Annotated in this window: 51 protein-coding genes and 1 pseudogene (1 of these 52 only partly in view); 22 read left to right on the forward strand and 30 right to left on the reverse strand. The window is 68.5% G+C overall.

The window, feature by feature from the left end:
• Positions 1–89: 89 nt before the first annotated feature.
• The 3 genes from PY257_RS00050 to uvrB all read right to left on the reverse strand — a co-directional run bounded on the left by PY257_RS00050 (position 90) and on the right by uvrB (position 4256).
• Complete coding sequence (locus PY257_RS00050) at positions 90–1310, reverse strand: IscS subfamily cysteine desulfurase (protein ID WP_275737513.1); 1221 nt, start codon at positions 1308–1310, stop codon at positions 90–92.
• A gap of 102 nt (positions 1311–1412) precedes the next feature.
• On the reverse strand, positions 1413–1949 hold the full coding sequence (gene iscR / locus PY257_RS00055) for a Fe-S cluster assembly transcriptional regulator IscR (protein WP_275737515.1): 537 nt from the start codon (positions 1947–1949) through the stop codon (positions 1413–1415).
• Between the two features lie 195 nt (positions 1950–2144).
• On the reverse strand, positions 2145–4256 hold the full coding sequence (gene uvrB / locus PY257_RS00060) for an excinuclease ABC subunit UvrB (protein ID WP_275737517.1): 2112 nt from the start codon (positions 4254–4256) through the stop codon (positions 2145–2147).
• 400 nt (positions 4257–4656) lie between these two features.
• Between uvrB and PY257_RS00065 the strand changes: the two genes are divergently transcribed.
• Positions 4657–4788 carry a hypothetical protein gene (locus PY257_RS00065; protein ID WP_275737519.1) on the forward strand — a complete coding sequence of 44 codons (132 nt, stop codon included), beginning with the start codon at positions 4657–4659 and terminating at the stop codon, positions 4786–4788.
• 24 nt (positions 4789–4812) lie between these two features.
• Here PY257_RS00065 and PY257_RS00070 read toward each other — a convergent pair whose 3' ends face one another.
• Positions 4813–6027 (reverse strand): DesA family fatty acid desaturase, encoded by a 1215-nt coding sequence (locus tag PY257_RS00070; protein ID WP_275737521.1) that lies wholly within the window; start codon positions 6025–6027, stop codon positions 4813–4815.
• A gap of 145 nt (positions 6028–6172) precedes the next feature.
• Entirely contained in the window at positions 6173–7450 is a 1278-nt protein-coding gene (locus PY257_RS00075) for an RsmB/NOP family class I SAM-dependent RNA methyltransferase (RefSeq protein ID WP_275737523.1), read from the reverse strand.
• 67 nt (positions 7451–7517) lie between these two features.
• Between PY257_RS00075 and PY257_RS00080 the strand changes: the two genes are divergently transcribed.
• Entirely contained in the window at positions 7518–8168 is a 651-nt protein-coding gene (locus tag PY257_RS00080) for a hypothetical protein (RefSeq protein WP_275737664.1), read from the forward strand.
• A gap of 28 nt (positions 8169–8196) precedes the next feature.
• Here PY257_RS00080 and purN read toward each other — a convergent pair whose 3' ends face one another.
• The 5 genes from purN to PY257_RS00105 all read right to left on the reverse strand — a co-directional run bounded on the left by purN (position 8197) and on the right by PY257_RS00105 (position 12986).
• Positions 8197–8781 (reverse strand): phosphoribosylglycinamide formyltransferase, encoded by a 585-nt coding sequence (gene purN / locus PY257_RS00085; RefSeq protein ID WP_275737525.1) that lies wholly within the window; start codon positions 8779–8781, stop codon positions 8197–8199.
• A gap of 216 nt (positions 8782–8997) precedes the next feature.
• Positions 8998–10281: a TRAP transporter large permease gene (locus PY257_RS00090; protein ID WP_275737527.1), complete on the reverse strand. Its 1284-nt coding sequence runs from the start codon at positions 10279–10281 to the stop codon at positions 8998–9000.
• A gap of 19 nt (positions 10282–10300) precedes the next feature.
• On the reverse strand, positions 10301–10816 hold the full coding sequence (locus PY257_RS00095; RefSeq protein WP_275737529.1) for a TRAP transporter small permease: 516 nt from the start codon (positions 10814–10816) through the stop codon (positions 10301–10303).
• Between the two features lie 109 nt (positions 10817–10925).
• Positions 10926–11918, reverse strand: a complete 993-nt coding sequence (locus tag PY257_RS00100) for a TRAP transporter substrate-binding protein (protein ID WP_419095631.1) — start codon at positions 11916–11918, stop codon at positions 10926–10928.
• A gap of 510 nt (positions 11919–12428) precedes the next feature.
• Positions 12429–12986 carry an HNH endonuclease gene (locus tag PY257_RS00105; protein ID WP_275737531.1) on the reverse strand — a complete coding sequence of 186 codons (558 nt, stop codon included), beginning with the start codon at positions 12984–12986 and terminating at the stop codon, positions 12429–12431.
• Positions 12987–13166: 180 nt separating this feature from the next.
• On the opposite strand from PY257_RS00105, the gene PY257_RS00110 reads away from it, so the two are divergent.
• The 3 genes from PY257_RS00110 (at position 13167) to lspA (ending at position 17633) form a co-directional block, all read left to right on the forward strand.
• On the forward strand, positions 13167–14177 hold the full coding sequence (locus tag PY257_RS00110) for a bifunctional riboflavin kinase/FAD synthetase (RefSeq protein WP_275737533.1): 1011 nt from the start codon (positions 13167–13169) through the stop codon (positions 14175–14177).
• A 115-nt stretch (positions 14178–14292) separates the two neighbouring features.
• Complete coding sequence (gene ileS / locus PY257_RS00115; RefSeq protein WP_275737535.1) at positions 14293–17139, forward strand: isoleucine--tRNA ligase; 2847 nt, start codon at positions 14293–14295, stop codon at positions 17137–17139.
• The gene (lspA, locus tag PY257_RS00120; RefSeq protein ID WP_275737537.1) at positions 17139–17633 is read left to right on the forward strand and encodes a signal peptidase II; all 495 of its coding nucleotides are present in this window, start codon (positions 17139–17141) and stop codon (positions 17631–17633) included. The genes ileS and lspA overlap by 1 nt, the downstream gene beginning before the upstream one ends.
• Positions 17634–17784: 151 nt before the next feature.
• On the opposite strand, the gene PY257_RS00125 is transcribed toward lspA, so the two are convergent.
• Together PY257_RS00125 and PY257_RS00130 are read right to left on the reverse strand one after the other, a co-directional pair.
• Entirely contained in the window at positions 17785–18615 is an 831-nt protein-coding gene (locus PY257_RS00125) for an NUDIX hydrolase (protein WP_275737539.1), read from the reverse strand.
• Positions 18612–19595 carry a quinone oxidoreductase family protein gene (locus PY257_RS00130; RefSeq protein WP_275737541.1) on the reverse strand — a complete coding sequence of 328 codons (984 nt, stop codon included), beginning with the start codon at positions 19593–19595 and terminating at the stop codon, positions 18612–18614. The genes PY257_RS00125 and PY257_RS00130 overlap by 4 nt, the downstream gene beginning before the upstream one ends.
• A gap of 120 nt (positions 19596–19715) precedes the next feature.
• Between PY257_RS00130 and PY257_RS00135 the strand changes: the two genes are divergently transcribed.
• Positions 19716–20621 (forward strand): DMT family transporter, encoded by a 906-nt coding sequence (locus tag PY257_RS00135; RefSeq protein WP_275737543.1) that lies wholly within the window; start codon positions 19716–19718, stop codon positions 20619–20621.
• Positions 20622–20818: 197 nt separating this feature from the next.
• Here PY257_RS00135 and PY257_RS00140 read toward each other — a convergent pair.
• Positions 20819–21610 (reverse strand): annotated as a pseudogene (locus tag PY257_RS00140) (SDR family oxidoreductase).
• Between the two features lie 60 nt (positions 21611–21670).
• On the opposite strand from PY257_RS00140, the gene PY257_RS00145 reads away from it, so the two are divergent.
• The gene (locus PY257_RS00145) at positions 21671–22264 is read left to right on the forward strand and encodes an SH3 domain-containing protein (RefSeq protein WP_275737545.1); all 594 of its coding nucleotides are present in this window, start codon (positions 21671–21673) and stop codon (positions 22262–22264) included.
• Positions 22261–23322, forward strand: a complete 1062-nt coding sequence (locus PY257_RS00150) for a M48 family metallopeptidase (RefSeq protein ID WP_275737547.1) — start codon at positions 22261–22263, stop codon at positions 23320–23322. The genes PY257_RS00145 and PY257_RS00150 overlap by 4 nt, the downstream gene beginning before the upstream one ends.
• A 6-nt stretch (positions 23323–23328) precedes the next feature.
• On the opposite strand, the gene PY257_RS00155 is transcribed toward PY257_RS00150, so the two are convergent.
• The 8 genes from PY257_RS00155 to PY257_RS00190 form a co-directional block, all read right to left on the reverse strand.
• Positions 23329–24270 carry a DMT family transporter gene (locus PY257_RS00155; RefSeq protein WP_275737550.1) on the reverse strand — a complete coding sequence of 314 codons (942 nt, stop codon included), beginning with the start codon at positions 24268–24270 and terminating at the stop codon, positions 23329–23331.
• Between the two features lie 11 nt (positions 24271–24281).
• On the reverse strand, positions 24282–25904 hold the full coding sequence (locus PY257_RS00160; RefSeq protein ID WP_275737553.1) for a gamma-glutamyltransferase family protein: 1623 nt from the start codon (positions 25902–25904) through the stop codon (positions 24282–24284).
• Between the two features lie 100 nt (positions 25905–26004).
• A complete protein-coding gene (locus tag PY257_RS00165) occupies positions 26005–27516 on the reverse strand; it encodes a tripartite tricarboxylate transporter permease (RefSeq protein ID WP_275737555.1) in 1512 nt (503 codons plus the stop codon).
• A gap of 20 nt (positions 27517–27536) precedes the next feature.
• Positions 27537–28028 (reverse strand): tripartite tricarboxylate transporter TctB family protein, encoded by a 492-nt coding sequence (locus tag PY257_RS00170; RefSeq protein ID WP_275737556.1) that lies wholly within the window; start codon positions 28026–28028, stop codon positions 27537–27539.
• 112 nt (positions 28029–28140) lie between these two features.
• The gene (tfpB, locus tag PY257_RS00175) at positions 28141–29940 is read right to left on the reverse strand and encodes a type IV pilus assembly ATPase TfpB (RefSeq protein ID WP_275737558.1); all 1800 of its coding nucleotides are present in this window, start codon (positions 29938–29940) and stop codon (positions 28141–28143) included.
• On the reverse strand, positions 29937–30764 hold the full coding sequence (locus PY257_RS00180; RefSeq protein WP_275737560.1) for a class I SAM-dependent methyltransferase: 828 nt from the start codon (positions 30762–30764) through the stop codon (positions 29937–29939). The genes tfpB and PY257_RS00180 overlap by 4 nt, the downstream gene beginning before the upstream one ends.
• A 9-nt stretch (positions 30765–30773) precedes the next feature.
• Complete coding sequence (locus tag PY257_RS00185; RefSeq protein ID WP_275737562.1) at positions 30774–31283, reverse strand: DNA-deoxyinosine glycosylase; 510 nt, start codon at positions 31281–31283, stop codon at positions 30774–30776.
• Positions 31280–32143, reverse strand: a complete 864-nt coding sequence (locus PY257_RS00190; protein WP_275737564.1) for a TatD family hydrolase — start codon at positions 32141–32143, stop codon at positions 31280–31282. Before PY257_RS00190 ends, PY257_RS00185 begins: the two co-directional genes overlap by 4 nt.
• A gap of 278 nt (positions 32144–32421) precedes the next feature.
• On the opposite strand from PY257_RS00190, the gene PY257_RS00195 reads away from it, so the two are divergent.
• The 5 genes from PY257_RS00195 (at position 32422) to PY257_RS00215 (ending at position 37217) form a co-directional block, all read left to right on the forward strand.
• Positions 32422–33345, forward strand: a complete 924-nt coding sequence (locus tag PY257_RS00195) for a S1C family serine protease (RefSeq protein WP_275737566.1) — start codon at positions 32422–32424, stop codon at positions 33343–33345.
• Between the two features lie 25 nt (positions 33346–33370).
• Positions 33371–34387, forward strand: coding sequence for an AAA family ATPase (locus tag PY257_RS00200; RefSeq protein WP_275737568.1), 1017 nt, complete (start codon positions 33371–33373; stop codon positions 34385–34387).
• A gap of 4 nt (positions 34388–34391) precedes the next feature.
• The gene (locus tag PY257_RS00205; protein ID WP_275737570.1) at positions 34392–35357 is read left to right on the forward strand and encodes a DUF58 domain-containing protein; all 966 of its coding nucleotides are present in this window, start codon (positions 34392–34394) and stop codon (positions 35355–35357) included.
• An 18-nt stretch (positions 35358–35375) separates the two neighbouring features.
• Positions 35376–36428, forward strand: coding sequence for a VWA domain-containing protein (locus PY257_RS00210; protein ID WP_275737572.1), 1053 nt, complete (start codon positions 35376–35378; stop codon positions 36426–36428).
• A gap of 465 nt (positions 36429–36893) precedes the next feature.
• Positions 36894–37217: an I78 family peptidase inhibitor gene (locus PY257_RS00215; protein ID WP_275737574.1), complete on the forward strand. Its 324-nt coding sequence runs from the start codon at positions 36894–36896 to the stop codon at positions 37215–37217.
• A 15-nt stretch (positions 37218–37232) separates the two neighbouring features.
• Here PY257_RS00215 and hemW read toward each other — a convergent pair whose 3' ends face one another.
• The 5 genes from hemW to PY257_RS00240 all read right to left on the reverse strand — a co-directional run bounded on the left by hemW (position 37233) and on the right by PY257_RS00240 (position 42070).
• Positions 37233–38444: a radical SAM family heme chaperone HemW gene (gene hemW / locus PY257_RS00220; protein WP_275737577.1), complete on the reverse strand. Its 1212-nt coding sequence runs from the start codon at positions 38442–38444 to the stop codon at positions 37233–37235.
• Positions 38445–38606: 162 nt separating this feature from the next.
• On the reverse strand, positions 38607–39203 hold the full coding sequence (rdgB, locus tag PY257_RS00225) for an RdgB/HAM1 family non-canonical purine NTP pyrophosphatase (protein ID WP_275737579.1): 597 nt from the start codon (positions 39201–39203) through the stop codon (positions 38607–38609).
• A gap of 42 nt (positions 39204–39245) precedes the next feature.
• Complete coding sequence (gene rph / locus PY257_RS00230; protein ID WP_275737581.1) at positions 39246–39989, reverse strand: ribonuclease PH; 744 nt, start codon at positions 39987–39989, stop codon at positions 39246–39248.
• 76 nt (positions 39990–40065) lie between these two features.
• On the reverse strand, positions 40066–40977 hold the full coding sequence (locus PY257_RS00235) for a PP2C family protein-serine/threonine phosphatase (protein WP_275737583.1): 912 nt from the start codon (positions 40975–40977) through the stop codon (positions 40066–40068).
• A gap of 79 nt (positions 40978–41056) precedes the next feature.
• Positions 41057–42070: a serine/threonine protein kinase gene (locus PY257_RS00240; protein ID WP_275737585.1), complete on the reverse strand. Its 1014-nt coding sequence runs from the start codon at positions 42068–42070 to the stop codon at positions 41057–41059.
• A gap of 74 nt (positions 42071–42144) precedes the next feature.
• Here PY257_RS00240 and PY257_RS00245 point away from each other — a divergent pair, with 74 nt between their 5' ends.
• The 9 genes from PY257_RS00245 (at position 42145) to greB (ending at position 51564) form a co-directional block, all read left to right on the forward strand.
• Entirely contained in the window at positions 42145–43053 is a 909-nt protein-coding gene (locus PY257_RS00245; protein WP_275737586.1) for a YicC/YloC family endoribonuclease, read from the forward strand.
• Between the two features lie 275 nt (positions 43054–43328).
• Positions 43329–43640, forward strand: coding sequence for a helix-turn-helix domain-containing protein (locus PY257_RS00250; protein ID WP_275737588.1), 312 nt, complete (start codon positions 43329–43331; stop codon positions 43638–43640).
• Positions 43637–44863 (forward strand): type II toxin-antitoxin system HipA family toxin, encoded by a 1227-nt coding sequence (locus PY257_RS00255; RefSeq protein ID WP_275737590.1) that lies wholly within the window; start codon positions 43637–43639, stop codon positions 44861–44863. Before PY257_RS00250 ends, PY257_RS00255 begins: the two co-directional genes overlap by 4 nt.
• Before the next feature lie 395 nt (positions 44864–45258).
• Positions 45259–45942, forward strand: coding sequence for a glutathione S-transferase family protein (locus tag PY257_RS00260; protein ID WP_275737592.1), 684 nt, complete (start codon positions 45259–45261; stop codon positions 45940–45942).
• 204 nt (positions 45943–46146) lie between these two features.
• Positions 46147–48354: a penicillin-binding protein 1C gene (gene pbpC, locus PY257_RS00265; RefSeq protein WP_275737594.1), complete on the forward strand. Its 2208-nt coding sequence runs from the start codon at positions 46147–46149 to the stop codon at positions 48352–48354.
• Positions 48355–48461: 107 nt separating this feature from the next.
• Complete coding sequence (locus tag PY257_RS00270) at positions 48462–49319, forward strand: DMT family transporter (RefSeq protein WP_275737595.1); 858 nt, start codon at positions 48462–48464, stop codon at positions 49317–49319.
• Between the two features lie 38 nt (positions 49320–49357).
• Positions 49358–49783 (forward strand): OsmC family protein, encoded by a 426-nt coding sequence (locus PY257_RS00275; protein ID WP_275737597.1) that lies wholly within the window; start codon positions 49358–49360, stop codon positions 49781–49783.
• Positions 49784–49812: 29 nt separating this feature from the next.
• Positions 49813–50976, forward strand: a complete 1164-nt coding sequence (locus PY257_RS00280) for an alpha-hydroxy acid oxidase (protein ID WP_275737599.1) — start codon at positions 49813–49815, stop codon at positions 50974–50976.
• Positions 50977–50997: 21 nt separating this feature from the next.
• Positions 50998–51564, forward strand: coding sequence for a transcription elongation factor GreB (gene greB, locus PY257_RS00285; protein WP_275737601.1), 567 nt, complete (start codon positions 50998–51000; stop codon positions 51562–51564).
• Between the two features lie 19 nt (positions 51565–51583).
• On the opposite strand, the gene PY257_RS00290 is transcribed toward greB, so the two are convergent.
• From PY257_RS00290 to ribD, 4 genes are all read right to left on the reverse strand, one after another.
• Positions 51584–53860: a RelA/SpoT family protein gene (locus PY257_RS00290; RefSeq protein WP_275737603.1), complete on the reverse strand. Its 2277-nt coding sequence runs from the start codon at positions 53858–53860 to the stop codon at positions 51584–51586.
• 101 nt (positions 53861–53961) lie between these two features.
• Positions 53962–54165, reverse strand: a complete 204-nt coding sequence (gene rpoZ, locus PY257_RS00295) for a DNA-directed RNA polymerase subunit omega (RefSeq protein WP_275737605.1) — start codon at positions 54163–54165, stop codon at positions 53962–53964.
• A gap of 24 nt (positions 54166–54189) precedes the next feature.
• A complete protein-coding gene (gene gmk / locus PY257_RS00300) occupies positions 54190–54810 on the reverse strand; it encodes a guanylate kinase (RefSeq protein ID WP_275737607.1) in 621 nt (206 codons plus the stop codon).
• A gap of 166 nt (positions 54811–54976) precedes the next feature.
• Positions 54977–55921, reverse strand: the 3' portion of a protein-coding gene (gene ribD, locus PY257_RS00305) for a bifunctional diaminohydroxyphosphoribosylaminopyrimidine deaminase/5-amino-6-(5-phosphoribosylamino)uracil reductase RibD (RefSeq protein WP_275737609.1). The gene runs 162 nt beyond the window's last position; the window shows 945 of its 1107 coding nt (coding positions 163–1107); its start codon lies off the right edge, out of view; its stop codon occupies positions 54977–54979.

Raw genomic sequence — 55921 nt, forward strand, 5'->3', positions numbered from 1 at the left:
GGGGGTTTTCATAGTGGTCAATGACCTTGTCGGAATAAGCCATGGTGCTTGCCTCTTCAAATCACAAATCAAAACCGGCGCGGCGCGCTTCAGTGCGCGGCCCATTGGATGGTGCTCAGATCGACACCATCCTTGAACATTTCCCATAGTGGGCTCAATTCGCGCAGCTTGCCGACGTTGAGGCGGATGGCACTGATGGCATAGTCGATTTCCTCCTCGGTCGTGAAGCGGCCGATCGTCATGCGTAAGCTACTGTGGGCCAGTTCGTCGCTGCGCCCCAGGGCGCGCAGCACATAGCTGGGCTCCAGGCTAGCGGAGGTGCAGGCGGAGCCCGACGATACCGCCAGTCCTTTGATACCCATGATGAGCGATTCGCCCTCGACGAAGTTGAAGCTCATGTTCAGGTTCTGGGGTACGCGCCGCTCCAGGTCGCCATTGATATAGACCTGCTCGATGTCCTGCAGGCCATCGAGCAGGCGCCGCTGTAGCCGGCGCGCGTGGGCGTTGTCCTGCGCCATCTCTTCGCGTGCGATGCGGAAGGCTTCGCCCATGCCCACGATCTGGTGCGTGGGCAGGGTGCCCGAACGCATGCCGCGCTCGTGGCCGCCGCCGTGCATCTGCGCCTCGATGCGCACGCGCGGCTTGCGGCGCACATACAGCGCGCCAATGCCTTTGGGGCCATAGGTCTTGTGCGAAGCCAGGCTCATCAGGTCGACCGGCAGCGTCTGCAGATCGATATCGACCTTGCCGGTGGCCTGCGCGGCATCCACATGGAAAACGATGCCCTTTTCGCGGCATAGCGCGCCGATGGCGGGAATATCCTGGATGACGCCGATCTCGTTGTTCACGAACATGACGCTGATCAGGATGGTGTCGGGCCGGATGGCAGCCTTGAGCACGTCCATGTCGATCAGGCCGTCTTCCTGCACGTCGAGGTAGGTAGCCTCGAAGCCCTGGCGCTCCAATTCACGCATCGTGTCCAGCACCGCCTTGTGTTCGGTCTTGACCGTGATGAGATGTTTGCCCTTCCCTTGGTAGAAGTGCGCGGCTCCCTTGATCGCAAGGTTGTCCGACTCGGTGGCACCGCTGGTCCAGATGATTTCGCGCGGGTCTGCATTGACGAGCGCTGCGACGTGCCCACGGGCTTTTTCGACCGCTTCTTCCGCTTCCCAGCCCCAGGCATGGCTGCGCGAAGCGGGATTGCCGAAATGCTCCCGCAGCCAGGGAATCATCGCGTCCACGACACGAGGGTCCACCGGGGTGGTGGCTCCATAGTCGAGGTAGATAGGAAAGTGGGGCGTCATATCCATGGGGGGCAGACTCGGATAAATCTTTTGTGGAGAGCGAATTCAAAACCGGCGCGCTGCCGTGCCATCAGCACGGGCCCCTGCCGGCGGCGGGGCCCGCGCAACTCAGGACTTGGCGAACACGTTGCCCAGTGCGAAGACTGAATTCGGCGCATTCACGCGGATCGGCTTGACCACCGGAGTGGACGAAATCGCGCGGCGCACAGCGGGCTTGTCCTCAATCTGGACACCCTTGGCGATCTGCTCGTCGACCAGCTTTTGCAGCGTCACGGAATCGAGGAACTCCACCATGCGCTGGTTCAGCGACGCCCACAACTCATGGGTCATGCAGCGCCCGGCCTCGCCCAGGCAGTTTTCCTTGCCGCCGCATTGTGTCGCGTCGATGGGTTCGTCGACGGACACGATGATGTCGGCCACGGTGATGTCCGCCGCCTTGCGGCCCAGGGTGTAGCCACCACCGGGTCCGCGGGTAGACTCCACCAGTTCATGGCGGCGCAGCTTGCCGAACAATTGCTCCAGATAGGACAGTGAAATCTGTTGGCGCTGGCTGATGGCGGCCAGGGTGACAGGGCCATTGTTCTGGCGCAGTGCCAGATCGATCATGGCAGTGACCGCAAACCGGCCTTTGGTAGTGAGACGCATCGCAAGCTCCTTCTGATTGGCTTGGCATTCCTGAACCACTCCGGAAACACCGGAGCACCGTCTCCGCCCGTTTTCCTTTTGCTGACAAAAGGCCCTTCTTCTGGGGCTTGTTCTTGAGTGTTTGTCTCAAGTATAGCACAAATCCCTATTGATTCTGTCGGGTAACAAGACTTTTCCCTCCCCTGGCCTTGCCGGTCATGCGCGGCGCTTGCCAAGCTCCAGGGGATCGCCGCCCGCGGCGCCGAACGCCTGGGCCTTCAAAGCGGTCAGTTGATCGCGGGCGCGGGTGGCCTGCTCGAACTCCAGGTTGCGTGCATGCTCCAGCATCTGCTTTTCAAGCCGCTTGATCTCGCGGGCGATCTCCTTCTCGTCCATGTCCTCGGCCCTGGCCTGTTCGAGCCGGCTCTGCTGCAGGCGTTCCGCTTCCTGGCCGGCTTTTTCGCTGTACACGCCGTCGATCAGGTCGCGCACCTGCTTCACGATGCCGCGCGGCGTGATGCCGTGCGCCTGGTTGAACGCCAGTTGCTTGTCGCGCCGCCGCTCCGTCTCGCCCATGGCACGGCGCATGGAATCCGTGATGCGGTCGGCGTACAGGATCGCGCGGCCATGCACGTTGCGCGCCGCGCGCCCTATCGTCTGGATGAGGCTGCGCTCGGCGCGCAGGAAGCCCTCCTTGTCCGCGTCCAGGATGGCGACCAGGCTGACCTCGGGGATGTCCAGCCCTTCGCGCAGTAGGTTGATGCCGACCAGTACGTCGAAAGCCCCCAGGCGCAGGTCGCGCAGGATCTCCACGCGCTCCACCGTGTCGATGTCGCTGTGCAGGTAGCGCACCTTCACGCCGTTGTCGCTCAGGTAGTCCGTGAGCTGCTCGGCCATGCGCTTGGTCAGTGTGGTGATGAGCACGCGCTCGTTCTTCTCCACCCGGATGCGGATTTCCTGCAGCACGTCGTCGACCTGGTGCGTCGCCGGGCGCACCTCTACCTCGGGGTCGACGAGGCCCGTGGGACGCACGACCTGCTCGACCACTTTCCCCGCATGGGTCTTCTCGTAGTCCGCGGGCGTGGCCGACACGAAGACCACTTGGCGCATGCGGCGCTCGAACTCCTCGAACCGCAAGGGCCGGTTGTCCAGCGCCGACGGCAGCCGGAAGCCGTATTCGACCAGTGTGGTCTTGCGCGCCCGGTCACCGTTGTACATCCCCCCCAACTGCCCGATCAGCACGTGGCTTTCGTCTAGGAACATCAGCGCGTCCTTGGGCAGGTAGTCGGTCAGCGTCGGCGGCGGCTCGCCCGGCGCCGCGCCCGAGAGGTGGCGGGTGTAGTTCTCGATGCCCTTGCAGTGGCCCACCTCGGTGAGCATTTCCAGGTCGAAGCGCGTGCGCTGCTCCAGCCGCTGCGCCTCCACGAGTTTGCCTTCGCGCACGAACTGGTCCAGGCGATCCTTCAACTCCACCTTGATGGTGTCCACGGCCGCCAACACCTTGTCGCGCGGCGTGACATAGTGGCTCGATGGGTAGACCGTGAAGCGCGACACCTTCTGCCGGATGCGGCCCGTCAGTGGGTCGAAGAGCTGCAGCGACTCCACCTCGTCGTCGAACAGCTCCACACGCAGCGCCAACTCGGAATGCTCGGCGGGAAAAATGTCGATGGTGTCGCCGCGCACGCGGAAGGTGCCGCGTGTGAAGTCCGCCTCGTTGCGCGTGTACTGCATGCGGATCAGCCGGGCAATAACGTCGCGCTGCCCCACCTTGTCACCCACACGGGTGATGAAGCGCATCTGGGTGTAGTCCTCCGGCGCGCCGATCCCGTAGATGGCGCTGACCGTTGCCACGATCACCACGTCGCGGCGCTCCAGCACGCTCTTGGTGGCCGACAGGCGCATCTGCTCGATGTGCTCGTTGATCGCGGAATCCTTCTCGATGAACAGGTCGCGCTGCGGCACGTAAGCCTCAGGCTGATAGTAGTCGTAGTAGCTGACGAAGTACTCCACGGCGTTGCGCGGGAAGAACGTGCGGAACTCGCTGTAGAGCTGCGCGGCCAGCGTCTTGTTGGGTGCGAACACGATGGCCGGACGACCCAGGCGCGCGATCACGTTGGCCATGGTGAAGGTCTTGCCAGAGCCCGTCACGCCGAGCAGGGTCTGGAACACCTCGCCGTCGTTCACGCCCTCCACGAGTTGGTCGATGGCAGCCGGCTGGTCGCCCGCCGGTGGATACGGCTGGAACAGCTCGAACGGCGAGTCCGCAAACGTGACGAAGCGGCCTTCGGTCGAAGGGTCGGACAGTACGGCAGGCGTTGAATCAGACATTGAGCGAGATTGAAACCTGTATTGCGCAGCGTGAAGACTTTGCGTTTGAAACCACGCTGCCGGGCGCAGTTACCTGAAGCTGGTGCGTAGTTTGCGAGCCGATGGCTGGCGGGTAGAGCTGATTTATCCTGGAAACGGCAGTTGGATGCGCCTGCCGGTGCCATGATCGGGGTGCCGCGGGCTACTCCCGCAAGGAGGAGCAACGCCGCATGGCGCCCCGAGCGCGGTGCTGGCAGGTGCATGGCGCTCTCACCCACGAGGTGAACCCCATCGAAGCCGGCAACGCCTGATTTCCTGCGGCCTGGCAAGGGATGCAAAGCGGTCAACTGCTGTTTCCAGGTTGAAAGAGGCTGCGTAATGACCATTACATCCCACCCCGCCATCTCCCCAGGCGAAAATCATGCTCAAGGCCTTGCAGGCCGCTGTTGCGAACAGCCTGGAGAAAAAGCAGAAGCTCGGGCAGTATGCCGTCATCTGGCAAAACGGACGCCCGGCGCAAACGGGCGGCGACGCGCCAAAGACGGCTTCGTGAGCACAGATCAGCGCAGCGGGTGCATCAGATGTGCACGGAGCGCAGGCGCACCGAGAACTCGCGCAGTGCGGCAATGCCGCTTTCTTCCGCGCGGTGGCACCATGCCTGCAGGTCATGCGTCAACTGCTCGCGCGAACGGTGGGTGTTGAGCCACATCTGGCGCAGTTCCTCGCGCATGGTGAGCATCTTGTCGAGCGCCGGGTAGTCGGCGCGGGCCTGGGCGAGATGCGGCTGGGCGGTGGCCGGCACCTTGACGGTGTCGCGGTGCAGCCAGCGCTTGGCGGCCCGCAGCGATGATGCGTCGGCACCCTTGGTGTGCAGGGCCGCGATTTCGTCCTTGCAGGCGCGGCGCACGCCACGCGCGTAGCGGGCCATGACCTCGTAGCGGTTGGCGATCAGCGCCTCCAGCGTCTTCTCGTCGGCCACGGGCTTGATGTCGCCATGCTGCAGCCGGGGCGGCGTCTTCTTGACCTTGGCCCAGCCGATCTTCTGCATCAGGCTGATGTAGACCCAGCCGATGTCGAATTCATAGGGCTTGACCGAGAACTTGGCCGAGGTCGGATAGGTGTGGTGATTGTTGTGCAACTCCTCACCGCCGATGATGATGCCCCAGGGGAACAGGTTGGTGCTGGCGTCGGTCGCCTCGAAGTTGCGGTAACCCCAGAAGTGGCCCAGACCGTTGACCACGCCGGCAGCCCAGAACGGAATCCAGGCCATCTGCACCGCCCACACGGCGGCGCCGACGGCGCCGAACAGCGCCAGATTCAGGATCAGCATCAGGCCCACGCCCTGCCAACTGTAGCGACTGTAGATGTTGCGCTCCAGCCAGTCGTCGGGCGTGCCGGAGCCGTACTTGGCGAGCGTGTCCTCGTTCTTGGCCTCGGCGCGGTACAACTCTGCGCCGCGCCACATGACGGCGTCGATGCCCTTGACCTGCGGGCTGTGCGGATCGTCGGTGGTTTCGCACTTGGCGTGGTGCTTGCGGTGGATGGCGACCCATTCCTTGGTGACCATGCCAGTGCCCAGCCAGAGCCAGAAGCGGAAGAAATGCGAGGGTATGGGCCCCAGTTCCATCGCCCGGTGCGTCTGCGTGCGGTGCAGGAAGATCGTCACGCCGGCAATGGTGACATGGGTGGTGACCAGCGTGTAGAGCACGATCTCCCACCAGGATAGATTCAACAAACCGTGGGCCAGCCAGTCAATGGCGGCGTTCAGAACGGCCCAGTCGGGTAGCAACATATGCGCAAAGCCTTTTGCAAAGAAAGAAACGGGCACCGCCAACCGGCAGCGCTTTGTATTTTAGAGGGCAGAAGCCGGCAAAAGTTTTGCTTTTCGCAAGGTTTTCATGGATTTGCCGTGAAACCATGCCTCATTGGGAGCCTGATCAGTCCTTCTTCGTCCATGCTGCGGCGAAGAAACCGTCCGTGCCGTGCCGGTGCGGCCACAGACGCAGGTATTCGCCGCCCGTGTGCGGTCCGGCGCAGAGGGCGGCGGCGTCCGGCACTTTCAGTTGGGTCAGTACCTCCACGACTTCAAGAGGGACGAAGTCGGCGCCATGCGCCTGCGTGAAGGCGGCGGCGATATCCTCGTTCTCCTGCGGCAGGATGCTGCAGGTGGCGTACACCAGCCGTCCGCCGGGCTTGAGCAGGCGCGCCGCGCTCTCCAGGATGGCCGTCTGCTTGGCCGCCAGCTCGGCCACGGCCTCGGGCGACTGCCGCCACTTGAGGTCGGGGTTGCGCCGCAGCGTGCCCAGGCCCGAGCAGGGCGCGTCCACCAGCACCCGGTCGATCTTGCCGGCCAGCCGCTTGACGCGCTCGTCGCGCTCGTGCGCGATGGCTGCCGGGTGCACGTTCGAGAGGCCGCTGCGCGCCAGCCGGGGCTTGAGCGCGTCGAGCCGGTGCGCCGACGTGTCGAAGGCATAGAGCCGCCCGGTGCTGCGCATGGTGGCGCCGATGGCCAGGGTCTTGCCGCCCGCGCCGGCGCAGAAGTCGACCACCATCTCGCCGCGCCTGGCATCGAGCAGCAGGGCGAGTAGCTGCGAGCCCTCGTCCTGCACCTCGAGTGCGCCGCGGGTGAACGCGTCGAGCTTGGCGAGCGCAGGCTTGCCGACGACACGCAGGCCCCAGGGGGAATAGCTGGTTGCTACTGTTTTAATAGCTTTCTTCGCAATATCCGCCTGCACCTCCGCCCTTTTTTCCTTGTAGATATTGACCCGCAGATCGAGCGGCGCGGGCTCAGCCAGACTGTCCACCAGCGGCCAGAATTCACCGCCCAACTGGGCCTTCACCGGCGCCACCAGCCATTCGGGCAGGTTGTGGCGGTGGCGCTCCAGCAGGTCTTGCGTCCGCACCGCATCGCAGGCGTCGAGCCACTGGCGCTCCCGGGGGTTCAGCGCGCTTTTCAGGAAGTCGCGCGGGCCATGGAAGCCCAGGATGGCCAGCCGCCGCTCGCGCGCCCCGCTGCCCGAGGGCGCGAGGTGCTCGAACAGCAGCTTCCTGCGCAGCACGGTGTAGGCGGTCTCGGCCAGCGTGGCGCGCTCGCGCGGGCCCAGGTTGCGGTGCTCGCGGAAATAGTGCGAGACGACGGCGTCGGCGGGATGGTCGAACCGGAGCACGCGCGCCACCAGTTCGGCGCAGGAGTCCAGCAAGGCGTTGGGATGCATGGGGCGTATTGTCCCATCCGGCTCCCGCCTGGCGGGAACACGTCAGCGCGGCAGTTCCACCGTGGCGATGCGGCCGTGCGGCTCCTCGTTGCACAGCCACAGCCGGCCCCTTGTGGCGCATGGCGATGTCCTGGGCGATGGCAAGCCCCAGCTCGCTGCCTGCCACGGCCAGGCGGCGCATGGGCCGCGCGAGTTGCAGCTCGCGGGCGCGGACGCCGAAGAGACGCTGTCCGCACTCGATACCGATGGGAGGGGCAAGCTGAGCGAGTCGGAATTTGCGGCCAGCCGCCCCTCGCCCGCCGGCGGCGATGCGCAAGGCGCGGGTGCCCAGATGCCACTCCCGCCCGCCGCGGCAGCCGGCGGCGGCGCATCGGGCAGCGCGAGCAGCAGCCACGACCCGCTCGACACGAACGAGGACGGTGTCGTCTCAGCCGCCGATCCGCTGCAGGCGCTGTTCGACAACATCGACACCAACGGCGACAACACCATCGGCAGCGACGAGGCGCAGGCTTTCGCCCAGAAGCTCACCGACGCTCTGCAAGCCGGCAGTGGCGATGCGACGGCATCCACGGCGCAACAGGGTGAGCAGGGCACCGCGCCCTCCCCGCTCGACATCGGCATCTCGCGCCTGGCCGAGCTGGCGCGCCGCGAATACGACCACATGGCCCAGGGCGCGGCGCAGCAGGCGCAGGGCCTGGCGATCAGCGCCCTGGCTTGAAGCACAGCAGCCCCTGCCGCGCGGCGCATCAGGCGGGCTCGCGCAGCAGCGCGCGGATCGCGCGCGGGTACAGCGCGTGCTCCTGCGCCAGCACGCGCGCGGCCAGCGCGTCGGGTGTGTCGCCGGGAAGGACGGGTACCACGGACTGCTCCAGGATGGGGCCGTGGTCCAGTTCCGCCGTTACCCGGTGCACCGTAGCGCCGGCAACGCGGCAGCCCGCCTCGATGGCGCGCCGGTGCGTGTGCAGGCCCGGAAAAGCCGGCAGCAGCGATGGATGGATGTTGACCATGCGCCCCGCATAGCGCGCCACGAAGCCCGGCGTGAGGATGCGCATGAACCCCGCCAGCGCCACCAGCGCGGGCGTGTGGCGGTCCAGCGCCGCAGCCAGCGCATCGTCGAACGCCTCCCGGCTCGCGAACCCCCTGTGATCCACCACCTCGGTGGCCACGCCCAGCGCCCGCGCCCGCGCCAAGCCGCCCGCGTCGGGCCGGTTGCTCACCACCGCGGCAATGCGCGCGCCGTGGCGCTCCTCCCACCGCTCCTGCTGCGCGGCGCGCACGATGGCCTCCATGTTCGAGCCGCCGCCCGAAATCACGATCACGATGTTCTTCATTGCGGTGGGATTGTCGCCGCCCGGACGGGGTCTGCAGAACGGGCGGCCCAAAAAGCCGGCACGCCATGCTGGCGCGCCTGGGCGAAGTGCTGGCGCACACGCAGAACACGGCGGGCGTGTTCGCCTGCCGCCCCATGCGAAAAGCGCTGCAAGCCGAATCGGCATGCAGCGCTTTTACTACCTGCGGTGGCAGCTATTATTTGTATAGCATTTCCATCAGAATCCCAGCACGTGCGGGAGCCAGGTGGAGATCGCCGGCACGAAGGTCAGCAGCACCAGCACCACCAGATGCGCCTGCAGGAACGGCGGCAACTCGCGCGTGAGCGCGGCCAGCGGCACCTTGGTGGCGACAGACGTGACGAACAGCAGTCCGCCCACGGGCGGCGTGATCATGCCCAGCGTAAGGTTGACGATGACCACCATCGCGAAGTGGATCGGGTCGATGCCCAGCGCGGCGGCGATGGGCGCCAGGATGGGCACGAGGATCATCACGCCCGGCAGCGGCTCCATGAAGATGCCGAACAGCAGCAGCAGGATGTTGACCGCGATCAGGAAGGTGGAGGACGACAGGTTCCAGCCCACGATGGCTTCGGCCAACTGCTGCGGCACCCCTTCGATGGTCAGCACCCAGGCGAACGCGGCGGAGGCCGCGACCACCAGCAGCACCGAGGCCGTCAGCAGGGCGGAGCGCGCAGCGATGTGCGGCAGCGCCTTCCATTCCAGCGTGCGGTACACCCACTTGCCGCAGACCAGCGCGTAGAACACCGCCACCACCGATGCCTCGGTGGGCGTGAAGATGCCGAAGCGGATGCCCACCAGGATCAGCACCACCAGCATCAGCGCCGGGATCGCCTTGACGCTGTTGACCAGCATTGCGCGCGGCGTGGGACGCGGCTCGCGCGAGCGGTAGTCGCGCCGCACGCAGACGCGCCAGTTGACCACCGCCATCGCCAGCGCGATCAGGATGCCCGGGATGAGGCCCGCGATGAACAGCCCGCCCACCGAAACCTGTTCGTCCTGCAGCGCGTAGATGATCATGATGATCGAGGGCGGGATGATCGGCCCCACGATGGCCGTGCTGGCCGTCAGCGCCGCAGCGTAGGCGCGCGAATAGCCGGCCTTGTCCATCATCTTCACCATCATCGAGCCCGGCCCCGCGGCGTCGGCCAGCGCCGAGCCCGAGATGCCCGAGAACAGCGTGAGCGAAAGGATGTTGGCGTACCCCAGCCCGCCGCGCAGGTGGCCCACGAACTGCGCCGCGAAGCGCAGCAGCACCACGGTGAGCGCACCGCCGGACATGAGCTCCGCGGCCAGGATGAAGAACGGCACGGCCATCAACGGAAAGCTGTCGATGCCCGTGAACATCTCCTTGAACACGACAAGCTGCGGATAGCGCCCCCCGGCGAAGACCGCCAGCGCGGCAGACATGGCGAGCGCGAACGCGACCGGGAAGCCAAGCGCCATCAGCACGATGGCGGCGATGAAAAGCGTGATGCTCATGCCGTGTGTCTCCTGCCGGTCAGAGCGAGGCGGCGGACTCGGCGTCCATCTCGTCGGACTCGACATACCGGCCATCGCGGATGTAGCCACGCGCGATGAACAGCAGGTGCGCGAACAGCAGCACAAAGCCCGCGGGCATGGCCGCGTAGACGTAGGCGAACGGGATGTCGGTGGCCGGCGTGGTCTGGAAACGCGTGGCCCAGACGTACTGGATCGAGAACCAGGTCATGGCCAGGCAGAACACGCCGATGCCCGCCACGATGAGCCCGCGCAGCCAGCGTGCGCGCGCCGCGCCCACGGCCTGGTGCAGGTTGTCGATGGCCACGTGGCCGCCGAAGCGCAGCACCAGCCCCGCGCCGAGGAAAGTGCCCCAGATCATCAGGTGGCGCGCCACCTCTTCGGCCCAGACGATGGAATCGCCTGTGGTGTAGCGCAACACCACGTTGGTGAAGACGATGCAGGCCATGGCCAGCAGCAAGACGATGAGCAACCAGCGGTTGGCCGCCACCAGGGCGCGTTCGATGCGGTTCAGCATGGTGTTGTCGTTGGCGCGGCGCGCGCCGTTTATTCCTGAAGAGCGAAAGGCGGAAAAAGGCCCGGCGCGTGGCCGGGCGGGCGGCGGCGCGCGGCGCTTCTCGTATCGATCACCTGGTGCCGGTGATCTGGTCCAGCGTCTTCTGGCCGAACTTTCCCGCGTACTGCTTGTAGGCCGGCTCCAGCGCGGCCTGGAAGGCGGCCTTGTCCACCGATTCGACCACCTGCATGCCGGCAGCCTTGACCTCGGCCAGGCCCTTTTGCTCCACGTCGTCGACGAACCTGCGCGAGGCCAGCGCGCCAGCCTTGGCGCCTTCGGTGAAGGCGGCCTTCTGCGCGTCGTTCAGGCCGCCCCAGAACGCGGACGAGACCATCAGCGCCATCGGCGCGTAGACGTGGCCCGTGAGCGTGAGGTACTTCTGCACCTGCGGCAGCTTGGCCGAGACGATCACCGACATCGGGTTCTCCTGCCCGTCGATGGTGCCCTGCTGCAGCGCGCCGATCACCTCGGGCCACGACATCGGCGTGGGCGAGGCGCCAAGGGTGCGGAAAGCAGTGATGTGCACCGGGTTCTCGGTCACGCGGATCTTCAGGCCCTTGAGGTCGGCGGGCGCCTTCACCGGGTGCTTGTTGTTGGTCAGGTGGCGGAAGCCCTGCTCGCCCCAGGCCAGCGCGACCAGGCCACGCTTCTGGAACTTGCCCAGCAGGTCCTGGCCGAACGGGCCGTCGAGCACGGCGCGCGCATGGGCCGTATCGCGGAACAGAAACGGGATATCGACCACGCCCACGTCGGGCACGAAATTGCTGAGAGCGCCCGTGGAGACGATCACCGCCTCCACCGTGCCGAGTTGCAGGCCCTCGATCAGTTCGCGCTCGCCGCCCAGCGCGCTGGAGGGGAACTGCTTGAACTTGAACGCGCCATGCGTGGCTTTCTCCACCAACTCGGCCCAGGCGTTGGCGGCGGCGCCGTAGTGCGAGTTGATGGCCAGAGCGTAGCCGATCTTCACCTCCCTGGCCTGCTGGGCCAGCGCGGGCGCGGCCAGAAAGGCCGCAGCCATGCCAGCGGCCAGGACGAAGCGACGGGAATGCAAGCGAATGCGCATGGTGGTTTTGTCTCCGGGAAAGGCCCGCCGCGCGGACGGCGGGCGCAGGCGGTGCGGGAACCTGTCATCGACAGGGCGAGCCCGTGATTCTATTTTTATCCGCGCGGACGCGGCATACGTAGAGACCGCAATGGCGGGCGCGCCCTGCGGCAATGGGCGGCAAAGTTGGGAAACCCGTGGTTCTGGTTCATGTCAGTTGCTCCACCGCGCTGCGCGCCACCCGCATCGCATGAAACTGGCGCACCCGAGGCCAGGGATACCGCGCAACCGGCTTTGCCGGGCCGCCGGCATCGCCCCCGGCGAGGGGGTTGGCGGCCACACGCAGTGGGCAAGCCTGGGGGAGCGCTTCACTTCAGCGCCGCCGCGGACCGGGCCGGTGCATGCGCGGGGCGCCGTAGCGCCGAACGCCAGGGCCTGCGCGGTGAGCGCGGATACGGTCTTATGGATGATGTCCATGCGCCCTGGCGGGTATCGCAGGTCTTTGCTACGAACCCGGGGCGCGCTGCGCGGTCAGTCGAGCAGCCGCGACGACCTGGGCACGTGCGCCATCAGGAACTCCATCTGGTCGGCCAGGATGCGCCGGTTGCGCAGGATGAAGTCTTCCCACAGGCTGGGCACGTAGGGCGTGTAAAGCAACGGCATGCCCGCCTGTTCAGGCGTGCGGCTGCTCTTGCGGTGGTTGCAGGCGCGGCAGGCGGTGACCACGTTCATCCAGGTGTCGATGCCGTTCTGGGCAAAGGGGATGATGTGCTCGCGCGTCAACTCGGTCTCGTGGAAATGCTCGCCGCAGTAGGCGCAGACGTTGCGGTCGCGGGCGAACAGCTTGCCGTTGGTCAGGCCCGGCTTGAGTTCGTAGGGGTTGATGCGCGGCACGCCGCGCGTGCCGATGATGCTGTTGACCGCGATCACCGACTGCTCGCCGGTCATGGCGTTGTGGCCGCCGCGGAACACCGCGATCTCGCCACCGGACTCCCAGCGCACCTCGTCCGCAGCATAGTGGATGACCGCCTGCTCCAGCGAAATCCAGGACTGGGGCAACCCCTGGGCCGACAACTTCAAGACCTTCAAAACACGCCTCCATCAACAATGCGGTGAACGACCACTGACTCGGAGAATGCGGATCCATCTTGCCGCCCGGCAAATTCCATGCCAGGCCCGCTAGGTCACAATATACCCTCTTTTCATGACAAATTGGTCATGCGCGCTTGTGCAACGGGCGCTGCGTGCTATCAAAACGATACCGTCCCCATGAAGGTATTCCGCGGCCTCCTCCACCCCGGCATCGCGCCCGCCTGCGCTTTGACCATCGGCAACTTCGACGGCGTGCACCGCGGCCACCAGGCCATGCTGGCGCTGCTGCGCGGCGAGGCCGTGCAGCGCGGCGTGCCGAACTGCGTGCTGACCTTCGAACCACACCCGCGCGACTACTTCGCCGGCCTGCTGCGCCGCCCCGACATCGCCCCCGCGCGCATCGGCACGCTGCGCGACAAGCTGGCCGCGCTGGCGCGTTGCGGCGTGGACCAAGCCGTGGTGCTGCGATTCGACACGCGCATGGCGGCGTTGCCGCCGCGGCAGTTCATCGACACCGTGCTGGTGCGCGGCCTGGGCGCGCGCTACGTGCTGGTGGGGGACGACTTCCGCTTCGGCGCGCAGCGCGCGGGCGACTACGCCACCCTCGACGCCGCAGGCACGGACCAGGGCTTCGACGTGGCGCGCATGCAGAGCTATGAAGTGCACGGCCTGCGCGTCTCCAGCTCCGCCGTGCGCGATGCGCTGGGCCAGGGCCGCATGGACGACGCCGCGCGCCTGCTGGGCCGCCCTTACGCCATCAGCGGCCACGTGGTGCACGGCCGCAAGCTCGGGCGCGGGCTGGGATTCCGCACCCTGAACCTGCGCTTCCAGCACTGGAAACCCGCGGCCAGCGGCATCTTCGCGGTGCTGGTGCATGGCCTCGCCACAGCGCCGCTGGCGGGCGTGGCCAACCTGGGCGTGCGCCCTTCGCTGGACCCGGACGACGTGAACGGCGGGCGCGTGCTGCTCGAAACCTACTGCCTGGACTGGCCCGCCGGACTCGGCCCCGAAGGGGGCTACGGTAAAATCGTGCGCGTGGAACTGCTGCACAAACTGCACGACGAACGCAAATACGATGGCCTGGATGCCCTGCAGGCGGGCATCGCGCGCGACTGCGAGGACGCGCGGGCGTTCTTCACCGCCATGCACGCGCAAACCCACCGCCAGACCACGCGCGACCGAATTTAGCGCCGGCCTTCCTGCCGCCGCGCGCCGGGCCGATCCGGGGCCGGCCCTCCCCTCCTCTTGCGCCTTGCCCGCCTGCGGGCCGGAAGCGCCCAACCCCTCTCCGGATCGACCCACCATGTCAGACGACGCGAAAACCGACTACCGCAGCAAGCTCAACCTGCCCGATACCCCCTTCCCGATGCGCGGCGACCTGCCCAAGCGCGAGCCCGACTGGGTGAAGCAATGGGAAGAACAGGGCATCTACCAGCGCCTGCGCGATGCGCGGCGCGGCAAGCCGAAGTTCATCCTGCACGACGGCCCGCCGTACGCCAACGGCAAGCTGCACATCGGCCACGCGGTCAACAAGATCCTGAAGGACATGATCACCAAGGCGCGCCAACTCGCGGGCTTCGACGCGCTCTACGTGCCGGGCTGGGACTGCCACGGCCTGCCGATCGAGAACGCGATCGAGAAGCTGCATGGCCGCAACCTGCCGCGCGAGGAGATGCAGGCCAGAAGCCGCGCCTTCGCCACCGAGCAGATCGCGCAGCAGATGGCCGACTTCAAGCGCCTGGGCGTGCTGGGCGACTGGGAGCACCCGTACAAGACCATGAACTTCGCCAACGAAGCCGGCGAACTGCGCGCGCTGAAGAAGGTGATGGAGCGCGGCTACGTGTACCGGGGCCTGAAGCCCGTGTACTGGTGCTTCGACTGCGGCAGCTCGCTGGCCGAGTTCGAGATCGAGTACGCCGACAAGAAATCGACCACGCTCGACGTGGCCTTCCTCTGCGCCGAGCCCGCCAAGCTCGCCGCCGCTTTCGGCCTGGAGAAGCTCGCCAAGGACGCCTTTGCCGTCATCTGGACCACCACGGCCTGGACCATCCCGGCGAACCAGGCGCTCAACGTCAATCCCGATCTGGACTACGCCCTGGTCGATACCGACCGCGGCCTGCTGGTCGTGGCCGACACGCTGGTCGAGCAGTGCCTGGAGCGCTATGGCCTGCAAGGCCAGATCGTCGCCACCACCCAGGGGCGGGCGCTGGACCACATCGAGTTCCAGCACCCGCTGTACGCCGCAGACGCGGGCTACCGCCGCATGAGCCCCGTCTACGTGGCCGACTACGCCACCGCCACCGACGGCACCGGCATCGTGCACTCGTCGCCCGCCTACGGCCTAGACGACTTCAACTCCTGCGTCGCCAACGGCCTGGCCTACGACGACATCCTCAACCCCGTGCAGGGCAACGGCACCTACGCGGCGGACTTCCCGCTGTTCGGCGGCCAGCACATCTGGAAGGCAGTGCCTGCCGTCATCGACGCGTTGCGCCTGGCCGCCCGCCTGATGGCGACGAAGGACATCACCCACAGCTACCCGCACTGCTGGCGCCACAAAACCCCGGTGATCTACCGCGCCGCCGCGCAGTGGTTCGTCCGCATGGACGAGGGCGAAGGCGTGTTCACGAAAGACAAGCCCCCCGCCACGCTGCGCCAGACCGCGCTGGCGGCCATCGACCACACCAGCTTCTACCCCGAGAACGGCCGCACGCGCCTGCGCGACATGATCGCGGGCCGGCCCGACTGGTGCATCAGCCGCCAGCGCAGTTGGGGCGTGCCGCTGCCGTTCTTTTTGCACAAGGACACGGGCGAGCTGCACCCGCGCACCATGGAAATCCTGGACCAGGCCGCCGCCATCGTCGCCGAAGGCGGCATCGAGGCCTGGAGCCGCGTGACCGCGGAAGAAATCCTCGGCGCCGCCGACGCGCCGCACTACGCCAAGAGCACCGACATTCTGGAGGTGTGGTTCGACTCCGGCTCCACCTTCTTCCACGTGCTGCGCGGCACCCACCCCGAGGTGCACCACGACAGCGGCCCCGAGGCCGACCTGTATCTGGAAGGCCACGACCAGCACCGCGGCTGGTTCCACAGCTCCTTGCTGCTGGCCAGCGCCATCGAAGGCCGCGCGCCGTACAAGGGGCTGCTCACGCACGGCTTCACGGTGGACGGCCAGGGCAAGAAGATGAGCAAGTCGCTCGGCAACACCGTGGCACCGCAGGAGGTCAGCAACAAGCTGGGGGCGGAGATCATCCGCCTGTGGGTGGCCGCCACGGACTATTCGGGCGACCTGGCCATCGACGACAAGATCCTCGCCCGCGTGGTGGACGGCTACCGACGCATCCGCAACACGCTGCGCTTCCTGCTGGCCAACACCAGCGACTTCGACCCCGCCAAGGACGCCGTTCCGCTGCAACAGATGCTGGAAATCGACCGCTACGCCCTGGCGCGCGCGCAGGCGTTCCAGGCCGACGTGCTCAAGCACTACGACGTGTACGAATTCCACCCCGTGGTCGCCAAGCTGCAGGTGTATTGCAGCGAGGACCTGGGCGCCTTCTACCTCGACGTGCTGAAGGACCGCCTGTACGTCACCCCGGCCAAGAGCCTGGCGCGGCGCAGCGCGCAGACGGCGCTCTGGCACATCACCCAGGCCATGCTGCGCTGGATGGCGCCGTTCCTGAGCTTCACCGCTGAAGAAGCCTGGCAGGTGTTCGCACCCGCACGCTCACCCAGCATCTTCGTCGAGACCTTCTGGGACGTTCCCGCGCCCGGCGACGCCGAGGCGCTGCTGGCCAAGTGGGCGCGCATCCGCGAGATCCGCGATGTGGTGAACAAGGACATCGAGGCCGTGCGCACGCAGGGCCTGGTGGGCTCGTCGCTGCAGGCCGCCGTGGCCATCACTGCCGCGCCGGAAGACCACGCGCTGCTCGCGAGCCTGGGCGCGGACCTGAAGTACGTCACCATTACCTCGCAGGCCCAGGTGGCGGCTGGCGACGCGCTGGCCGTGCAAACCACGGTGGCGCCGGGCCGCAAGTGTGAATTCACCTGGCACTACGGCGAGGACGTGGGGCAGGACCCCGCACACCCCACGCTCAGCGCGCGCGCCATCAGGAACCTGTTCGGCCCCGGCGAAACCCGGACCTTCGCCTGATGGCCCGCGGTGCCCCCTCCTCCGCCGGCATGTGGCCCTGGCTCGGCTGGGCCGTGATCGTGCTGGCGCTGGACCAGTTCACCAAGACGCTGATCCTGGGCTTCTACCGCCTGGGCGACGCGACCCACGTGACCAGCTTCTTCAACGTCGTGCGCGCGCACAACAGCGGCGCGGCGTTCTCGTTGCTGGCCTGGGGCGCGGGCTGGCAGCGCTGGCTGTTCATCGGCATCGGCATGGCCGCCGTGCTGTTCATCCTGTGGCAGTTGCGCCGGCACAGCGGACAGAGGCTGTTCGCCTTCGCGCTCTCCAGCATCATGGGCGGCGCCATCGGCAACGTGGTGGACCGCATGATGCACGGCTACGTGGTCGACTTCCTGGACTTCCACCTGGGCGGGCGGCACTTCCCTGCCTTCAACCTGGCCGACAGCGCCATCACGCTGGGCGCGGCCTGCCTGATCCTCGACGAGCTGCTGCGCGTGCGGCGCGGGCGCTGATGGCAAGCCTCATTGTTTCAGTCTGGCCGCTGCCGCAGGCGCCCGGCACAGGAGGCGGGGCCGACCGCAAGCAGGAGAAGCCGTGCAGGCGCTTCGCGGGTGCGGACAGTGCAGAAATGGCCTCCAGCGCAAGCATGGCAAGCGCCAGCAGCTATCTATTCGATAGCATGAAGAGGGGTTCTGCCCGCGCCAGCACCAGCGCCGCCTCCAGCGTGAAGCGGCCCTGCAGGAGCCACTGCTCCAGCTCCGCGGGCTCCAGCAGCGCGAACCGCGCCACCTCGCCGTCCTGGTTGCAGGGCGCCACGCCGTCGGGCACGGTGGCGTGGAACCAGGCGATGTCCTCCACCATGTAGCCGGCGCCCGCGCCGTCGGGGCTGGGGCGGCGCACCGGCAGCGTGCCGCCGCGGGCGACGCCCCGCAACTGCTCCAGCCGCAGGCCGGCCTCTTCCCAGGTTTCGCGCGCCAGCGCGTCATGCAGCGTGTCGGCGGCACTGACCAGGCCGCCCATGAGCGTGTCCCACAGGCCCGGATCGGTGGCCTTGTCCAGCGCGCGCTGCTGCACCCAGTGGCGGCCGTCGGGCGCGCGCGCCGCCAGGTGCACGGCGGCGGTGGCGATGCCCAGGGGTCGCACCGCCGCGCGCTCCACCGTCGCCACGCGGCGGCCTTGCGCGTCGGCCACGGCGAGCTGCTCATTGCGCCAGGCGCCGGCCAGGCCCTGCTCGCGCAGCGCGTGCGCCAGCGCGTCGAGCGCCTGCGTGGGTTCGCCCAACAAGTGCCAGCCGAATGGTGGATGCTCATCTTTCGATAGCTGCAACCTCCCGTATTTCCTGCGCTGGGGGGCAATTTGGTTTAAAAATCCGTCTTCCACCGAGCCCACCGCCACGCCGCCTGCATGGAGCGGCACGCGCGGGCGGCGCGGCGCTTGCTGCGCCTGTGCGGCAAGCGCGGCATGCCAGTCGGCGTCGAGCAGGCCCGCCGTCACAGCGTGAGGATGGTGCAGCCCGTGGTCTTGCGCGCCTCCAGGTCGCGGTGCGCCTGCTGCACCTGGACCAGGGGGTAGCGCTGGTCGATGTGGATCTTCACCTTGCCACTGGTGACCACGTCGAACAGGTCGTCGGCCATGGCCTGCGTGCGCTCGCGCGAGCTGATGTGGCTGAACAGCGTCTGCCGCGTGACGTAGAGCGAGCCCTTCGCGCCCAGGATGCTGGGCGAGAACTCCGGCGCCGGGCCGGAGGCGTTGCCGAAGCTCACCATCAGCCCGAACGGGCGCAGGCAGTCGAGCGACTTGTCCCAGGTGTCCTTGCCCACCGAGTCGTACACCACCTTCACGCCCTCGCCGCCGGTGATCTCCTTCACGCGGGCGGCGAAGTCCTCGGTGGCGTAGTTGATGGCGAACTCCGCGCCGTTGGCAAGCGCCAGCCGGCACTTGGCCTCGCTGCCCGCCGTGCCGATCAGGCGCAGGCCCAGCACGCGCGCCCACTGGCAGGCAATCAGCCCGACGCCGCCGGCGGCGGCGTGGAACAGCACGAAGTCGCCGGGCTCCAGCCCTTCCACGGGCCGGGTGCGCTTGAGCAGGTATTGCGCCGTCAGGCCCTTGAGCATCATGGCCGCGCCGGTCTCGAAGCTGATCGCGTCGGGCAGCCTGCAGACGTTCTGCGCCGGCATCACGCGCGCCTCGCTGTAGCTGCCGGGCGGCTGCCCGGCGTAGGCTGCGCGGTCGCCGGGCGCGAGGTGCGTCACGCCCGCGCCCACGGCCTCGACGATGCCCGCGCCCTCCATGCCGAGCGTGAGCGGCATCGGCAGCTTGTACAGGCCCGAACGCTGGTAGGTGTCGATGAAGTTCAGGCCCACGGCCTTGTGGCGGATGCGAATCTCGCCCGGGCCGGGCTCGCCGACCTGCACATCGACGAGTTGGAGTTCCTCGGGCCCGCCGTTGCGGTCGATGCGTACTGCGATGGTCATGCTGGAAGTCTCCTGGAACGATGTAACGACAAAGGCAGGCCCGCATCGTGCCATGAACTGCACCGCGCCGCAGGAGCGCGCGCCATGCCCCGGAACCCCGGCTTGGTAGAGTGCCGGCCCATGACGCAAACACACCGACTCTCGCCGGGCACCATCGTGCTGCTGACCGTGCCGCCGCTGATGTGGGCCTGCAACGCCGTGCTGGGCCGCATGGCCGCGCCGCTGGTGCCGCCGATGACGCTGAACCTGCTGCGCTGGGCCGTGGCGCTGGTGCTGCTGCTGCCGCTGGGCGGCTGGGTGCTGCGGCCCGCGGGCGGCCTGTGGCGGCACTGGCGCCGCTTCTCGGCGCTGGGTCTGCTCGGCGTGGGCTGCTACAACGCCTTGCAGTATCTGGCGCTCAAGACCTCCTCGCCGATCAACGTGACGCTGGTGGCGTCGAGCATGCCGCTGTGGATGCTGGCCGTGGGTGCACTGTTCTTCGGCCAGCGCATCACGCGCCGGCAGGTCGTCGGCGCGGCGCTGTCGATCGCCGGGGTGCTGGTGGTGCTCTCGCATGGCGAATGGGCCCACCTGCGCGCGCTGCGGCTGGTGCCGGGCGACGTATACGTGCTGCTGGCCGCGCTGGCCTGGGCGTTCTACAGCTGGCTGCTGATCCAGCGCCACGAGCCCGAGGCCGTGCGCGCCGACTGGGCCGCCTTCCTGCTCGCCCAGGTGGTGCCGGGCGTGGCCTGGTCGGGCCTGTTCGCGGCCGGCGAATGGGCGCTGGGTGCGCCGCCCATCCAGTGGAGCGCCACGCTGGTGGCGATGGTGCTGTTCATCGCCGCCGGGCCGGCGGTGCTGGCCTTCCGCTGCTGGGGCGCGGGCGTGCAGCGCTCCGACCCGTCGGTCGCCGCCTTCTTCGTCAACCTCACGCCGCTGTTCGCGGCGCTGCTGTCGGTGCTGTTCCTCGGCGAGACGCCGGCCTGGCACCACGCGCTGGCCTTCGTGCTGATCGTGGGCAGCATCGTGGCGTCGGCGCTGCACTGACGGCGCGGCCACCACGTTCATGCGCGCGCCCCGATGCGTCAGGCATGTTCTGCCACCACCCGTTTCCAGGTTCATTTGCGGCAGCAATCGATGGCGGGATGGGGCATGTGGCTCATGAGAAACAAAACGCCGGGCCGCCCCAAGTTTGCCTGCTCCCCCTCGGGGGGCGGGCTGGGCGCAGCCCAGCCCTGGGGCGCTCAGAACGTGCCCGGAAACGCTCCGCCGTCGAGCAGGATGTTCTGCCCGTTGAGGTAGCTGGCCTGCAGGCTGCACAGGAAGGCGCAGACGGCGCCAAATTCCTCGGACGTTCCGAAGCGGCCTGCGGGCACGAGTCTGGCGCGGCTTACGGCCACGGCCTGAGGGTCCTTCCCGGTCTTTTGGGCCACCACGTCGAAGTTGGAGCGCAGGCGGTCGGTGTCGAACGAGCCCGGCAGCAGGTTGTTGATGGTCACGCCCTTGGCCGCGATGCCGCTGCGCGCGAGGCCCGCGACGAAGCCCGTGAGCCCGCTGCGCGCGCCGTTGGAGAGGCCCAGGATGTCGATGGGGGCCTTCACCGCGCTGGAGGTGATGTTGACAATGCGCCCGTAACCGCGCGCGGCCATGCCGTCCACCGTGGCCTTGATGAGTTCGATGGGCGTGAGCATGTTGGCGTCCACGGCCTTGATCCAGTCCTCGCGGCCTCAGTCGCGGAAGTCGCCCGGCGGCGGGCCGCCCGCGTTGGTGACCACAATGTCAAAAGCCGCCCGGTGCGCGAAGATGGCCGCTCGCCCCGCCGCCGTAGTGATGTCCGCCGTGACATATTCCACGCTGGTGCCCCCCGGCAATGCCTGCGCTCTTAAATTGCTAGCGGCCTGCGCAAGCGTCTCCTGGCCTCGCGCCACCATGAGCACATTGACACCCTCTTGTGCGAGCGCCTGCGCGCAGCCGTAGCCCAGGCCCTTGCTCGCGCCGCCCACGAGCGCCCATTTGCCTGCGATGCCCAAATCCATAACAATCCCCCTGCTGTTTGCGCCGATGTGGCGCGGCAATCATAGATGGGGAGCATCTGCATGAAACAGTGGCATGGAAAAACGCTGGCGCTGTGCTTGGCCGGCTGGGCATGGGCCATGGTTGCGCAGGCGCAGAACAGTGACGCCGTCGTCGCCAAGCGCGCGGTGGAGCTGCGCGAGACCCCCGGCGACACCGCGCGCAGCCTGGGCGCGCTGCCGGCGCAGACGCCGCTCACGCGCGCGGGCGAACGCCAGGGCGCCTGGGTGCAGGTGCGCACCGCGCAAGGCGCCACGGGCTGGGTCCACATGTTCGACCTGGGAGCGCAGGGCGGCTCCGCCGCGGCGGCATCCGGCGCAGATGCCGGCGGCAATGCGCTGCGCGGGCTCGCCAGCCTGTTCGGCGGCGGCTCGCGCAGCACCACCACCACGGCCACCTCCACGGTAGGCATACGCGGCCTGGGCGCCGAGGACATCGCCAACGCCCAGCCCAACCTGGACGCAGTGGACCAGGCCGAGAAGCTGCGCCTGTCCGCCAGGCAGGCCCAGCAGTTCGCCGCGCAGGCCCCGCTGGCGAGCCACAAGGTCGATTCCCTGCCCGAGCCGCGGCCCGCCGCCCCGGCGGGCGGGCAGCACGACAACGAGTACAGGCAATGAGGAGCACCGCCCTGCAAGAGCAGCAGAAGCACGACTTACGCAAAACAGGTTCAGGCGAGACGTTTTGCCTTTGGGCGCAGCGCCTGTGCATCCTTGTTTGCATAGGCCCCGAGATCACGCAAAAGACCCGGCGCCTGCGCACGCTGGCCGCCACCGCGGCGCTGGCATGCGCGGGCCTGGCCGCCATGCCCGCCAGCGCGCAACTGGGCGGGCTGCTCAATTCATTGCGCGGCGGGGGCGACGGCTCGGCGCCGGCGAACATACTGAGCAGCGTGCTGGGCGGCGGTGGCAACAGCGGCGGCGCGCAGCCCGACGAACTGATACAGATGCTCAGCCAGTCGGTGACCCAGATCGACGAGGCGCGCGAGATCCAGATCGGTCGCCAGCTCGCCGCCGTGCTGCTGGGCAGCAAGCCGCTGCATCCCGACATGGCGCTGCAGCGCTACGTGAACCAACTGGGCCGCTGGATCAGCCTGCAGTCGCTGCGGCCCACCCTGCCCTGGACCTTCGTGGTGCTCGACGACCCGGGCTTCAACGCCTTCGCCGCGCCCGGCGGCTACGTGTTCGTGACCAAGGGCCTGGTGGACAGCACGAAGGACGAGTCCGAGCTGGCCGGCATCCTGGCGCACGAGATCACCCACGTCACCGCCAAGCACCACCTGCAAGCCATGCGCAAGTCGGCGCAGACGGGGCTGCTGACGCAACTGGCGGCGTCGCAGCTCAAGAACAACCTGGGCGGCGCGGTGTCGGCGCAATTGCTGACGCTGGGCCGCAACCTGTATTCGCGCGGGCTGGACCAAAGCGACGAGTTCGAGGCCGACCGCAACGGCGTGGCGCTGGCCACGCGCGCGGGCTTCGACCCGTATGGCCTGGTGGCGGTGCTGCAGCAGCTACGCACGGCCACGCCGGACAACCCGATGTTCACGCTCACCCTCAGCACCCACCCGCCCGCGCAGGCGCGGCTGGACCAGCTCGAACAGGCCATGGGCCAGCGGCTGGACCCGTACACGGGCAAGCCCGCGGTGACAGTGGCGCAGCGGCTCGCCGCCCGCAAGTGAACCGCGTCAGCGCGGGCTGCGCGTGAAGACGAAAATGCCCGCGATGACCAGCGCCGTGCCCACCGCGATCCATGGCGTGAACGGCTCGCCAAGGATCACGATGCCCATGAAGATGGTGGACAGCGGCCCGACCATGCCGGCCTGCGCCGCCATGCCGGCGCCGATGCGCTCGATGGCCATCATCACCATCAGCACCGGCGCCACGGTGCAGGCCACCGCGTTGAGCAGCGACAGCCACACCACCTGCGGCGCCACGGCGGCGGCGCAGAGCGGGCGCAGCGCGGCGAACTGCGCGATGCAGCACAGGCAGGCTACCGTGCTGGTCAGCCCCACGAGGCGCAGCGCACCCAGCCGGCGCACCATCTCGCCGCTGTAGACCAGGTAGACGGCATAGCTCACCGCGCTCAGGAACACCAGCAGCGTTCCCCACGCGGCATCCGCGCCCTGCGCGTGCAGCTCCAGCCCGAACACCAGCACCACGCCGCAGTAGCTCACGGCCATGCCGAGCACCTGCCGCGCCGTGATGCGGCGGCGGTAGAGCAGCCAGCCCAGCCCCATGACCAGCGTGGGGTTGAGGTAGAGGATGAGCCGCTCCAGGCTGGCGCTGATGTAGGCCAGCCCCACGAAGTCGAGGAAGCTCGCCAGGTAGTAGCCGGCAACGCCCAGCCCCAGCACGCCCAGCCAGTCGCGCAGGGTCAGCGCCGGCTTGCCGCTGCTGGCCCACCAGGCCATGGCCACGAACACCGGCAGCGCGAACAGCATGCGGTACATGATGAGCGTGACCGCGTCCACGCCATGGCGGTAGGCCAGCTTGACGATGATGGCCTTGCCCGAGAAGGCGATCGACCCCGCCAGGGCGAGGAACAGGCCGTCTGCTACTGATTTAGTAGCTGTCGCCGCAGGTGCTGCCTGCGCTGGATGCACTTTTGGCTGTAAATCGACTGCCATGCCGGGGTGCGTCAGAAGCCCGCCGCGAGGCCGTCGCGGCGCGGGTCGCTGGCGGCCACGTAGCCTGCCGTGGCCGGATCGCCCGCGCGCCAGATGAACTGGCCGGCGCCGAAGTCCTGGTACGAATCGTCGATCACCTCCATGCGGTGGCCCAACGCGGCCAGGCCCTGCACGGTACTGGTGGGCATGGTGGCCTCCACGTTGATATCCAGCCCCGCGTTGTAGCGCCAGCGCGGCGCGTCGCAGGCGGCCTGCGGGCTCTGGCGGTAGTCGAGCATGCGCACCAGCGTCTGCAGGTGGCCCTGCGGCTGCATGTTGGCGCCCATCACGCCGAAGCTCATGACGGGCTGGCCATCCTTCGTCAGGAAGGCCGGGATGATGGTGTGGAAGGGCCGCTTGCCCGGTGCCACCACGTTGGCCGGGTTGCGGGCCCGGGCGTCGAGCGCGAACGCGTGGCCGCGGTTCTGCAGGCTGATGCCGAACGTGGGCTCCACGCAGCCCGAGCCAAAGCCCATGTAGTTGCTCTGGATGAAGCTCACCATCATGCCGCTTTCGTCGGCGGCGGTGAGGTAGATGGTGCCGCCCTTCACGGGGCTGCCAGCGCCGAAGTCCTGGGCCTTTTGCATGTCGATGAGCTTCGCGCGTGCGGCCAGGTAGCCGTCATCGAGCATTTGCGCGGCCGTCACCGCCATGGCCGATGGCTCGGCCACGTAGCGGTACACGTCGGCGAAGGCGAGCTTCATCGCCTCGATCTGCAGGTGCTGCGAGGCCACGCCGTCCACCGGCAGCGCGGCGACGTCGAACTGCCGCAGGATGCCCAGCGCGATCAGCGCCGCGATGCCCTGGCCGTTGGGCGGTATCTCGTGCAGCGTATGGCCGCGGTAGTCCTGGCCGATGGGCGCGACCCATTCGGGCCGGTAGGCCGCGAAGTCGCGCGCCGTGATGCTGCCGCCGTGCGCGGCGGAAAAGCCCTCGATGGCCTCGGCGATCTCGCCGCCGTAGAACGCCTGCCCGTGGCTTTGCGCGATGGCGCGCAGCGCCCGCGCGGCGGCGGGAAAGCGGAACAACTCGCCCACCTGCGGCGCGCGCCCATGCGGCAGGAACGCCTGGGCGAAACCGGGCAGCGACCGCAGCTCGTCCACCGGCGCGGCCCATTTCTGCTGCACGATGGGCGGCACGAGGTAGCCGCGCTCGGCGATGTCGATGGCGGGCTCCAGCAGGTCGGCGAAGGGCAGTTTGCCGAAGCGCTCGCTCAGGGCTGCCCAAGCGGCCACGGCACCGGGCACCGTCACCGCGTCGAAACCGCGCTTGGGCGGATGCTGCGCATCGGCCCCGTACTTGCGCCGGAAGTATTCCGGCGTCCAGGCGGCAGGCGCGCGGCCCGAGGCGTTCAGGCCATGCAGCGCCCGGCCGTCCCACAGGATGCAGAACGCATCGCTGCCCAGGCCGTTGCTCACCGGCTCGACGATGGTCATCGCCGCGGCGGCGGCCACGGCGGCATCGACCGCGTTACCGCCCTTCCACAGCATGCGCAGGCCGGCCTGCGCGGCCAGCGGATGGGAGGTGGACACCACGTTGCGCGCGAACACCGGCACGCGGGTGGAAAGATAGGGATTGCGAAAATCGAATTGCATGAGGGGGATTATCGGCAGTCCGCTTTCCATGCGCCTTTGCGCCGCCCAAAAGGAAACGGCCCCGCAGGGCCGTTCTCCTCTTTCGCCCGGCGTACCGGGGTCACTCTTCCACAAAGGCTTCCTCGCGCTTGTTTTTCACCGCCGGCAGCAGCACGATGATGAGCAGCAGCAGCGCGGCGGCCAGCAGGCCCCCGGAGATCGGGCGGGAGACCAGCACCGACCATTCGCCACGCGAGAGCAGCAGCGTGCGGCGCAGGTTCTCCTCCATCATCGGGCCCAGGATGAAGCCCAGCAGCAGCGGCGCGGGCTCGGTGCCGAGCTTGTGGAACACGTAGCCGATCAGCCCGAACAAGCCCACCAGCCAGACGTCGAACGTGTTGTTGTTGGTGGAATACACACCCACCGCGCAAAACAGCACGATGGAGGGATACAGCCAGCGGTAGGGCACGCTCAACAGCTTGATCCAGATGCCGATCAGCGGCAGATTCAGAATCACCAGCATGGCATTGCCGATCCACATCGAGGCGATCAGGCCCCAGAACAGCTCGGGGTTGCTGGTCATCACCTGCGGGCCCGGCTGGATGTTGTGGATGGTCATGGCACCCACCATCAGCGCCATCACGGCGTTGGGCGGAATGCCCAGCGTGAGCAGCGGGATGAAGGAAGTCTGCGAACCGGCGTTGTTGGCCGACTCGGGCGCGGCCACGCCGCGGATGTTGCCCTTGCCGAACGGCACTTCGCCGGGCTTGAGCTTGGTCTTCTTCTCCAGCGTGTAGGCGGCGAAGGCCGCCAGCAGCGCGCCGCCGCCGGGCAGGATGCCCAGCGCCGCGCCCAGCGCCGTGCCGCGCAGCACGGCGGGGATCATGCGCTTGAAGTCTTCCTTGGTCGGAAACAGCCCCTCGACCTTGGCGGTGAACACCTCGCGTTCGTCCTCGGGATGGGCCAGGTTGGCGATGATTTCGCCGTAGCCGAACACGCCCATGGCGATCACCACGAAGTTGATGCCGTCGGTGAGTTCGGGAATGTCGAAGCTGTAGCGGGCGACGCCCGAGTTCACGTCCGTGCCCACCAGGCCCAGCAGCAGGCCCAGCACGATCATGGATACGGCCTTGAGCAGCGAGCCCGAGGCCAGCACCACGGCGCCGATCAGGCCCAGCACCATGAGCGAGAAGTACTCGGCGGGGCCGAACTTGAACGCCACCTCGGTCAGCGGCGCGGCGAACGCGGCCAGGATCAGCGTGCCCACGCAGCCCGCGAAGAACGAGCCCAGGCCCGCGGCGGCCAGCGCCGGCCCGGCGCGCCCCTTGCGCGCCATCTGGTAGCCGTCGATCACCGTCACCACCGACGACGATTCGCCCGGCAGATTGACCAGGATGGCGGTGGTGGAGCCGCCGTATTGCGCGCCGTAGTAGATACCGGCCAGCATGATGAGGGCCGCCACCGGCGGCAGCGCGTAGGTGGCCGGCAGCAGCATGGCGATGGTGGCCACGGGGCCGACGCCCGGCAGCACGCCGATCAGCGTGCCCAGCAGGCAGCCGACGAAGCAGTAGATGAGGTTCTGGAACGTGAACGCGACGCCGAAGCCGGTCGCGAGATTGGCAAACAAATCCATGAATCAGTTCTCCTGCCCGTTCAACCGGTGATGAAGCTGGGCCACACGGGGAACTGCAGCTTGAGCGCCCACACGAAAGCCACGTAGCTGCCCACCGCCAGCACGGTGGCGAGGATCAGCGTTTCCTTGAAATTGAACTTGCGGTTGTCGGCCAGGCAGGCGATGAAAATCAGCGCGTAAATGGCGACGATCAGGCCGAACGCCGGGAAGCCGATGCTCGGCAGCCCCGCGAGCAGCACGCCGAACACCAGGTTGGCGGCGATGATGCAGACCAGCGGCTTCCAGGCCCACTTGCCGATCTTGTCGCCGTCCGCCGTCTCGACCGTCAGCGCCTTGAAGCCGATGGCCAGGCCGAGGATGGCCATGAGGATGCCCAGCATCAGCGGGAAGTAGCCCGGCCCCATGCGCGCGCCGCTGCCGACAGTGTAGGTAGTGGCCCCCACCGAGAATGCAACGCCGACGACGGTGAACATCAGCCCGGCGAAGAAGTCCTTTTGACTTTTGATTTTCACTTCAGTCTCTCCAGTCGTGTGATTTTTCGACTGGCGGATTGTGGGGTGAATACACCCGCGGTCCGATGTGGATTTCACCTACCGTACAAACCCGCATGCGGGCGCGCTAACGCTAATCCAGCGGCGGCGTGGCGACGGTCACTTCTTCGAGCGTCGTCAGCCCCTCGGCCACGCGCAGCGCGCCGGCCAGGCGCAGCGGGCGCATGCCGTCGGCGATGGCCTGGCGGCGCAGCGACTCGATGCTGGGCTCGCGCGTGACCTTGTCCTTGAACACCTCGTTGATGGTGAGCAGTTCGTACAGGCCCATGCGGCCCATGTAGCCGGTCATGCGGCAGTCCACGCAGCCCACGGGCTTGTAGGGCTTCCACTGGCCGTGGGTCTTCCAGGGGCGGATGAACTCGGCCAGCGTCTCCTGCGACGTTTCGGTGTCGGGCTGCTTGCACTGCCTGCACAGCGTGCGCACCAGCCGCTGCGCCAGCACGCCGAGCATGGTGGCGTTGATGAGGTACGAGGGCACGCCCAGCTCCATCAGGCGGCTGATGGCCGAAGGCGCGTCGTTGGTGTGCAGCGTGCTGAACACCAGGTGGCCGGTCAGGGCGGCCTGCACCGCCATCTCGGCGGTCTCCAGGTCGCGGATCTCGCCCACCATGATGATGTCCGGGTCCTGCCGCATCAGCGCGCGCAGACCCTCGGCGAAGCTGAAGTCGAGCTGCGGCTGCACCTGGGTCTGGTTGAAGGTGGGCTCGATCATCTCGATCGGGTCCTCCACCGTGCTCACGTTGACCTCTTCGGTGGCGATGCGCTTGAGCGTGGAATACAGCGTGGTGGTCTTGCCCGAGCCCGTGGGTCCGGTCACCAGGACGATGCCGTGCGGCCGGCGCACCAGTTGCTCCCAGCGCGTGGCGTCGTGCTGCGTGAAGCCCAGCGCGTCCAGGTCCTTCACCGCGGTGTCGGGGTCGAAGATGCGCATCACCATCTTCTCGCCGAAGGCCGTGGGCAGCGTGGACAGGCGCATTTCCACCTCGTCGCCGCGCGGGTTGCGCGTCTTGATGCGGCCGTCCTGCGGGCGGCGCTTTTCCACCACGTCCATGCGGCCCAGCAGCTTGATGCGCGACACCATGGCGTTGAGCACGCCCATGGGCATCTGGTAGACCGGGTGCAGCACGCCGTCGATGCGAAAGCGGATCACGCCCTGCTCGCGCCGCGGCTCCAGGTGGATGTCGCTGGCGCGCTGGTCGAAGGCGTACTGCCAGAGCCAGTCGACCACCTTCACCACGCCCTGGTCGTTGGCGTCGAGCTGCTTGTTGGCCTTGCCGAGTTCGACCAACTGCTCGAAGTTGCCCACGCCGGTGCTGTTGCCGGACTTCTGCGCGGACCGCACGGACTTCGCCAGTGCGAAGAACTCCGCTGTGAAGCGCGCGATGTCCTGCGGGTTGGCGACCACGCGGCGCACCGTGCGGCGCGACTGGCGCTCCACCTCGGCCACCCAGTCGGTGACGAAGGGCTCGGCGGTGGCCACCACCACCTCGTGCGCCGTGACCTGCACCGGCAGCACGCGGTGGCGTTCGGCGTAGCTGGCGCTCATGGTGTCGGCCACCTTGGCCACGTCCACCTTCAGCGGGTCGATGCGCAGGTAGGCCAGGCCGGCGCGCCCGGCCAGGTATTCGCTGAGCATCTCCATGTCCAGCGGCTTGCCGTCTGCGGCCCGCACCATTGCCACGCTGGCCAGCCGCGCCAGCGGGTTCTGGGCGCTTTCGGCCTGTGCGCAGCGGGCGATGGTGCGCTGGGCCTCATCGAGCGTTATCACGCCATCGGCCTGCAGCCACTCCACCAGCACCCGCCAGGTGAGCGGGCGGGCATAGGCAGGGCTGGCGGGAGCGGGTCGGGCGTGGGGGCGGTGGTGTGCATTCATGGCAAGGGCGACTCTACGCGACCCGGGCCGCGCGGGGGCCCAAGGAGGCCGGAAACGGGTTCTCGCGCCACGGGCCTGAACACGCGCATCCACTTGGCGGCGGGCAGGCCCCAGCGGGCCTGGATGGCCTCGGCGCGCGCCGCCAGGACGGTGCGTTTCGGGGCACTGGGCGTGCGCTGGGCCAGCACCACGGTGTTGCCTTCGCGCGTGGGCTTGAAGGCCCAGAGCGCGTCGGCGCCGAAGGCGGCGGCAATCTTCTCCACGCTGCGCGCATAGCTCGACGCGCGGCCGAACAAATTGACGGTCATGCAGCCCTCGTCGGTCAGCAGCGCACGGCAGTCGGCGTAGAAGCCCGCATCGTCGAGCACGGGCGCGGCGGCCTCGTGGTCGTACAGGTCGACCTGCAGCGCATCGATGCCGCCCTGCCAGGCGGGGCGGCGTACTTCCGCCGCCGCATCGCCCAGCACCACCGAGAGCCGCGCATCCTCGGGCGGCAGCTTGAACCAGCCGCGGCACAGCGCCAGCACCTGCGGGTGCAGCTCGACCACCGTGGTCCTCATGCGCAGCTTCTTGTGGCAGAACTTGGTCAGCGCGCCTGCCCCCAGGCCGAGCTGCATGGCATGGCGCCCCGCCACGCTGGCGGGCTCGACGAAGAGCAGCCAGGCCATCATGCGCTGCACGTATTCCAGCTCGATGTCGAACGGCGCGTCCACGCGCATGGAGCCCTGTATCCAGGGCGTGCCCAGGTGCAGGTGGCGGACCTCGCCATCATCGGAGAAATTCACTTCGGGCGGCTCTGCCGCGGGATTTTTCTTACGTGCCATACCGTGGTTTCACATCAATCCGTGGGTGCCCAGCACATCGGCCCACGCGTCGCGCTTGCGCGCAAAGCTCCACGTGGCATTGGCCGGACTGGTGGAAGGCAGCCGGTATACCGGCAGGCCCAGTGCGCGGGAATGCCGCGCGTGGCGATGGCTCTCGCCGCCATTGTGGGCGATGGCCTGCAACTGCACGCAAGTGCGCGCCAGCGCCGCGAAGTCGTTGACCTGGGCGTTGCGGATGGCCGTGTCCAGGCTGCCTGCGCGCTCGCACGATGCGTACACGTCCCACAGGCCCAGTCCGCGCGCGCGCAGCAGGGCCGTCCTGCCGGCATAGTCCAGCGCCGCCATGTCCACGCGCCACAGCTCGCCCAGGATGCGCCAGAAGTGGTTCTGCGGATGAGCGTAGTACTGCCCGAGCGCGAGCGAGCGCGCGCCCGGGAAGCTGCCCAGCACCAGCAGGCGCATGGCGGGCGAGGCGATGGGCGGCAGGCCCTGGAGCCGGGCGGGCTGCGGTGCCGTCACGCCAGCGCCTCCAGCCCGGGCAGGGCGTCGAGCGCATTGCGCGTGGTGGCCTGCGCCAGCACCTCCAGCGGCATGCCGCGCAGACCGGCCACCACCTCGGCGATGCGCGGCAGTTCGCCCGGCGCGTTGCGGCCCTGCGGCTGTCCGGCGGCGCGCTGCTGCGCGGCGCGGTACAGCCATTGCGGTGGAATGTCGGGCGCGTCGGTTTCCAGCACCAGGGCCGACAGCGGCAAGTCAGCGGCAAGCCGGCGCAACTGGCGCGCGCGCTCGAATGTCACGGCGCCGCCGAAGCCGAGCTTGAAGCCCAGCGCGATGAACGCCTGCGCCTGCTGCGCGCTGCCGTTGAAGGCGTGGGCAATGCCGCGCCAGGGCTGCCGGCCATCACCGCCATTGCCGCCACCGCCGTCTTCCGCCGCCAGCGCGCGCAACTGCTTGAGCAGCCGGTCGGCGGAGCGCCGCACATGCAGGATCACGGGCAGGCCGTGACGCCGCGCCAAGCGCAATTGCCGGCGGTAGAACGCCTCTTGCCGGCCAGCGTCCAGTCCGGGGACGAAGTAGTCGAGCCCGATCTCGCCGATGGCCACCAGCCGCGGATCGCCGTGCCGCGCGGCGAGCGCGGCGTCCAGCGCCTCCAGGTCTGCGTCGCGGGCCCGGGGCGTGTACAGCGGATGGATGCCGAGTGCATAGCAGTCCCCGAATTGGTGCGCCAATGCGCGCACGGCATCGAAATTCCCGACCTCCACGGCGGGGATCACGCAGCGCGCGACCCCCGCTGCTGCTGCTGCGGCGCGCACCGCGACGCGGTCGGGGGCGAACTCCGGGGCGTCCAGATGGCAGTGGGTATCGATCCAGACGGTCATGGCCGCAATCATCCCAAAAACGGCAGTTGACCGCTTTGGCGGTTGACCGCTTTGCATCCCTTGCCAGGCCGCATGAAATCGAGCGTTCACAGCTTCGATGGCCTTCGCCTCGTGGGTGAGAGCGCTATGCACCTGCCAGCACCGCGCTCGGCGCGCCATGCGACGTGGCCCGGAACATGCTTTGACACAGCACGAAGCGGCGAACCATGCTACCGTGGCTGCTCGCTTCTCTGCGGCGCTTCGCCATCGGGGTGCCGTGCTTCACACGAGGTGAACGGATGCGCAGGCCCGCCTACTACAGCAGCTCCAGCCCGTCACGCCCGATGCCGCCGGACTCCGCGGCGCCGGACGGTCTCTGCACGCAACCAGCGCCGCCCACGGCGGCCGATGCGGCGCCCACGCGCCCTGCCCGTCGCCGCATCTCGCAGATCCACCTGCTGTGGGCCGTGCTGCTGCTGATGGCCGCGTTGCTGGCCACCAGCGTCTTCATCGCCCAGCGCACGCCGACGCGGCGCATCACGCAAGACGACATCGACGCGGCGGTGCTGCACACGCTGCAGACCAAGAACATGCCTTCGGCGGTCGCGCGCGCCGCAGACAACGTGGCGCCTTCCGTGGTGCGCGTGGTGGGCTATGGCAAGGGCAAGGGCGACAAGGAAGAAACCGAGCGCGGCGTGGGCACGGGCGTGGTCATCGTGGACAAGGGCACGATCCTGACCAACCTGCACGTGGTGCAGGGTGCCGACCGCGTGTCGGTGACGTTCGCGGACGGCCTGGAGTCGCCCGCCCACATCGTCAACGTGCAGCCCCAGAACGACCTGGCCGTGCTGCAGGCCCACAAGATTCCCGACGACCTGGTGGCCGCCACGCTGCGCTCCACCGACAATCTGCGCCCGGGCGAGGCCGTGGCCGCCGTCGGCTTTCCGTTCGGCATCGGGCCGTCGGTGTCGGCGGGCGTGGTGTCGGGCCTGAAACGCGAGTTCCAGTCGCCCGAGGGGCGGCGCCAGCTCAGCAACCTGATCCAGTTCGACGCCGCGGCCAACCCCGGCAACTCCGGCGGGCCGCTCATCACCATGGACGGCGAGGTGGTGGGCATCGTCACCGCCATCCTCAACCCCACGCAGGCGCGCACCTTCATCGGCATCGGCTTCGCGGTGCCGATCGAGAACGCCGCGTCCGCCGTGGGCATGTCCCCCTTCTGAGCCCCCTTTCAACGCGAGGAACAGCATGAGCAGCAACATGAGCAGCAACATGGAAAGCACCGAAACCGGCACGCTGATGGAGCAGATCCTCTTCGAGGTCAAGCGCGTGGTCGTGGGCCAGGACCGGTTCCTGGAGCGCGTCATGGTCGCCATGCTCGCGCAGGGCCACCTGCTGGTCGAGGGCGTGCCGGGCCTGGCCAAGACCCTGACCGTGAAGACGCTCGCCGGCACGGTGCAGGGGCGCTTCAAGCGCATCCAGTTCACGCCCGACCTCGTGCCCTCCGACCTGGTGGGCACGCGCATGTACAACCAGAAGACGGGTGACTTCAGCACCACGCTGGGGCCGGTGTTCACCAACCTGCTGCTGGCCGACGAGATCAACCGCGCCCCCGCCAAGGTGCAGAGCGCGCTGCTCGAAGTGATGCAGGAGCGGCAGGTGACCATCGCCGGCGAGACGCACCGCATGCCCGCGCCGTTCCTGGTGATGGCCACGCAAAATCCGATCGAGACCGAGGGCACCTACCCGCTGCCCGAGGCGCAGGTGGACCGCTTCATGATGAAAGTGCTGGTCGACTACCCCACGGACGAGGAAGAGTTCGTGATCGCCGAGCGTGCCATCGCCGAGCCGGTGCGCGCCAACCCCGTGGCCACCACCGAGCAGCTGGCGGCGCTGCAGGCCGAGTGCCGCAAGGTCTACATCGACCCGTCGCTGCTGCAGTACGCGGTGCGGCTGGTATCGGCCACGCGCACGCCCGAGAAGCACGGCCTGAAGGATTTCGCCCGCCTGCGCACCTATGGCGCCAGCCCGCGCGCCACCATCAGCCTGGCCGAAGGCGCACGCGCCCTGGCCATGCTGCGCGGGCGCTGCTACGTGCTGCCCGAGGACATGACCGACCTGGTGCCCGACGTGTTCCGCCACCGCATCGGGCTGTCGTACGAGGCGCTGTCCGAAGGGCTGACCGGCGACGCGCTGGTCCAGCGCATCATGGCCAAGGTGGCGCCGCCGCCGCGCCCGCTCCGGCATGAAAAACTCGCCGCATGACGCCATGAATGCCAGCCCCGAGACCAGCGCCCCCAAGGCCAGCGGACACCGCGGCGCCGGTGCCGACGCGCTGCTGCGCCGGCTCGAATGGTCCGTCATCCGGCGGCTCGACGGGCTGCTGCAGGGCGACTACCGCACCCTCATGCGCGGCAGCGGCGTGGACCTGGCCGACCTGCGCGAATACCAGCCGCACGACGACGTGCGCCACATCGACTGGAACGTCACCGCGCGCTCGCAGGTGCCGCACGTGCGCGTGTTCACCGAGGACCGCGAGATGGCCGCCTGGTTCCTGCTGGACCTGAGCCCGTCGATGGACTTCGGCTCGGGCGAGCAGGCCAAGCGCGCCGTCAGCACGCAGTTCGTGGCCGTGCTGGCGCGGCTGCTCACGCGCCACGGCAACCGCGTGGGCGCCATGGTCTACGACGGCCAGGGCGATGCGGGCGGCCACGGCGTCAACGCCCTGGTGCCCGCACGCAACGGCCGCGCGCATGTGCTGCACCTGCTGCACACGGTGCTGCGCCGCCCCGTGGCCAGCGGCGCCACGGCCACCGACCTGCGCCACCTGCTGGCCGCGGCGGCGGGCAACATCCGCCGCCGCTCCACGGTGTTCGTGGTGTCCGACTTCATCAGCGCGCCGGGCTGGGACATCCCTCTGGGCCAGTTGGCCCGCCGCCACGACGTGGTGGCGGTGCGGCTCATCGACCCGCTCGAACTCGACCTGCCCGACCTCGGCCTGGTGACGCTGCGCGACGCCGAAACCGGCGCGCACCTGCTGGTGGACACGCACGACAAAGGCTTTCGCCACCGCTTCGCCCGCATCGCCGCGCAGCGCGAGGCCGAGCTGCGCGCGGGCTTCGCCAGCGCCGGCGTGGATACGCTGGAGCTTTCCACCGCCGACGACCTGCTCGATGCCATGCGCCGCTTCATGGACATGCGCCGCAGGCGCGTGCGCGCCCCGCAAGCGGCTTGATTAGGGGAGAAACGCACCATGACCTTCCTCTGGCCCGAATTCCTCTGGCTGCTGCTGGCGGTACCGCTGCTGGTGGGGCTGTACGTGCTGCTGCTGCGCCGCAAGAAGAAGCTGAGCCTGCGCTACGCCAGCCTGGCCATGGTGCGAGAGGCCATGGGCCCGGGCCAGCGCGTGCGCCGCCACATCCCGCCGCTGCTGTTCCTGCTGGCGCTGGTCGCCATGCTGCTCGCGGGCTCGCGGCCCATGGCGGTCATCACCCTGCCCTCGCAGCAGCAGACCATCGTGCTGGCCATGGACGTCTCGGGCAGCATGCGCGCCAGCGACATCGCGCCCAACCGCCTGGCCGCGTCGCAGGAGGCGGCCAAGAAGTTCATCGCCGAGCTGCCGCGCAACGTGCGCGTGGGCATCGTCGCCTTCGCGGGCAGCGCGCAGATCGCGCAGTTGCCCACGCACAACCATGACGACCTGGTGGCCGCCATCGACAGCTTCCAGTTGCAGCGCGGCACGGCCACGGGCAACGGCATCATGCTGTCGCTGGCGGCGCTGTTCCCCAACGCGGGCATCGACATCGCCGAACTCGGCGGGCGCCAGGCGTTCAACCCCAAGCCCCTGGGGGAGCGCGAGCAGAACGCGCGCGACGACCCGCAACGCGACTTCACGCCCGTGGCGCCGGGCTCCTACACCTCGGCGGCCATCATCATGCTGACCGACGGCCAGCGCACCACGGGCGTGGACCCGCTGGAGGCCGCCAAGATGGCCGCCGACCGCGGCGTGCGCGTGTACACGGTCGGCTTCGGCACGCTCGACGGCGAGACCATCGGCTTCGAGGGCTGGTCCATGCGCGTGCGGCTCGACGAGGAAACGCTCAAGGCCGTGGCCAACAAGACCAACGCCGAATACTTCCACGCCGGCACCGCCACGGACCTGAAGAAGGTGTACGAGACGCTGAGCTCGCGCCTGACGGTGGAGAAGAAGGAAACCGAGATCTCCAGCCTGTTCGCCCTGGCCGCCGCGCTGCTGGCCCTGCTGTCGGCGGGGCTGTCGCTGCTGTGGTTCAACCGCATCCTGTGACGCACGGGCTGCACGCGGACATACCGGGAGCATTTTTAACCTGGAAACGGCAGTTGGATGCGCCTGCCAGTGCCGTGATCGGGGTGCCAGGCAAGGCGCGACGACGCGGCGGGCTACTCTGCCCGCAAGGAGGAGCAACGCCGCATGGCGCGCCGAGCGCGGTGCTGGCAGGTGCATGGCGCTCTCACCCATGAGGTGAACGCCATCGAAGCCGTGAACGCTCGATTTCATGCGGCCTGGCAAGGGATACGAAGCGGTCAACTGCTGTTTCCAAGTTTAATATACTCCCCAGGAGTATGCAATCATCTTCGTCTTTATATCTGCGGTGGACGAATGGTGGTAGGGGGAGTATATGAGCGCAGCCGCTGCCGGCGCCGTGCCGCAAAGGCCATGCGTTACCCGTGGTGACGGGTACGCGGGGCGTCTTCGGCTATCGTCGCAGACTCTTTCCACAGGAGCCCCGCCATGACCATCCACGGCAAGACCGCCGCGCTCGCCGCCGTTTCGGCACTGCTGCTGGCCACCGGCTGCGGCACGCAGCCCCCCGGCCCCGCGCCCGCGCCGGACGCGCCGCCGGTCGGCGGACTGTGCGACGCCCAGGGCCCCGCCCAATCGGCCATCGGCAAGACGGCCACGGCGCAGGTGGTGGAAACGGCGCGCGCGCGCTCGGGCGCCCACATCGCGCGCGTGCTGCGGCCCGGGCAGGTGGTGACGCTGGAGTTCAACACCGAGCGCGTGAACCTCGTGGTGGACGGCGCGGGCGTGGTGACCGCCGTGCGCTGCGGCTGACAGGCCGGCGGCGGGCTAATCCGCCAGGAACAGCGCCTGCAAATCGCTCAGGAAATCGAACCCGCGCTCCGTGGGCCGTACGCGGGCGAAGTCGCGCTCTATGAGCCCCTTGCTTTGCGCCGCCTCCAGCCCGCGCTCGATGGCCGTGAGCGGCAGGCCGGTGCGTGCGGTGAAGTCCTGCAGCGCGAAGCCTTCGCGCAGGCGCAGCGCATTGAGCATGTATTCGAACGGCAGGTCGGCGCGTTTCACTTCCTCTTCCTGCGCCAGCGCGTTGCCGGCCAGCGCGCCTTCCATGTAGCGGCGCGGATCGCGCAGCCGCACCTGGCGCACGATGCGGTGCGCGAAACTGAGCTTGCCGTGCGCGCCCGCGCCAATGCCGAGGTAGTCGCCGAACTGCCAGTAGTTGGTGTTGTGAAAGCATGCGTGGCCCGCGCGCGCATAGGCCGACACCTCGTAGCGCCCCATGCCCGCCCGCGCGGTGGCGGCGGTGATGCGGTCGAGCATGGCGTAGGCCGTGTCGTCGTCGGGTACGGCGGGCGGGTGCCTGGCGAACAGCGTGTTGGGCTCGATGGTCAGGTGGTAGGCCGACAGGTGCGCAGGCGCGAAGGCCAGTGCGGTGGCCAGGTCGCGCTCCAGGTCTTCGGCGGTCTGCCCCGGCAGGGCGTACATGAGGTCCAGGTTGAAGGTGTCGAACGCCTGCGCGGCCTCCGCCACCGCGGCGCGCGCCTGGGCGCCGTCATGCACGCGGCCCAGGGCCGCCAGGTGCCGGTCGTCGAAGCTCTGCACGCCGATCGACAGGCGCGTGACGCCCGCGGCGCGGAAGGCGCGGAAGCGGTTGCGCTCGAAGGTGCCGGGGTTGGCTTCGAGCGTGATCTCGCAGTCGGGCACCAGCAGCACGCGGGCGCGGATGGCCGCGAGCAGCCGGTCGATGGCGTCGGGCGAAAACAGGCTCGGCGTGCCGCCGCCGATGAAGACGCTGTGCACCTGCCGGCCCCAGACGAGGGGCAGGGCGGATTCCAGGTCGGCCACCAGCGCATCGACGTAGCGCTGTTCGGGCAGCGCATCCGGCTCGCCCGCGCCGGCGCGGAACTCGTGCGAGTTGAAGTCGCAGTACGGGCACTTGCGCAGGCACCACGGCAGGTGCACGTAGAGCGACAGCGGCGGCAGGCTGCCGAGTTGCAGCGTGCCGGGGCGCATGTAGTGGCGCAGATCGGGCAATATGGGCATGTCAGTTTTCCATGGCGCTGTGCGCCTTCCGCACCGCATGAAGCCGGCGCGGCCCCGTCGAGCGGACACCGCGCAACCGGCTTCGCCGGGCCGCTGGCGTCGCCCCCCTTCCCGCACAGCGAGAGAAGGCAGGAGCGGCGCAGCCGCTCGGGGGGTTGCCTCTCACCACCTTTGGCGCATCAGCGCGAGCATCTGCCGCGCGGCCTGGCCCCGGTGGCTGTGGGTGTTTTTCATCTGCGGGTCGAGCTGTGCGAAGGTCTTGCCAAAGGCGGGAATGAACATCACCGGGTCGAATCCGAAGCCGTTGCCGCCCACGGGTTCGCGGGTGATGAGTCCCGGCGCGCGGCCCACGGCGATCAGCGGCTCGGGGTCGTCGGCGGAGCGCAGCGCCACCAGCGTGCTGACCAGCGCGGCGCGGCGGTCCTCCACGCCCTGCATCTGCTCCAGCAGCGCGCGCACGTTGTTGGCGTCGCCCTTCTCGTAGCCGAACTGCGTGGCGTAGAAGGCCGTGTCCACGCCCGGCAGGCCGCCGAACGCATCGACGCACAGGCCGGCGTCGTCGGCCAGCGCGGGCAGGCCGCTGGCGCGGGCCGCGTGGCGGGCCTTGGCGAGCGCGTTCTCGACGAAGGTGCGGAAGGGCTCCTCGGCCTCGGGAATGCCGAGCTGCGACTGCCGCAGCAGTTCCACGCCCAGCGGCGCAAACAGGGCCTGCAGTTCGGCGAGCTTGCCCTGGTTGTTGGATGCCAGCACGATCTTCATGGTCAAATCAGGCTCCAGCGCTTTATATACCTGCGGTGGCAGCTACTGTTTCGATAGCGGCGAGGTCAATGCCGCGCGCTGCAGCGCGACCAGCTCGGCAATGCCTTTGTCGGCCAGCGCGAGCAACTGCTCCATCTCGCGGCGCGTGAAGGCCGCGCCCTCGGCGGTGCCCTGCACCTCCACGAAATGGCCAGCGCCGGTCATCACCACGTTCATGTCGGTGTCGCAGGCGGAGTCTTCCAGGTACTCCAGGTCGAGCAGCGGCATGCCCTGCACGATGCCGACCGAGATGGCGGCCAACGCGTCGCGGATGGGCGATGCGCCGAGCTTGCCCTGCGCAATCAATCGGGCCACCGCGTCCTGCGCTGCCACGTAGGCGCCGGTGATGGCCGCGGTGCGCGTGCCGCCGTCGGCCTGCAGCACGTCGCAGTCGAGGTGGATGGTGCGCTCGCCCAGCGCCTTCAGGTCGAACACGGCGCGCAGGCTGCGGCCGATGAGGCGCTGTATCTCCTGCGTGCGCCCGCTCTGCTTGCCGCGCGCGGCCTCGCGGTCGCTGCGGGTGTGGGTGGAGCGCGGCAGCATGCCGTATTCGGCGGTGACCCAGCCCCCGCCGCTGCCGCGCTTGTGCGGCGGCACCTTCTCTTCCACCGAGGCGGTGCAGAGCACGCGGGTGTTGCCGAACTCGATGAGCACCGAGCCCTCGGCATGGATGGTGTAGCCGCGCGTGATGCGCACGGGGCGGAGCTGGTCTGCGGCGCGCTGGCCGCTGCGGATGAAATCGGTCATGGGAAATGGATGCGGAAAACGCGATTGTCGGGCGCGGGCTGTTGCATGGAAGCGCAAGGCCCCGCCCGGGCCGGGGTCAGAACTTGCGCGCGGCGGAGGAGCGGCGGATGGCCTCGTTGATCTCGGCGATGGAGCGCTCGATGGCCGCGTCGTCGAGGTCGTCGTCGGCCGTGCCGTCGATCAGCCCGGCCTGGATGGTGGAGGCGAACACGCCGTCGCTGATGCTGTCGGTGGAGATGCCGCGCGTGGACTCGTAGGCGTCCGGCGTCTCCCATTCGAGCGCCACGACGGTCACGTTGTCGCTGCCGTCGCCGGCCTTGCGCAAGGCGGCTTCGACCAGTTCGGGCGCCGCCTCGGACACCGGCAGGCGCGATAGCTGGCCAACGATTTCCTCATCGGACAGGCTGCCCCACAGGCCGTCGGAGCACAGCATCAACTTGTCGCCTTGCTGCAGGTGCACCGGGCCGGTCACGTCGAACACCGGCTTGGTGGGCGAGCCCAGGCAGGTGAAGAGCACGTTGCGGTTGAAGTTCTCCACCACGGGCAGCATGGCCGAGCCGCGGTGCTCGATGTATGAATGGTCGCGCGTGCGGGTGAGGAGCTCGCCGTCGCGCACGACGTACAGGCGCGAATCGCCGCAGTGGATCCAGGTGGCGCCGGCGCCCTGCAGCACCACGGCCACGAAGGTGGTGCGCGGCGTGTCGATCATGGCGCGGTCGGATGCGTAGCGCAGCAGTTGGTGGTGCGCGGCCAGCAGCGCGGTGGAGAGGAATTCGGGCACGTCGCGCAGCACCGGCTGGGCTTGGCGCTGGAACATGGCCGATACGGTCTGCAGCGCGATCTGCGCCGCCACCTCGCCCTCGGGGTGGCCCCCCATGCCGTCGGCCAGCACGAACAGGCTCGACCCGCGCGTGTAGCAGTAGCCCATGCGGTCTTCGTTCTTCTCGCGCCCGCCGCGGCGGCTGACCTGGAATACCGAGAATTTCATTCCGACCTCCGCCGAGCCGCATCAACGAGGCCAGCCCCCCCCTGGAGGGCAAGGAACGTGGCGACCGTGGGGGCGCCCATCATTTGATCCGCCCGAATCCGGTGGCATCGCCCACCTTCTGCATGCCCTTCTTGGTGTCGGAGACCAGGGTGTCGAACTGCAGCCGCACGCGCTCGCTGACGGAAAGCTTGGTGTAGCGGCGCTCGCCCTCGCGGCTCAGCTCCTTCTGCAGCGCGAACACCGACTGCGGGCGCGACAGCGGGTCGAGCGCCATGCACCACTCCACCACCTCGATGAGGTTGTCGGAGTACACGCCGCGCAGCCGCGACAGCGACAGCGACAGGCGGTCCTTCTCCTGGCGCTGCGGCGCGTCGTTGGGCGGGTAGCCCTGCATGCAGGCGTAGATGCAGGCGCCGATGGCGTAGATGTCGGTCCACGGGCCCATGGACGAGTCGCGCCGGTACATTTCGGGCGCGGCGAAGCCGGGCGTGTACATGGGGCGGATGAAATTGCCCTCTTTGCTCAGCACTTCGCGGGCGGCGCCGAAGTCGATCATCACCGCGCGGTTGTCGTCGGTGATGAAGATGTTGGCCGGCTTGATGTCCAGGTGCAGCATCTTGTGCTGGTGCACGATGCGCAGGCCGCGCAGCACCTCGTCGAACAGCGAGCGGATGGTCGATTCGCGAAACACCTTCTGCGTCTTGAGCTCGCGCGCGGTGATGATGAAGTCCTGCAGGGTCGCGCCCTCCAGGTAGTTCATCACCATGTAGACGGTTTCGTTCTCGCGGAAGAAGTTGAGCACGCTGACCACCGAGGCGTGCGAAATCTGCGCCAGCGCGCGGCCTTCCTCGAAGAAGCTTTTCAGCCCCAGGCGGTAGAGCGAGAGCTTTTCGGGCGCCACCTTGGGCAGCAGTTCGCCGGGGGCGCGGGTGGCCAGCGATGCGGGCAGGTATTCCTTGACGGCGACCTGCTGGCCTTCCATGTCGAGCGCCAGGTAGACGACGCCAAACCCCCCCGACGACAGCTTGCGGACGACCCGATAGCCCCCGATGACGGTATCGGGCGGCAGCGGGGCAGGTTTGATCTTTGACATGGAGTGCGTGAAAGAAGCGAGGAATACGCCGGGCCCCGGATAATCACGGGCTTCGCAACGATCAAGAAAGTCCCATGGCAGTTTACAGCATGACCGGCTACGCCAGCGCCCAGCACAGCACGGCGGCCCATGAGGCCGGCGCAGCCGCGCCGGCGCGCCGCCTGGGCCTGGAAATCCGCGCGGTGAACAGCCGCTTCCTGGACCTGGCCTTTCGCCTGCCCGACGAGCTGCGCGCGCACGAACCGGCGCTGCGCGAACTGCTGACGGCCGAGCTCAAGCGCGGCAAGGTGGAAGTGCGCGCCACCATCGAAAGCGAAGATGCCGCGGGCCTGGCCGACCCCGCGCCGCGCCTGCTGCAGCGCCTGAATTCGCTGCAGGACGGCATCCGTGCCTGGCTGCCCAGCGCCGCGCCGCTGTCGGTGGCCGAAGTGCTGCGCCTGAGCGCGGCAGGACAGAGCGGCGGCGAGAACTGGGGCAAGGCCGTGCAGACCCTGGCCGCCAAGGTGGTGCAGGAGCTGCTGGCCGCCCGCCAGCGCGAAGGCGCGCGCCTGGTCGCCATGCTGGCCGACCGGCTGGGCCAGTTGCGCGCCCTGGCCGAGCAGGCCGCCCCGCTGGTGCCGCAATTGGTGGAGCAGCAGCGCCAGCGCTTCCTGGAGCGCTGGGCCGAGGCCATGGCGCTGGCCGACGGCGCCACCCTGCCCGAGGCGGCGCAGGACCGCGCACTGACCGAAGCCACGGCCTTCGCCATCCGCATCGACGTGGCCGAGGAGATCACCCGCCTGGCTTCGCACCTCGACGAAATCGAGCGCCTGCTCGACAAGGGCGGAGAAATCGGCAAGCGGCTGGACTTCCTGATCCAGGAACTGCACCGCGAAGCCAACACCCTGGGCTCGAAGTCCGCAGCGCTGGAACTCACGCGCATTTCGGTGGATATGAAGGTGCTGATCGAGCAGATGAGGGAGCAGGTGCAAAATTTAGAGTGATCCCAAGCCGGCAGAGCCGGAACCAAACAGGTTGGAAATGCGAACGCAACCTTACCCCCTCGCTCGTACGCAAGAGTTTTGGTACGTTCCCCCGATTCGCACCCACTTGCACCTGTTCCTGGCAAGGCCAGGACATGAGGCGTGCCCCAAGAAAAGACTGCTTAGGCCCACTGCCCTGTGGGCAATCGCGATACGGTGGCCGCCTGGTGGCGCAGCCAAATAAAGACCATTAAAATGACTTTTATTTTATAAATGCCAATATAAAAAACAAAATAATGACATTAGACCTAGCGCCGTCTAGCGAGATCCTTCAGACACTGGGCCACCGCGTGCGTGCCCAGCGGCTGGCCCAGGGAATGCCCCAGCGCGAGCTGGCACAGATGGCCGGCCTCTCGTTGGGTGCGCTGCGCAAGCTGGAAGGCAGCGGCCAGTCTTCGCTGGAGACCCTGGTTCGCGCGGTGCAGGCGCTTGGGCTGGTCCATGAGCTGGAAGATCTGTTCGTGCTCAAGCGCCAGTCCATCGCCCAGATGGAAAAAGCCGAAGCGGCCAACCGGCGGCAGCGCGCCCCCCGCCGGAAAAGCACATGAAGCGCCTGGCCGTCCACTACTGTGGCTGGGGCCAGGACTGGCCACTGGGCCGGCTCGCCGACGATGGCACCACGCTGCTGTTCGAATATGCGCCCGAGGCGCTGGCGCAAGGGCTGGAACTGTCGCCGCTGCACCTCAAGCTGCGTGCCACCGCCTATGGCGGCTTTCCTCCGCACTTGCTGCGCCTGCCCGGGCTGATCGCCGACAGCCTGCCCGATGGCTGGGGCCTGCTGCTGATGGACCGGTTGTTGCGCCAGCAGGGTCTGCGCCATCCCGGGCCGCTGGATCGCCTGGCCTTCATCGGGGATCGTGCCATCGGCGCCCTGCGCTTCGTGCCGGCTGCAGAGCCCGACGCCGAGGAGCCGGACTGGAGCCTGTTGGCCTTGGCCCAGGAAAGCGAGCGCGTCCTGGCCGGTGAGGCAGGAGCCGCCTTGCGCGAGCTGGCGTTGACGGGAGGCTCCCCGCAAGGCGCACGGCCCAAGGCGCTGGTGCAGTACGACGCAGGCGCAGGCCACATCAGCACGCGCGGCGACGCCCCAGGCGAACCCTGGCTGGTGAAGTTCCCTGGCCAGGGCGAGCACAAGGAGGTCTGCGCCATCGAGCAGATGTATGCCGAACTGGCTCGCGACTGCGGGCTGGAGATGCCGGCCAGCGCATGGTTCGATCTATCGTCGCGGCTGGCCGCCTTCGGCGTGGCGCGCTTCGATCGCGAACAGGGCTTGCGCGTGCCGGTGCACAGCCTGGCGGGCCTGCTGCAGGTGGACTTCCGCCTGCCCGGCAGCGCGGACTACACCGCACTCCTGCGCGCTACTCGCCTGCTGACCCGCGACGAGCGCGAGGTGGAGAAGGCTTACGCGCGGGCTGTCTTCAACGTGCTGTTCCATAACCGCGACGACCACCCAAAGAACTTCGCCTGGCGCCTCGGGCAGGATCGGCGCTGGCGACTAGCCCCAGCCTTCGACCTGACCTTCAGCGAAGGCCCAATGGGCCAGCACCACATGGATGTCTGCGGCGAAGGCCGTGCCGTGGAGCGAGGTCATCTACTACGCTTGGCTTCGGAGGGTGGCGTGGCGACGAAGGCAGCCGAGGCCGCCATCGATCGGATGGTGACGCAGGCGGCGACCTTCTCTCAACGTGCGGCGGCGTATCCATTCCGCCGAGCGACGCTGCAGCGGATGAAAGCATCGATCCACGACTGCCAAGAGAAACTCATGCACGGTTGATGCAGGCCGATGGCAGCCCCGGACACAGAGACAGAGCCGTCAGGCGCTTGCAGATGAAGCGTCCTCGTCCGGCTGCTCTGGCTGCTCGTCATGCCGGCGACGATGCAGGACGGCCCCAATTCAACCTGGAAACGGCAGTTGACCGCTTTGTATCCCTTGCCAGGCCGCAGAAAATCAAGCGTTGCCGGCTTCGATGGCGTTCACCTCGTGGGTGAGCGCGCTATGCACCTGCCGTTTCCAGGTTCAATCTTGACCAGCCGGGCATTGCCCCGTTGGCGGATGCGCACTCAGGCAGCGTACGACCTCGCATGAGTCCTTGAGCGCAATATCATCAAAGTTGTCCGTTTCGGCCTCGCCGTTTCGGCCTCGCCATCAGGAAAGGAATCTGGAAATCTATGTTCACACTGCACCACTGTGTCAGCGCGCGCTCGTTCCGGGTGCTGTGGATGCTCGAGGAAATCGGCGCCGACTACACGCTGAAGATGCTGCCGTTTCCGCCACGAGCCACGGTGCGCGAGTACCTCCTGGTCAACCCGCTCGGCACGGTGCCGGCCTTTTTCGATGGCGATGTGCGCCTGACCGAATCCGCGGCCATCTGCCAGTACCTGGCGGTGCGCGCGGCGCCCACGCCGCTCAATGTCGAGCCGCACGAGCCGGAGTTCGCCGCATTCCTCAACTACCTGCATTTCGGCGAAGCCACGCTGACCTTTCCGCAGACGCTGGTGCTGCGCTACTCCCGCTTCGAGCCGCCTGAGCGGCGCTCGCCGCAGGTCGCCGAGGACTACACGAAATGGTTCCTGGCGCGACTGCGCACGCTCGATCCGCTGTTGACCGAGCAGCCCTTCCTGTGCGGCCGCTTTACCGCCGCCGACGTCTCCGTCGGTTATGCGCTGATGCTGGCCGAATATCTTGGACTGTCGGCACAATTCAAGCCGGCGGTGGCAGCTTATTGGCAGCGCCTGCGAAGCCGCGATGCCTTCCAGCGCGCCTTGCAGTCGCAGGAACGCAGCGCGCTGGCGCAAGGCGTGTCGACGCTGCCGGCACCCGACACGCCTTCACCCCCCGCATCAAGCACATGAGACCGCGCATCGAACGCGTGGCGCAACCAGAGCCAACTCGACAGTCATGGCAATCTCCTGTGTCTGATGGATGGATGGCGCTCAGGCACGCGCCCACACGAGTTCGCGGGGTGCCGGGCTGGCGGCTGCACGAGGTGCTGTAGCCGCACGCGCGCCCTGCGGCTCGGTGCGCGCTTTCGCGTGGCGTCTGCTACAAACCTTGGCATGGCATTTCGTCCCTCCGCGTGCAAGTTCCTGGCCGCCGCGCTGGCCACCGCCGCTTGTGCCGCCGCGCAGGCCCTGCCCGCGTTCGACGAGGTGCGGCGCGGCTTCCACCCGTCCGAAACCCTGGTGCTCTCGCGCGAAGGCGAGGTGATCCAGCGCCTGCGCACCGACGCCACGGTGCGCCGAGGGCAGTGGCTGGCGCTGGCCGACGTGTCACCCGCGCTGCGACAGGCGCTGGTGCAGAGCGAGGACCGGCGCTTCTACGCGCACAGCGGGGTGGATTGGCAGGCCGTCTCCGCCGCCGCCTGGGCCAACCTGTGGAACGAGAAGACGCGCGGCGCCTCCACCATCACCATGCAACTCGCGGGCCTGCTCGACAGCGACTGGCGCGCCGGCTCGGGCGGACGCACGGTGGTACAGAAAGCCGGCCAGGCCGTGGCCGCGCAGGCGCTGGAGCGGCACTGGCGCAAGGACCAGATCCTGGAGGCATACCTCAACCTCGTGCCGTTCCGCGGCGAGGTGGTGGGCATCGACGCCCTCTCGCGCACGCTGTTCGGCAAGGCCGCGCACGGGCTGGACGCGCGCGAGGCCGCCGTGGCTGCGGCGCTGGTGCGCGCGCCCAATGCCGCGCCGACGACCGTGGCGCGGCGCGCCTGCGGCGTGTGGCGCGAAATGGAGCGCAACGCGCGCCTCGACTGCACGGGCCTGGACATGTTCGCCGCCGCCGCGCTGCGCCGCCGTGCCTTCGACGCGAGCGAAGGCATCGCGCCGCACTTGGCGCGCCAGTTGCTGCGCGCCGGCACGGCGCCGCCCGCCACCGTGCGCAGCACGGTGCGCGCGCCGCTGCAGCGCTTCGCGGTGCAGACGCTGCAGCAGCATCTGCGCGAGCTGCAGGGCCGGCACGTGGAGGACGGGGCGCTCGTGGTGCTGGACAACGCCACGGGCGAGGTGCTGGCCTGGGTCGGCTCATCGGGTCCGCTGAGCCGCGCGGGCGAAGTGGATGGCGTGCTGGCGCTGCGCCAGCCCGGCTCCACGCTCAAGCCTTTCTTGTACGCGCAAGCCATTGCCGAGCGCCGGCTGAGCGCCGCCTCGCTGGTCGATGACGCGCCCGAGCAGATCGCCACCGCCGGCGGCCTGTACATCCCGCAGAACTACGACCGCAGCTTCAAGGGCTGGGTGTCGGCGCGCACGGCGCTGGCTGCATCGCTCAATGTGCCGGCGGTGCGCACGCTGGTCATGGTGTCGCCCGACGCCTTCTTCGCCCAGTTGCGCGCCCTGGGCCTGCCGCTGCGCGAATCGGGCGGCTACTACGGCTACAGCCTGGCGCTGGGCAGCGCCGAGGTGCCGCTGCTGGCGCTGGCCAACGCCTACCGGGCGCTGGCCAACGGCGGGCGCGCCGGCCCGGTGGCCTATGCCCCCGTGCCGCGCCCCGCATTCGTGCCCGCGCTGGATGCACGCGCGGCCTTCGTGGTGGGCGACATCCTCGGCGACGCCAACGCCCGCGCCCGCACCTTCGGCAGCGACAGCGTGCTCGCCACGCGCTTCTGGAGCGCGGTGAAGACCGGCACCAGCAAGGACATGCGCGACAACTGGGCCGTGGGCTGGTCCGAGCGCTACACCGTGGGCGTATGGGTGGGCAACGCCAGCGGCGCGCCGATGTGGGACGTGAGCGGCACCGCGGGCGCGGCGCCCGTGTGGGCCGCGGTGATGGGCTTCCTGCATGCGCGCGAGCCCAGCCGCGCGCCCGCGCCGCCTGCGGGGCTGGTGCGCATGCCCACGCGCTTCGGTGCCGCGCCGGCTGGCGGCGGGCCCATCGAGGCGGCGCGCGAGGAATGGTTCCTCGCGGGCACGCAGCAGCCGCTTTTTGCTATTGATTCAGTAGCTGCCAGCGCAGGTATATCAAGCGCCGGGGGCCTAAAAGGCTTGAAGGAATCGCCGCCCGCGCGCATCACCGCGCCAGCGCCCGGCACCATCGTCGCGCTGGACCCGGACATACCGCCCGCCCGCCAGCGCCTGCGCTTCGCCGCCGAAGGGCCCGCCGACCTGCGCTGGCGCATGGACGGCAGGCCGTTCGGGCGCGGCCCGCGCGTGGACTGGCTGCCATGGCCGGGCCGGCACGCGGTGCAACTGGTGGATGCGCGCGGCGCGGTGCTCGACGAGCTGCGCATCGAGGTGCGCGGCGCCGCTGCCGTGCAGCCCCCGCCGTAGCCGCGCTATGCTATCGAAAAAAGAGCTGCCAGCGCAGGTAAATAAAGCGCTAGGGCCCTAAAACACCTGTAACCCATGGCGCCCGTGCGGCGCGAAGAACTGGCTGCATGCGTACCCTCGCCCCCCTGCTGTTCGTCCTGATCTGGTCCACGGGCTTCCTCGTGGGGCGCGGCGTGGCACCACACGCCGATCCCTTCCTGTTCCTGATCGCGCGCTTCGGGCTGGTGGCCGCCTTCTTCGCGGCCGCAGCCTGCGCGGCGCGCGCGCCCTGGCCGCGCGGGGCGCGCCGCATCGGCTTGCACCTGCTGGCCGGCGCGCTGATGAGCGGGCTGTACGTAGGCCCGAGCTGGTGGGCGATGGCGCACGGCATGGCCGCGGGCGTGATGGCGCTGCTGGGCGCGCTGCAGCCGCTGTTCACCGCGCTGATCGCGGTGCTGGTGCTGGGCCAGCGCCTGCCGGCGCGCACCTGGTGGGCGCTGGCCGTGGGCTTCACCGGCGTGGCGCTGGTGATCGCCCCGCGCCTGGCGGCGCACGGCGCAGGCGCACTCACGCCGGCCATCGTGGCGGCGGCGGTGGGCAGCATCCTGGCGCTCACGGTGGGTGCCATGGTGCAGAAGTCGCCGCTGGCGGCGGGCGACATCCGCAGCGCCAGCGCGGTGCAGAACCTGTCCGCCACGCTGGTGGTGGCGCTGATGGCGGTCACGCTGGGCACGGGGCACTGGGACCATTCGGTCACGCTCTGGGCCTCGCTGGCCTGGGCCGTGCTGGTACTCTCCATCGGCGGGGTCACGCTGCTGGTCTGGCTGATGCGCCATGGCGAGGCCACGCGCACTGCGGCGCTGGTGCTGGCCGTGCCGCCGCTGGCCGCCGCGCAGTCCTGGGCCATCCTGGGCGAAACGCTGACGCCGGTGCAACTGGCCGGCTTCGCGCTGGCCATCGGCGGCGTGGCGCTGGCGCGGCGCTGACGTATCCCCTGCCTTGCACAATCGAAGGAGCTTTTTTCATGAGCAACGACACCACCATCCACGCCAGCAACCTCGGCGGCGGCTACACGGTACTGCTGACCGACGGCGCGGGCCATGCATGGACCGCCGACGAACCCGCCGCGCTCGGCGGCGCCAACGCGGGGCCGACACCCGTGCACATGCTGCTGTCCAGCCTGGGCGCCTGCACGGCCATCACGCTGCGGATGTACGCCACGCGCAAGCAGTGGCCACTGGAGGGCGTGGAGGTTGCGCTGCGGATCAACCCGCAGGGCAAGCCAGCGGCGGGCAGCGACATCGAGCGCCGCATCACGCTGCGCGGCACGCTGGACGCCGCCCAGCGCGAGCGCCTGCTGCAGATCGCGGACGCCTGCCCGGTGCACAAGATCCTCACGGGCGAAGTGCGCATTGCCACGGCGCTGGGCGATGCCGCACCACGGCCATAATCGCGCGAACGACGGAGAACGAAGAAGACATGGGGGCCGACCTTTCCAAAATCACCTGCATCGAAGACCTGCGCCGCGTGGCGCGCCGCCGCGTGCCGCGCATGTTCTACGACTACGCCGACTCGGGCTCGTACACCGAGGGCACCTACCGCGCCAACGAGGCCGACTTCCAGAAGATCCTGCTGCGCCAGCGCGTGGCGGTGAACATGGAGGGCCGCAGCACCCGCACCACGCTGATCGGACAGGATGCGGCGATGCCCACGGCCATCGCGCCCACCGGCCTGACGGGCATGCAGCATGCCGACGGCGAGATACTGGGCGCGCGCGCTGCCAAGGCCTTCGGCATTCCGTTCACGCTCTCGACCATGAGCATCTGCTCCATCGAGGACGTGGCGGCGGGCACGGGCGGGCACCCGTTCTGGTTCCAGCTCTACGTGATGCGCGACCGCGATTTCATCGAGCGCCTGATAGACCGCGCCAAGGCAGCGGGCTGCTCGGCGCTGATGCTCACGCTCGACCTGCAGATCCTGGGCCAGCGCCACAAGGACATCAAGAACGGCATGTCCGCCCCGCCCCGGCCCACGCTGGCCAACCTGCTCAACCTGGCGACCAAGCCCGCCTGGTGCTGGCACATGCTGGGCACGAGGCGGCGCACGTTCGGCAACATCGTGGGCCACGCCAAGGGCGTGGGCGACCTGTCTTCGCTCTCGTCGTGGACGGCGGAGCAGTTCGACCCGCAGCTCAACTGGAACGACGTGGAATGGATCAAGAAGCGCTGGGGCGGCAAGCTGATCCTCAAGGGCATCATGGACGCCGAGGATGCGCGCCTGGCCGCCGGCAGCGGCGCCGACGCCTTCATCGTCAGCAACCATGGCGGGCGCCAGCTCGATGGCGCGCCATCCTCCATCGCCGCCCTGCCGGCCATCGCCGACGCCGTGGCCGGCTCGCCCATCGAGGTCTGGATGGACGGCGGCATCCGCAGCGGGCAGGACGTGCTGAAGGCCCGCGCCCTGGGCGCGCGCGGCACGCTGATAGGCCGCAGCTTCCTGTACGGCCTGGGCGCCTACGGCGAGGCCGGCGTGGCCTGCGCGCTGCGGATCATCCAGAAGGAGCTGGACATCACCATGGCCTTCTGCGGCCACACCGACATCAATACCGTGGACAAGGGCGTGCTGCTGCCGGGCACGTACTGAGCCCGCGCGCACCGCAGAGGGATGAACAAGGCATTCACGCGCGAAACCGATGCCGACGACGATGACGACGGCCCCGCCCTGCCGCCGCTGCCCGCGGGTGGCAAGAACTACGTCACGCCCCCGGGCTACGCGCGGCTGCGCACCGAGCTGCTGGAGCTGATCGACACCGAGCGGCCCAAGGTGGTCGATGTCGTGCACTGGGCCGCGAGCAACGGCGACCGGTCGGAAAACGGCGACTACCTGTACGGCAAGAAGCGGCTGCGCGAGATCGACCGCCGCATCCGCTTCCTGACCAAGCGGCTGGAGATCGCCGAGGTGGTGGACCCGGCGGTGCACGCGGGCAGCGACCAGGTTTTCTTCGGCGCCACGGTCACCTACGCCGACGACCTGGGCAATGAGCGCACCATCACCATCATGGGCATCGACGAGGCCGACAGCGCCCAGGGACAGGTGAGCTGGGTCGCGCCCGTGTCGCGCGCGCTGCTGAAGGCGCGCGTGGGCGATCTGGTGAAGCTCGCCACGCCAGCGGGAGTGCGGGAGCTGGAGGTGCTGCGGGTGGCCTACCCGACGCGCCAGCAGCCGGACTGACGGGCGCGCGGCACCACCCTTATTCGCCGCTGGCGGCGGGTTTGATGCGCGCGGCGCGCAGCACCGAGGACGTGTGGCGCAGGTTGCGCAGCGCGGCCTCCAGGTGGTGCTGGTCGCGCACGGCGATGATGAGGCGCAGGTCCGCCGTGTCGAGCACGCCCTCGTCACCCATGTCCACATGGGTGATGTCGGCCTCGGCGCTCGCCAGCGCGGAAGCCACGCGCGCCAGCACGCCCTTGCGATTGGTGACGGTGATGACGATGCCGGTATCGAACATGCGCACGGGCTCCTCGGCCCAGTCGACGGCGATGAAGCGCTCGCTGTCCTTGTGGCGCAGCCGCTGGGCCACGCCGCAGTCCGCCGTGTGCACCACCAGACCCTCGCCGCGCCCCAGGTAGCCGGCCACCGCGTCGCCCGGGATGGGACGGCAGCACGATGCGTACTGCACCGAGGCGTTCTCGCTGCCGTCGAGCACCACCATGCCCTGCGAACCGTGCTCGTGCGAGGTGAAACGCTCGCGCGAGAGCAGCAGCGCGTCGGGCCGGTGGCCGCTTTCGGCCAGCAGCACGACCAGCCGCTTGGCGACGATGCCGGCGATGCGCTTGCCCAGGCCGATGTCGGTCAGCAGCTCGTCGCGGGTGCGGTTGCCGGTGAAGCGCAGCAGGCGCTCCCAGATGGGCTGCAGCTCGCCGCCCGTGGCCGGCAGGTGGTCGATGCCCTCGGCGCGCAGGGCCTGGGTCAGCAGCTTTTCGCCCAGGCCTTCCGAATCGGCCTGCGCCATGGTCTTGAGATAGTGGCGGATCTTGGAGCGCGCCCGCCCGGTGCGCACGAAGCCCAGCCACGCTGGGTTGGGCGCGGAAACGGGGGCGGTGATGATCTCCACCACGTCGCCGTTGGTCAGCTCGTGGCGCAGGGGCACCTGCTCGCCGTTGATCTTGGCCGCCACGGTGCGGTCGCCCACGTTGCTGTGGATGGCATAGGCAAAGTCGACGATGGTGGCGCCGCGCGGCAGCGCCATGATCTGGCTCTTGGGCGTGAACACGTACACCGCGTCGGGGAAAAGATCGACCTTGACGTGGTCCCAGAACTCGGCGGCGTCGCGCGTCTCGTTCTGGATGTCGAGCAGCGACTGCAGCCACTGCGTGCCCAGGCGGTCGGCGGCGGTGCTGTCCGCCCCCTTGGCCTTGTAGAGCCAGTGCGCGGCGACGCCGGACTCGGCCACCACGTTCATCTCCTCGGTGCGCATCTGGAACTCGATGTTCACGCCCGAGGGGCCGACCAGCGTGGTGTGCAGCGACTGGTAGCCGTTGAGCTTGGCGATGGCGATGTGGTCCTTGAACTTGCCCGGCACCGGCTTGTACATCTGGTGCAGGATGCCCAATGCCGTGTAGCAGTCGGTGATGGTGGGCACGATGATGCGAAAGCCGTAGAGATCGGTCACCTGGGCGAAGCTCAGGTGCTTCTCGTCCATCTTCTGGTAGATGGCATAGAGCGTCTTCTCGCGGCCCGCCAGGCGCACCTTCATGCCAGCGGCCTTGAAGGTGGAGTCCACGTCGGCCTCGACCTTCTTGACGAGGTCGCGCCGGCGGTTGCGGGCCTTGGCCACCGCCTTGGCGAGCGTCTGGTAGCGCCAGGGGTGCAGGTGGCGGAACGCCAGGTCCTGCAACTCGCGGTAGGTCTGGTTCAAGCCCAGGCGGTGGGCGATGGGGGCATAGATATCGAGCGTCTCGCGCGAGATGCGGCCCCACTTCTCGCGCGGCATGTCCGACATGGTGCGCATGTTGTGCGTGCGGTCGGCCAGCTTGACGAGGATGACGCGCACGTCGCGCGCCATGGCCAGCAGCATCTTGCGAAACGACTCGGCCTGGTTCTCCTCGCGCGTGTGGAACTGCAGCTTGTCGAGCTTGGTGAGGCCGTCCACCAGTTCGGCCACCTGCACACCGAAGCGGTCGATCAGCTCGCGCTTGCTCACGCCGCAGTCTTCCATGCTGTCGTGCAGCAGCGCAGCCATGAGGGCCTGGGCGTCGAGCTTCCAGGCCGCGCACTGCGCGGCGACGGCAATCGGGTGCGTGATGTAGGGCTCGCCGCTGTTGCGCAACTGGCCCAGGTGCGCCTGGTCGGCGAAGCGGTAGGCCTGGCGCACGCTTTCCACGCTGGCCGCATCCAGGTAGTCCAGGCTGGCGGTAAGCGCGGCGAAGCTGGCCGCGGCGGCATTCGCCGCGGCGGGGCTGGCGACTTTCGCGGCCTTGTCCGTGGCGGACACGACGGCGGAAGATGTTTGCAGCAAGGCGCTCATGGCCTCACTTTATCGCGCCCAAGGGGGTTTGGTTCGCGGGGCAAAAAAAAGCACCGCTGGGCGGTGCTGTTTGGCGCAGGCTAATGTCCCGGCGGGCGGGTTCAGATCGGTACCTTCTTGAGCATTTCAAGACCGATCTTGCCTTGCGCGATCTCGCGCAGGGCGGTGACGCACGGTTTGTTCTTGCTCTCGATCTTCGCCGCATGGCCCTGGTTCAGCATGCGGGCGCGGTAGGTGGCCGCCAGCACGAGCTGGAAACGGTTCGGAATCTTTTCGAGACAGTCTTCGACGGTAATGCGGGCCATGGGTGAATTTCTCCTGTGGCTTCTTCAAGCAATGTTGAGGGATCGGAATGTGTCGGCACGGGCGCGGCGCTGGGCCGCGAATTTGAGACGCTGGGCATGTACCACGGCTTTGAGATCGAAAAGCGCGCGCTCAAATAACTCGTTGATTATAATGAAATCGAACTTGCAGGCCTGGGCCATTTCCTGCGCGGCATTCTTCAGGCGCAGCTCGATCACCTCGGGCGAATCCTCGCCACGGCGCTCCAGGCGCGCCCGCAGCTCTTCCCAACTGGGCGGCAGGATGAAGATCAGGACGGCGTTGGAAAACGCCTCCTTGATCTGGATGGCGCCCTGGAAGTCGATTTCCAGGATCACGTCGGCGCCCTGGGCGATGCGCTCCTCGATGGCCTTCTTCGAGGTGCCGTAGCGCTGCCCATGCACATGGGCCCACTCGACGAACGCGTGGTGTTCGACCATGGCGTCGAACTCCGCATCCGACACGAAATAGTATTCGCGTCCATGGTGCTCCTGCCCGCGCGGCGCGCGCGTGGTGTGCGAGATGGAGGGAAAGACGCGCGAATCGAGCTCCAGAAGCGCCTTGACCAGGCTGGATTTGCCGGCACCACTGGGAGCTGCGACGACGAAGAGATTTCCGGGATAGTCCATGGATGGGAAGACTCTCGTACAGGCCGGCTGCGCGACGCGCGCAAGCGCCGTTGCCTGGGCAGCAGAGTTTATCAGCGTGCCCGTGGTTTCCCGCGCATCGCATTCGCCCCGACCTGGAGCCACGGTAGCCACCCGTCCATGGACGGACGGGAGGCGATGCGCGGAATCAGAACACATCACGCCCCGCGATGCGGGCGACGATGCGCACATCGCCACCCACCGCATCGACCGACTTGAACTGCAGCGGTACCGCATCGCCCAGCGCGGACAGCGGGCCGAACGCGGCCATGCCGCGCCCCTGGCCGATCAACCTGGGGGCCAGGTAGACCAGCAGTTCGTCCACCAAGCCATCGCGGACCAGGGAGCCGTTGAGCTTCTCGCCGGCCTCGACGTGCAGTTCGTTGACTTCGCGCTGCGCCAGATCGCGCAGCATCGCGCGCAAATCCACCTTGCCGTCGGCCCCCGGCATATGCACCACCGTGGCGCCACGTTCGCGCAGCGCGGCTTCCTTGGCATCATTTCTGGCTGCAGCGTAGATGGTGATTGCGCGGCCAGCTATGAAAAGATGAGCATCGAGCGGCACCTGCAAGCGGCTGTCCACCAGCACCACGCCCGGCTGGCGCGGCGTATCGACCAGGCGCACGTCCAGGCGCGGGTTGTCCTCCAGCACCGTGCCGATGCCGGTCAGCACGGCGCCAGCGCGCGCGCGCCACGCATGGCCGTCGCGCCGCGCAGCCGCGCCGGTAATCCACTGGCTCTGCCCGTCCGGCAGCGCGGTGCGGCCATCGAGCGACGCGGCCAGCTTCATCCGCACCCACGGCACGCCGCGCTGCATGCGGCTGAAAAAGCCGAGGTTCAGCTCGCGCGCCGCTTCCGCCCCCGGCCCGACCACTACCTCGACCCCCGCGGCGCGCAGCCGCGCAAACCCCTGGCCCGCCACCAGCGGATTGGGATCGACCACGCACGCCACCACCCGGCCGATGCCCGCGGCAACCAGTGCATCGCAGCACGGCCCCGTGCGTCCGTGGTGCGCACAGGGCTCCAGCGTCACATACGCCGTCGCACCCGCCACCGAGCGGCCCTGGGCCGTCGCGTCGTGCAGCGCCACGAT

The sequence above is a fragment of the Curvibacter soli genome (assembly GCF_029211125.1).
Classification (GTDB): Bacteria; Pseudomonadota; Gammaproteobacteria; order Burkholderiales; family Burkholderiaceae_C; genus Curvibacter_A; species Curvibacter_A soli.

Excerpts from the sequence above, each read along its gene's own strand:
- greB (WP_275737601.1), top strand. The coding sequence starts at position 50,998 with ATGAACAAGGCATTCACGCGCGAAACCGATGCCGACGACGATGACGAC.
- uvrB (WP_275737517.1), bottom strand. The coding sequence starts at position 4,256 with ATGTCTGATTCAACGCCTGCCGTACTGTCCGACCCTTCGACCGAAGGC.
- PY257_RS00080 (WP_275737664.1), top strand. The coding sequence starts at position 7,518 with ATGCGGCCGTGCGGCTCCTCGTTGCACAGCCACAGCCGGCCCCTTGTG.
- rpoZ (WP_275737605.1), bottom strand. The coding sequence starts at position 54,165 with ATGGCCCGCATTACCGTCGAAGACTGTCTCGAAAAGATTCCGAACCGT.
- hemW (WP_275737577.1), bottom strand. The coding sequence starts at position 38,444 with ATGCCCATATTGCCCGATCTGCGCCACTACATGCGCCCCGGCACGCTG.
- PY257_RS00150 (WP_275737547.1), top strand. The coding sequence starts at position 22,261 with ATGAGGAGCACCGCCCTGCAAGAGCAGCAGAAGCACGACTTACGCAAA.
- PY257_RS00100 (WP_419095631.1), bottom strand. The coding sequence starts at position 11,918 with ATGCGCATTCGCTTGCATTCCCGTCGCTTCGTCCTGGCCGCTGGCATG.
- PY257_RS00050 (WP_275737513.1), bottom strand. The coding sequence starts at position 1,310 with ATGGATATGACGCCCCACTTTCCTATCTACCTCGACTATGGAGCCACC.
- PY257_RS00090 (WP_275737527.1), bottom strand. The coding sequence starts at position 10,281 with ATGAGCATCACGCTTTTCATCGCCGCCATCGTGCTGATGGCGCTTGGC.
- PY257_RS00205 (WP_275737570.1), top strand. The coding sequence starts at position 34,392 with ATGAATGCCAGCCCCGAGACCAGCGCCCCCAAGGCCAGCGGACACCGC.
- gmk (WP_275737607.1), bottom strand. The coding sequence starts at position 54,810 with ATGGACTATCCCGGAAATCTCTTCGTCGTCGCAGCTCCCAGTGGTGCC.
- PY257_RS00155 (WP_275737550.1), bottom strand. The coding sequence starts at position 24,270 with ATGGCAGTCGATTTACAGCCAAAAGTGCATCCAGCGCAGGCAGCACCT.
- PY257_RS00215 (WP_275737574.1), top strand. The coding sequence starts at position 36,894 with ATGACCATCCACGGCAAGACCGCCGCGCTCGCCGCCGTTTCGGCACTG.
- PY257_RS00275 (WP_275737597.1), top strand. The coding sequence starts at position 49,358 with ATGAGCAACGACACCACCATCCACGCCAGCAACCTCGGCGGCGGCTAC.
- PY257_RS00075 (WP_275737523.1), bottom strand. The coding sequence starts at position 7,450 with ATGCATCCCAACGCCTTGCTGGACTCCTGCGCCGAACTGGTGGCGCGC.
- tfpB (WP_275737558.1), bottom strand. The coding sequence starts at position 29,940 with ATGAATGCACACCACCGCCCCCACGCCCGACCCGCTCCCGCCAGCCCT.
- ileS (WP_275737535.1), top strand. The coding sequence starts at position 14,293 with ATGTCAGACGACGCGAAAACCGACTACCGCAGCAAGCTCAACCTGCCC.
- PY257_RS00245 (WP_275737586.1), top strand. The coding sequence starts at position 42,145 with ATGGCAGTTTACAGCATGACCGGCTACGCCAGCGCCCAGCACAGCACG.
- PY257_RS00070 (WP_275737521.1), bottom strand. The coding sequence starts at position 6,027 with ATGTTGCTACCCGACTGGGCCGTTCTGAACGCCGCCATTGACTGGCTG.
- PY257_RS00180 (WP_275737560.1), bottom strand. The coding sequence starts at position 30,764 with ATGGCACGTAAGAAAAATCCCGCGGCAGAGCCGCCCGAAGTGAATTTC.
- PY257_RS00135 (WP_275737543.1), top strand. The coding sequence starts at position 19,716 with ATGACGCAAACACACCGACTCTCGCCGGGCACCATCGTGCTGCTGACC.
- PY257_RS00260 (WP_275737592.1), top strand. The coding sequence starts at position 45,259 with ATGTTCACACTGCACCACTGTGTCAGCGCGCGCTCGTTCCGGGTGCTG.
- pbpC (WP_275737594.1), top strand. The coding sequence starts at position 46,147 with ATGGCATTTCGTCCCTCCGCGTGCAAGTTCCTGGCCGCCGCGCTGGCC.
- PY257_RS00240 (WP_275737585.1), bottom strand. The coding sequence starts at position 42,070 with ATGTCAAAGATCAAACCTGCCCCGCTGCCGCCCGATACCGTCATCGGG.
- PY257_RS00200 (WP_275737568.1), top strand. The coding sequence starts at position 33,371 with ATGAGCAGCAACATGAGCAGCAACATGGAAAGCACCGAAACCGGCACG.
- PY257_RS00255 (WP_275737590.1), top strand. The coding sequence starts at position 43,637 with ATGAAGCGCCTGGCCGTCCACTACTGTGGCTGGGGCCAGGACTGGCCA.
- PY257_RS00195 (WP_275737566.1), top strand. The coding sequence starts at position 32,422 with ATGCGCAGGCCCGCCTACTACAGCAGCTCCAGCCCGTCACGCCCGATG.
- PY257_RS00235 (WP_275737583.1), bottom strand. The coding sequence starts at position 40,977 with ATGAAATTCTCGGTATTCCAGGTCAGCCGCCGCGGCGGGCGCGAGAAG.
- PY257_RS00190 (WP_275737564.1), bottom strand. The coding sequence starts at position 32,143 with ATGACCGTCTGGATCGATACCCACTGCCATCTGGACGCCCCGGAGTTC.
- purN (WP_275737525.1), bottom strand. The coding sequence starts at position 8,781 with ATGAAGAACATCGTGATCGTGATTTCGGGCGGCGGCTCGAACATGGAG.
- PY257_RS00210 (WP_275737572.1), top strand. The coding sequence starts at position 35,376 with ATGACCTTCCTCTGGCCCGAATTCCTCTGGCTGCTGCTGGCGGTACCG.
- PY257_RS00165 (WP_275737555.1), bottom strand. The coding sequence starts at position 27,516 with ATGGATTTGTTTGCCAATCTCGCGACCGGCTTCGGCGTCGCGTTCACG.
- PY257_RS00065 (WP_275737519.1), top strand. The coding sequence starts at position 4,657 with ATGCTCAAGGCCTTGCAGGCCGCTGTTGCGAACAGCCTGGAGAAAAAG.
- PY257_RS00270 (WP_275737595.1), top strand. The coding sequence starts at position 48,462 with ATGCGTACCCTCGCCCCCCTGCTGTTCGTCCTGATCTGGTCCACGGGC.
- PY257_RS00145 (WP_275737545.1), top strand. The coding sequence starts at position 21,671 with ATGAAACAGTGGCATGGAAAAACGCTGGCGCTGTGCTTGGCCGGCTGG.
- rph (WP_275737581.1), bottom strand. The coding sequence starts at position 39,989 with ATGACCGATTTCATCCGCAGCGGCCAGCGCGCCGCAGACCAGCTCCGC.
- iscR (WP_275737515.1), bottom strand. The coding sequence starts at position 1,949 with ATGCGTCTCACTACCAAAGGCCGGTTTGCGGTCACTGCCATGATCGAT.
- PY257_RS00095 (WP_275737529.1), bottom strand. The coding sequence starts at position 10,816 with ATGCTGAACCGCATCGAACGCGCCCTGGTGGCGGCCAACCGCTGGTTG.
- PY257_RS00110 (WP_275737533.1), top strand. The coding sequence starts at position 13,167 with ATGAAGGTATTCCGCGGCCTCCTCCACCCCGGCATCGCGCCCGCCTGC.
- PY257_RS00290 (WP_275737603.1), bottom strand. The coding sequence starts at position 53,860 with ATGAGCGCCTTGCTGCAAACATCTTCCGCCGTCGTGTCCGCCACGGAC.
- rdgB (WP_275737579.1), bottom strand. The coding sequence starts at position 39,203 with ATGAAGATCGTGCTGGCATCCAACAACCAGGGCAAGCTCGCCGAACTG.
- PY257_RS00160 (WP_275737553.1), bottom strand. The coding sequence starts at position 25,904 with ATGCAATTCGATTTTCGCAATCCCTATCTTTCCACCCGCGTGCCGGTG.
- lspA (WP_275737537.1), top strand. The coding sequence starts at position 17,139 with ATGGCCCGCGGTGCCCCCTCCTCCGCCGGCATGTGGCCCTGGCTCGGC.
- PY257_RS00130 (WP_275737541.1), bottom strand. The coding sequence starts at position 19,595 with ATGACCATCGCAGTACGCATCGACCGCAACGGCGGGCCCGAGGAACTC.
- PY257_RS00280 (WP_275737599.1), top strand. The coding sequence starts at position 49,813 with ATGGGGGCCGACCTTTCCAAAATCACCTGCATCGAAGACCTGCGCCGC.
- PY257_RS00250 (WP_275737588.1), top strand. The coding sequence starts at position 43,329 with ATGACATTAGACCTAGCGCCGTCTAGCGAGATCCTTCAGACACTGGGC.